At 73.0% G+C, this 56536-nt stretch carries 56 protein-coding genes, 1 other RNA gene and 1 pseudogene (2 of these 58 running past the window's edge); 46 read left to right on the top strand and 12 right to left on the bottom strand.

What is annotated here, in order from left to right:
- The 3 genes and pseudogenes from AMK31_RS03815 to rnpB form a co-directional block, all read left to right on the top strand.
- Window positions 1-698, top strand: the 3' portion of a protein-coding gene (locus AMK31_RS03815) for an AraC family transcriptional regulator (RefSeq protein WP_073938985.1). It extends 127 nt beyond the left edge of the window; the window shows 698 of its 825 coding nt (coding positions 128-825); its start codon lies off the left edge, out of view; it ends in the stop codon at window positions 696-698.
- An 85-nt stretch (window positions 699-783) separates the two neighbouring features.
- Window positions 784-1500, top strand: a pseudogene (locus AMK31_RS42375) (DMT family transporter); the annotation flags it as partial.
- 115 nt (window positions 1501-1615) lie between these two features.
- An RNA gene (gene rnpB / locus AMK31_RS03830) (RNase P RNA component class A) lies at window positions 1616-2020 on the top strand.
- Window positions 2021-2053: 33 nt separating this feature from the next.
- Here rnpB and AMK31_RS03835 read toward each other — a convergent pair.
- Window positions 2054-2371, bottom strand: coding sequence for an NUDIX domain-containing protein (locus tag AMK31_RS03835; protein ID WP_385312008.1), 318 nt, complete (start codon window positions 2369-2371; stop codon window positions 2054-2056).
- A 253-nt stretch (window positions 2372-2624) separates the two neighbouring features.
- On the opposite strand from AMK31_RS03835, the gene AMK31_RS03840 reads away from it, so the two are divergent.
- From AMK31_RS03840 to AMK31_RS41270, 8 genes are all read left to right on the top strand, one after another.
- Window positions 2625-3395 carry a YqcI/YcgG family protein gene (locus AMK31_RS03840; protein WP_073938853.1) on the top strand — a complete coding sequence of 257 codons (771 nt, stop codon included), beginning with the start codon at window positions 2625-2627 and terminating at the stop codon, window positions 3393-3395.
- 3 nt (window positions 3396-3398) lie between these two features.
- The gene (locus AMK31_RS03845; RefSeq protein ID WP_073938854.1) at window positions 3399-4241 is read left to right on the top strand and encodes an arginase family protein; all 843 of its coding nucleotides are present in this window, start codon (window positions 3399-3401) and stop codon (window positions 4239-4241) included.
- Between the two features lie 260 nt (window positions 4242-4501).
- Window positions 4502-5470, top strand: coding sequence for a cysteine synthase A (gene cysK, locus AMK31_RS03850; RefSeq protein ID WP_073938855.1), 969 nt, complete (start codon window positions 4502-4504; stop codon window positions 5468-5470).
- A 4-nt stretch (window positions 5471-5474) separates the two neighbouring features.
- The gene (metX, locus tag AMK31_RS03855) at window positions 5475-6590 is read left to right on the top strand and encodes a homoserine O-acetyltransferase MetX (protein WP_073938987.1); all 1116 of its coding nucleotides are present in this window, start codon (window positions 5475-5477) and stop codon (window positions 6588-6590) included.
- 52 nt (window positions 6591-6642) lie between these two features.
- Window positions 6643-7389 carry an SDR family oxidoreductase gene (locus AMK31_RS03860; protein WP_073938856.1) on the top strand — a complete coding sequence of 249 codons (747 nt, stop codon included), beginning with the start codon at window positions 6643-6645 and terminating at the stop codon, window positions 7387-7389.
- A gap of 18 nt (window positions 7390-7407) precedes the next feature.
- Window positions 7408-8343 carry an ATP-grasp domain-containing protein gene (locus AMK31_RS03865; RefSeq protein WP_073938857.1) on the top strand — a complete coding sequence of 312 codons (936 nt, stop codon included), beginning with the start codon at window positions 7408-7410 and terminating at the stop codon, window positions 8341-8343.
- Window positions 8340-9272 (top strand): DMT family transporter, encoded by a 933-nt coding sequence (locus AMK31_RS03870; RefSeq protein ID WP_073938858.1) that lies wholly within the window; start codon window positions 8340-8342, stop codon window positions 9270-9272. The genes AMK31_RS03865 and AMK31_RS03870 overlap by 4 nt, the downstream gene beginning before the upstream one ends.
- A 125-nt stretch (window positions 9273-9397) precedes the next feature.
- The gene (locus AMK31_RS41270; RefSeq protein WP_073938859.1) at window positions 9398-10132 is read left to right on the top strand and encodes a helix-turn-helix transcriptional regulator; all 735 of its coding nucleotides are present in this window, start codon (window positions 9398-9400) and stop codon (window positions 10130-10132) included.
- A 75-nt stretch (window positions 10133-10207) separates the two neighbouring features.
- Here the strand turns inward: AMK31_RS41270 and AMK31_RS03880 are convergent, their stop codons facing one another.
- The 4 genes from AMK31_RS03880 to AMK31_RS03895 all read right to left on the bottom strand — a co-directional run bounded on the left by AMK31_RS03880 (window position 10208) and on the right by AMK31_RS03895 (window position 15442).
- Window positions 10208-11047 carry a UbiA family prenyltransferase gene (locus AMK31_RS03880; RefSeq protein ID WP_073938860.1) on the bottom strand — a complete coding sequence of 280 codons (840 nt, stop codon included), beginning with the start codon at window positions 11045-11047 and terminating at the stop codon, window positions 10208-10210.
- A 243-nt stretch (window positions 11048-11290) separates the two neighbouring features.
- Window positions 11291-12802 (bottom strand): hypothetical protein, encoded by a 1512-nt coding sequence (locus AMK31_RS03885; protein WP_073938861.1) that lies wholly within the window; start codon window positions 12800-12802, stop codon window positions 11291-11293.
- 89 nt (window positions 12803-12891) lie between these two features.
- Window positions 12892-14481: an acyl-CoA carboxylase subunit beta gene (locus AMK31_RS03890; RefSeq protein WP_073938862.1), complete on the bottom strand. Its 1590-nt coding sequence runs from the start codon at window positions 14479-14481 to the stop codon at window positions 12892-12894.
- 169 nt (window positions 14482-14650) lie between these two features.
- Complete coding sequence (locus AMK31_RS03895; RefSeq protein WP_073938863.1) at window positions 14651-15442, bottom strand: AfsR/SARP family transcriptional regulator; 792 nt, start codon at window positions 15440-15442, stop codon at window positions 14651-14653.
- A gap of 315 nt (window positions 15443-15757) precedes the next feature.
- On the opposite strand from AMK31_RS03895, the gene AMK31_RS03900 reads away from it, so the two are divergent.
- The 4 genes from AMK31_RS03900 to AMK31_RS03915 all read left to right on the top strand — a co-directional run bounded on the left by AMK31_RS03900 (window position 15758) and on the right by AMK31_RS03915 (window position 20255).
- Window positions 15758-15979, top strand: coding sequence for a hypothetical protein (locus tag AMK31_RS03900; RefSeq protein WP_073938864.1), 222 nt, complete (start codon window positions 15758-15760; stop codon window positions 15977-15979).
- Window positions 15976-18219, top strand: a complete 2244-nt coding sequence (locus tag AMK31_RS03905) for a TOMM precursor leader peptide-binding protein (protein WP_073938865.1) — start codon at window positions 15976-15978, stop codon at window positions 18217-18219. Before AMK31_RS03900 ends, AMK31_RS03905 begins: the two co-directional genes overlap by 4 nt.
- Before the next feature lie 182 nt (window positions 18220-18401).
- The gene (locus tag AMK31_RS03910; RefSeq protein WP_241842516.1) at window positions 18402-19613 is read left to right on the top strand and encodes a sensor histidine kinase; all 1212 of its coding nucleotides are present in this window, start codon (window positions 18402-18404) and stop codon (window positions 19611-19613) included.
- A gap of 33 nt (window positions 19614-19646) precedes the next feature.
- The gene (locus AMK31_RS03915) at window positions 19647-20255 is read left to right on the top strand and encodes a response regulator transcription factor (protein ID WP_073938867.1); all 609 of its coding nucleotides are present in this window, start codon (window positions 19647-19649) and stop codon (window positions 20253-20255) included.
- A gap of 17 nt (window positions 20256-20272) precedes the next feature.
- Here the strand turns inward: AMK31_RS03915 and AMK31_RS03920 are convergent, their stop codons facing one another.
- The 4 genes from AMK31_RS03920 to AMK31_RS03935 all read right to left on the bottom strand — a co-directional run bounded on the left by AMK31_RS03920 (window position 20273) and on the right by AMK31_RS03935 (window position 24448).
- Window positions 20273-21508, bottom strand: a complete 1236-nt coding sequence (locus tag AMK31_RS03920; RefSeq protein WP_073938868.1) for an acyltransferase domain-containing protein — start codon at window positions 21506-21508, stop codon at window positions 20273-20275.
- Window positions 21509-21561: 53 nt separating this feature from the next.
- Window positions 21562-23310: a fatty acyl-AMP ligase gene (locus AMK31_RS03925; protein WP_073938869.1), complete on the bottom strand. Its 1749-nt coding sequence runs from the start codon at window positions 23308-23310 to the stop codon at window positions 21562-21564.
- 133 nt (window positions 23311-23443) lie between these two features.
- Window positions 23444-23659, bottom strand: coding sequence for an acyl-CoA carboxylase subunit epsilon (locus tag AMK31_RS03930; protein WP_073938870.1), 216 nt, complete (start codon window positions 23657-23659; stop codon window positions 23444-23446).
- 168 nt (window positions 23660-23827) lie between these two features.
- Entirely contained in the window at window positions 23828-24448 is a 621-nt protein-coding gene (locus AMK31_RS03935; protein ID WP_073938871.1) for an antibiotic biosynthesis monooxygenase, read from the bottom strand.
- A 172-nt stretch (window positions 24449-24620) separates the two neighbouring features.
- On the opposite strand from AMK31_RS03935, the gene AMK31_RS40320 reads away from it, so the two are divergent.
- From AMK31_RS40320 to AMK31_RS03975, 9 genes are all read left to right on the top strand, one after another.
- On the top strand, window positions 24621-24860 hold the full coding sequence (locus tag AMK31_RS40320; RefSeq protein ID WP_143204203.1) for a hypothetical protein: 240 nt from the start codon (window positions 24621-24623) through the stop codon (window positions 24858-24860).
- 55 nt (window positions 24861-24915) lie between these two features.
- Window positions 24916-26625, top strand: coding sequence for an acyl-CoA dehydrogenase family protein (locus AMK31_RS03940; protein ID WP_073938872.1), 1710 nt, complete (start codon window positions 24916-24918; stop codon window positions 26623-26625).
- Window positions 26626-26819: 194 nt separating this feature from the next.
- Entirely contained in the window at window positions 26820-27560 is a 741-nt protein-coding gene (locus tag AMK31_RS03945) for a 4'-phosphopantetheinyl transferase family protein (RefSeq protein WP_241842517.1), read from the top strand.
- 89 nt (window positions 27561-27649) lie between these two features.
- Complete coding sequence (locus AMK31_RS03950; protein WP_158074514.1) at window positions 27650-28450, top strand: thioesterase II family protein; 801 nt, start codon at window positions 27650-27652, stop codon at window positions 28448-28450.
- Window positions 28451-28468: 18 nt separating this feature from the next.
- The gene (locus AMK31_RS03955) at window positions 28469-29305 is read left to right on the top strand and encodes an AfsR/SARP family transcriptional regulator (protein ID WP_073938874.1); all 837 of its coding nucleotides are present in this window, start codon (window positions 28469-28471) and stop codon (window positions 29303-29305) included.
- A 36-nt stretch (window positions 29306-29341) separates the two neighbouring features.
- Window positions 29342-29602, top strand: coding sequence for an acyl carrier protein (locus AMK31_RS03960; RefSeq protein ID WP_073938875.1), 261 nt, complete (start codon window positions 29342-29344; stop codon window positions 29600-29602).
- Window positions 29599-30351 carry an SDR family NAD(P)-dependent oxidoreductase gene (locus tag AMK31_RS03965; RefSeq protein ID WP_241842518.1) on the top strand — a complete coding sequence of 251 codons (753 nt, stop codon included), beginning with the start codon at window positions 29599-29601 and terminating at the stop codon, window positions 30349-30351. The genes AMK31_RS03960 and AMK31_RS03965 overlap by 4 nt, the downstream gene beginning before the upstream one ends.
- Complete coding sequence (locus AMK31_RS03970; RefSeq protein ID WP_073938876.1) at window positions 30351-30740, top strand: SchA/CurD-like domain-containing protein; 390 nt, start codon at window positions 30351-30353, stop codon at window positions 30738-30740. Before AMK31_RS03965 ends, AMK31_RS03970 begins: the two co-directional genes overlap by 1 nt.
- On the top strand, window positions 30737-31189 hold the full coding sequence (locus tag AMK31_RS03975; RefSeq protein WP_073938877.1) for an anthrone oxygenase family protein: 453 nt from the start codon (window positions 30737-30739) through the stop codon (window positions 31187-31189). The genes AMK31_RS03970 and AMK31_RS03975 overlap by 4 nt, the downstream gene beginning before the upstream one ends.
- A 220-nt stretch (window positions 31190-31409) precedes the next feature.
- Here the strand turns inward: AMK31_RS03975 and AMK31_RS03980 are convergent, their stop codons facing one another.
- The gene (locus AMK31_RS03980) at window positions 31410-31790 is read right to left on the bottom strand and encodes a SchA/CurD-like domain-containing protein (protein ID WP_073938878.1); all 381 of its coding nucleotides are present in this window, start codon (window positions 31788-31790) and stop codon (window positions 31410-31412) included.
- 167 nt (window positions 31791-31957) lie between these two features.
- Between AMK31_RS03980 and AMK31_RS03985 the strand changes: the two genes are divergently transcribed.
- The 12 genes from AMK31_RS03985 to AMK31_RS04040 all read left to right on the top strand — a co-directional run bounded on the left by AMK31_RS03985 (window position 31958) and on the right by AMK31_RS04040 (window position 40579).
- The gene (locus tag AMK31_RS03985; protein WP_073938879.1) at window positions 31958-32293 is read left to right on the top strand and encodes a TcmI family type II polyketide cyclase; all 336 of its coding nucleotides are present in this window, start codon (window positions 31958-31960) and stop codon (window positions 32291-32293) included.
- On the top strand, window positions 32290-32727 hold the full coding sequence (locus tag AMK31_RS03990; RefSeq protein ID WP_073938880.1) for a cupin domain-containing protein: 438 nt from the start codon (window positions 32290-32292) through the stop codon (window positions 32725-32727). Before AMK31_RS03985 ends, AMK31_RS03990 begins: the two co-directional genes overlap by 4 nt.
- The gene (locus tag AMK31_RS03995) at window positions 32724-34010 is read left to right on the top strand and encodes a beta-ketoacyl-[acyl-carrier-protein] synthase family protein (protein ID WP_073938881.1); all 1287 of its coding nucleotides are present in this window, start codon (window positions 32724-32726) and stop codon (window positions 34008-34010) included. Before AMK31_RS03990 ends, AMK31_RS03995 begins: the two co-directional genes overlap by 4 nt.
- Window positions 34011-34012: 2 nt before the next feature.
- Window positions 34013-35233, top strand: coding sequence for a ketosynthase chain-length factor (locus AMK31_RS04000; RefSeq protein ID WP_073938882.1), 1221 nt, complete (start codon window positions 34013-34015; stop codon window positions 35231-35233).
- A gap of 46 nt (window positions 35234-35279) precedes the next feature.
- Window positions 35280-35744: an SRPBCC family protein gene (locus AMK31_RS04005; RefSeq protein ID WP_073938883.1), complete on the top strand. Its 465-nt coding sequence runs from the start codon at window positions 35280-35282 to the stop codon at window positions 35742-35744.
- A gap of 9 nt (window positions 35745-35753) precedes the next feature.
- Window positions 35754-36209, top strand: a complete 456-nt coding sequence (locus tag AMK31_RS04010; protein WP_073938884.1) for an anthrone oxygenase family protein — start codon at window positions 35754-35756, stop codon at window positions 36207-36209.
- 38 nt (window positions 36210-36247) lie between these two features.
- Complete coding sequence (locus AMK31_RS04015) at window positions 36248-37003, top strand: SDR family NAD(P)-dependent oxidoreductase (protein WP_073938885.1); 756 nt, start codon at window positions 36248-36250, stop codon at window positions 37001-37003.
- The gene (locus AMK31_RS04020; protein ID WP_073938886.1) at window positions 37003-37323 is read left to right on the top strand and encodes an antibiotic biosynthesis monooxygenase family protein; all 321 of its coding nucleotides are present in this window, start codon (window positions 37003-37005) and stop codon (window positions 37321-37323) included. Before AMK31_RS04015 ends, AMK31_RS04020 begins: the two co-directional genes overlap by 1 nt.
- Window positions 37313-37645, top strand: a complete 333-nt coding sequence (locus AMK31_RS04025) for an antibiotic biosynthesis monooxygenase family protein (protein WP_073938887.1) — start codon at window positions 37313-37315, stop codon at window positions 37643-37645. Before AMK31_RS04020 ends, AMK31_RS04025 begins: the two co-directional genes overlap by 11 nt.
- 63 nt (window positions 37646-37708) lie before the next feature.
- Window positions 37709-38584: an NAD(P)-dependent oxidoreductase gene (locus AMK31_RS04030; RefSeq protein WP_073938888.1), complete on the top strand. Its 876-nt coding sequence runs from the start codon at window positions 37709-37711 to the stop codon at window positions 38582-38584.
- A 1-nt stretch (window position 38585) separates the two neighbouring features.
- Window positions 38586-40280, top strand: coding sequence for an FAD-dependent oxidoreductase (locus tag AMK31_RS04035; RefSeq protein WP_073938889.1), 1695 nt, complete (start codon window positions 38586-38588; stop codon window positions 40278-40280).
- A complete protein-coding gene (locus AMK31_RS04040; RefSeq protein WP_241842519.1) occupies window positions 40277-40579 on the top strand; it encodes an antibiotic biosynthesis monooxygenase family protein in 303 nt (100 codons plus the stop codon). Before AMK31_RS04035 ends, AMK31_RS04040 begins: the two co-directional genes overlap by 4 nt.
- A gap of 283 nt (window positions 40580-40862) precedes the next feature.
- Here AMK31_RS04040 and AMK31_RS04045 read toward each other — a convergent pair whose 3' ends face one another.
- Window positions 40863-42320: an MFS transporter gene (locus AMK31_RS04045; protein WP_073938991.1), complete on the bottom strand. Its 1458-nt coding sequence runs from the start codon at window positions 42318-42320 to the stop codon at window positions 40863-40865.
- A 216-nt stretch (window positions 42321-42536) separates the two neighbouring features.
- Here AMK31_RS04045 and AMK31_RS04050 point away from each other — a divergent pair, with 216 nt between their 5' ends.
- From AMK31_RS04050 to AMK31_RS04060, 3 genes are read left to right on the top strand one after another with little or no spacing between them, the layout of a single operon-like run.
- The gene (locus AMK31_RS04050) at window positions 42537-44372 is read left to right on the top strand and encodes an asparagine synthetase B family protein (RefSeq protein ID WP_073938890.1); all 1836 of its coding nucleotides are present in this window, start codon (window positions 42537-42539) and stop codon (window positions 44370-44372) included.
- On the top strand, window positions 44369-45574 hold the full coding sequence (locus AMK31_RS04055) for a M24 family metallopeptidase (protein WP_073938891.1): 1206 nt from the start codon (window positions 44369-44371) through the stop codon (window positions 45572-45574). The genes AMK31_RS04050 and AMK31_RS04055 overlap by 4 nt, the downstream gene beginning before the upstream one ends.
- 8 nt (window positions 45575-45582) lie before the next feature.
- On the top strand, window positions 45583-47148 hold the full coding sequence (locus tag AMK31_RS04060) for a multicopper oxidase family protein (protein ID WP_073938892.1): 1566 nt from the start codon (window positions 45583-45585) through the stop codon (window positions 47146-47148).
- A gap of 73 nt (window positions 47149-47221) precedes the next feature.
- On the opposite strand, the gene AMK31_RS04065 is transcribed toward AMK31_RS04060, so the two are convergent.
- Entirely contained in the window at window positions 47222-48868 is a 1647-nt protein-coding gene (locus AMK31_RS04065; protein WP_241842520.1) for an FAD-dependent oxidoreductase, read from the bottom strand.
- A gap of 214 nt (window positions 48869-49082) precedes the next feature.
- On the opposite strand from AMK31_RS04065, the gene asnB reads away from it, so the two are divergent.
- From asnB to cydD, 7 genes are all read left to right on the top strand, one after another.
- Window positions 49083-50936: an asparagine synthase (glutamine-hydrolyzing) gene (gene asnB, locus AMK31_RS04070; protein ID WP_073938893.1), complete on the top strand. Its 1854-nt coding sequence runs from the start codon at window positions 49083-49085 to the stop codon at window positions 50934-50936.
- Window positions 50933-51838 carry a DUF6410 domain-containing protein gene (locus AMK31_RS04075; protein WP_073938894.1) on the top strand — a complete coding sequence of 302 codons (906 nt, stop codon included), beginning with the start codon at window positions 50933-50935 and terminating at the stop codon, window positions 51836-51838. Before asnB ends, AMK31_RS04075 begins: the two co-directional genes overlap by 4 nt.
- Before the next feature lie 23 nt (window positions 51839-51861).
- A complete protein-coding gene (locus AMK31_RS04080; protein ID WP_241842521.1) occupies window positions 51862-52623 on the top strand; it encodes a GNAT family N-acetyltransferase in 762 nt (253 codons plus the stop codon).
- On the top strand, window positions 52620-53588 hold the full coding sequence (gene sbnA, locus AMK31_RS04085; protein ID WP_073938895.1) for a 2,3-diaminopropionate biosynthesis protein SbnA: 969 nt from the start codon (window positions 52620-52622) through the stop codon (window positions 53586-53588). Before AMK31_RS04080 ends, sbnA begins: the two co-directional genes overlap by 4 nt.
- A gap of 192 nt (window positions 53589-53780) precedes the next feature.
- Window positions 53781-55082, top strand: a complete 1302-nt coding sequence (locus AMK31_RS04090; RefSeq protein WP_241842522.1) for a cytochrome ubiquinol oxidase subunit I — start codon at window positions 53781-53783, stop codon at window positions 55080-55082.
- Between the two features lie 35 nt (window positions 55083-55117).
- The gene (locus AMK31_RS04095) at window positions 55118-56128 is read left to right on the top strand and encodes a cytochrome d ubiquinol oxidase subunit II (RefSeq protein ID WP_158074515.1); all 1011 of its coding nucleotides are present in this window, start codon (window positions 55118-55120) and stop codon (window positions 56126-56128) included.
- Between the two features lie 31 nt (window positions 56129-56159).
- Window positions 56160-56536, top strand: the beginning of a protein-coding gene (cydD, locus tag AMK31_RS04100; RefSeq protein WP_241842523.1) for a thiol reductant ABC exporter subunit CydD. It continues 1546 nt past the right edge of the window; only the first 377 of its 1923 coding nucleotides appear in the window; the start codon lies at window positions 56160-56162; the stop codon falls past the right edge of the window.

A 56536-nucleotide genomic window follows, 5' to 3' on the forward strand; every position in this document is an offset into this window, starting at 1 on the left:
TGACCGTCGGCGGGCTGGAGTTCATCGACTACCGGGGCGGACGCGTCCACTCCGGGCCCGGCTCGATCGTCATCCTCGAGCCGGGGGAGATGCACACCGGCGGCCCCGCGACGCCGGACGGCGGCTACTCCTACCGCGCGCTCTACGCCGCCCCCGGCCTGCTCGCAGACGGCACCGTCGGCACGGGTGTGCGGCACTTCCGGGAGGCCGTCCTCGACGACCCCGAGCTGGCCGCCGCCCTGCTGCGCACGCACACCGAGCTGAGCGCCTGCCCCGATCCGCTGGAGGCCGAGTCACGGCTGCCGTGGCTGCTCACGGCGCTCGCCCGCCGGCACTCCACGGCCCGCGCCGCGAGCGACATCGTGCCCGGCGCCGACGGCATCGCGCACACCGTGCGCGACCGCCTCGCCGACGAGCTGACCGACCCGCCGTCCCTCGCCGCCCTCGCCACCGACCTGGGCCTCTCCCGGTACCAGCTGCTGCGCGCCTTCCGCACGGAGATGGGGGTGCCGCCGTACGCCTGGCTCGCCCAGTACCGGGTGCACCGGGCGCGCGGCCTGCTGGAGTGCGGGCTGCGGCCGGCGGAGGTGGCCGCGCTGGTCGGGTTCGCGGACCAGGCGCATCTGACGCGCTGGTTCCGGCGGGTGCTGGGGGTGACCCCGGCGGCGTACCGCAACAGCGTTCAAGACCGGGGATGAGGGTGCCCCCGAGACTGTCTCCATGACTGCACGCGGCTGGGCCCTGTTCTCCCTGATGGGAGTCGTCTGGGGCGTCCCCTATCTGATGATCAAGGTGGCGGTGGACGAGCTGTCCCCGTCCGTCGTGGTGTTCGCGCGGTGCGCGCTCGGCGCCGCCCTCCTGCTGCCCTTCGCCCTGCGCCAGGGCGGGCTCGCCCGTACCGTGCGGGCGCACTGGAAGCCCATGCTGGCCTTCGCGGTCATCGAGATCGTCGGCCCCTGGTGGACCCTCACCGACGCCGAACGCCACCTGTCCAGCTCGACCGCCGGACTGCTCATCGCGGGCGTGCCCATCGTCGCCCTCCTCCTGGCCCGCTTCTTCGGCGCCGAGGAACGCGTGGGCGCCCGCCGCATCACGGGTCTCGCCCTCGGCCTCGCGGGCGTCACGGTCCTCACCCTGCCGCACCTCACCGGCGGCGACGCCCGCTCCCTGGCCGAGGTGCTGGTCACGGTCGTCGGCTACGCCGCCGCCCCGCTGATAGCCGCCCGGCACCTCAAGGACGTCCCGACCCTCCAGCTCATCACCCCCTGCCTCACGCTGGCCGCCGTCGTCTACGCCCCCGCCGCCTTCCTGACCCGGCCCGCCGCCATGCCCTCGGGCGAGGTCCTGGCCGCCCTCGCCGGCCTCGGCGTCGTCTGCACCGCGATCGCGTTCGTGGCCTTCCTGGAGCTGATCAAGGAGATCGGACCGACCCGGGCCGGTGTCATCACCTACGTCAACCCGGCGGTCGCCGTCGCCGCGGGCGCCCTCTTCCTGGACGAGAAGCTGACCCTCGGCATCGGCGTCGCGTTCGCCCTGATCCTGGCGGGCTCGGTGCTGGCCACGGCCGCGGCACCGAAGGGCGGCTTCCGCCGGGTAGCATGGTCGGCACGGCAGACGAGCCGGGCGGGCGGCCGCGTGGAGTCCCCCTAGGGGGCTTCCCGAGGAACGTCCGGGCTCCACAGGGCAGGGTGGTGGCTAACGGCCACCCGGGGTGACCCGCGGGACAGTGCCACAGAAAGCAGACCGCCGGGGATCTTCGTCCTCGGTAAGGGTGAAACGGTGGTGTAAGAGACCACCAGTGCCCAGGGTGACCTGGGCAGCTAGGTAAACCCCACCCGGAGCAAGGTCAAAAGGAGCGCCGTCAAAAGCGCTCTGCGCGGACGTTCGAGGGCTGCCCGCCCGAGTCCGCGGGTAGACCGCACGAGGCCGGCGGCAACGCCGGCCCTAGATGGATGGCCGTCGCCCCGGGCTCCGCGAGGAACCCGGGGAACAGAACCCGGCGTACAGCCCGACTCGTCTGCCGCTCAGGGCTTTTGGCCAGCGAAAACGCAGGTCAGGCGCCCTCTCTCGCGTGTTGGCGAGCCTCGCTGCCCCTGGTCCACACTGGTCGACCCGTGTCCAGCGCCTTCAGGGCGTGCTCGAGCCGGTCGGCCTGCTCCTCGTCCAGGGTGCCGCCGTCGAAGATGAACGCGAGCTGATCATCCCAGGGACCGTGCGGGGCCACCCAGTCCACCACCAGCAGCCCGCGCAGCGTGAGGCGTATGCCGAGTTCCTCCATCAGCTCACGGCGTGCCGTGTCCTCCGGCGGCTCGTTGGCCTCCGCCATCCCGCCGGGCAGGTCCCAGACCGGTTTGTAGGTGGGGTTCACCAGGAGCTCGGTGTCGGCGGGATCGGTTGCACGTGATCACCGGGCATCCTCCCGGGCTGCCGCAAAGGAAAAGGGAAAGCACCTACAACTTTAGTTGTAGAAGCCGTACTTCGTTGCTCAACCCTTCGTTTCAAATCGTTGTGACGCTCCGTTTTCGGGGGCACGATGGTCATCGCCACGGCCCTGAACCGCAGAAACGGATGGCTAGGTGCACACGTCGCAACGAAACACAGAGATTGTTTCCCAGGAACAGGTGATGGAAGGGGGTGAGGGCTGGCAGCGCATCGCGTTCGAGGAGATCGCGGAGCGTCTTGCCGACCCGGAATTCCCCTGTGTCTTCTCGCGGAACGCCTTCCGCAAGCGGCTCTTGAGATTCGTCTTCGTGGCGGACGGCGGGAGCGAGGGCATCCGGGTGCTGGCGGCGGCCCTCACGGAGTACGTCGAGCAGGCAAGGGCCTGGGACGGTCGGCTGGACACCGCGTATCCGCTGGTCGCGGTGTTCTCGCCGGATGCCGTCAGCGCCGACTCGGTCGCCGGGCACCATGCCTTCGGCTGGCACGTCCTGCAGGAACTGCACCGCGTCGACCCCGCCCCCTGGCCGGCCGAGGTCGCGTCGAGCCCCGACTCCGCGACCTGGTCCATGTGCTTCGCCGGAATGCCGCTGTTCTGCAATATGAGCAACCCCGCCCACAAGATCCGGCGCAGCAGGAATCTGGGCAGCCATTTCGCGCTCGTCATCAATCCGCGGGAAAGATTCGATGTTTTCGCCGGGGACACTCCGAGCGGCCGGAGAGTGCGCTCGAACATCCGGAACCGAATACACCGCTACGACGGAATACCGCACTCCCCGCAATTGGGCTCCTACGGCGTCGGCGACCTCGAATGGCTGCAGTACGGCCTGACCGAGGAGAACGCCGAGCGGACGGACAGCTGTCCCTTCGAGCCCCGTGACGTCTTCACCCCCCGCACCTCCTCCGAAGACGTCCAAGAGACCCAAGAGACCCAAGAGACGCAAAGGACCCGCTGACCCATGATCGAACTCATCGTCTCCCAAGGCCGGGTGGCCGACCGGGCGCCCCGCATGATCGAGGGCGCGGCCCGTCTCGCGCGGGCCCTGGAGCGGCGTCACGGACTCACCGGCCGCTGGATCGGCGAGCCCGCACCGGCTGTCGACGACGACTGGAGCCTGAGCCTGCCGCGGGCCGCGGAGCAGCTCGGCGCGCTGGGCCAGGCCGTCGGCGAGAGCATCCGGGGCGGCCACCGGACGGTCATGATCTCCAACACCTGCCCGGCGAGCATCGGCACGCTGCCGGTGGTGGCCCGGGAGATCCCGGACGCCGTGGTGCTCTACATCGACGGGCACGGCGACTTCAACACCCCGGACACGACCGGCACCGGCTACCTGGGCGGCATGGTCCTCGCCGCCGCGTGCGGCCTGTGGGACAGCGGGCACGGCGCCGGACTGCCTGCCTCGCAGGCGGTCCTGGTGGGCGCGCGGGACATCGACGAGGCCGAGGCCGCGCTGATCGCGCGGGCCGGGGTGCGGGTGATCCCGCCGAAGGAGACCACGGCCGAGAACATCCTGGACGCCATCGGCGACCGGCCCGTGTGGGTGCACATCGACTGGGACGTCCTGGAGCCCGGCCATGTGCCGGCCGACTACACCGTCCCGGACGGACTGCTCCCGGAACAGATCCGCACCGTCTTCGAAACGATCCCGGCGGACCGGCTGCGCGGGGTCGAACTGGCCGAGTTCAACGCCTCGACGGACGAGGCGGAGAACGAGCGGGCGGTCGACGTGATCCTCGACATGATCGCCCCCGTCTTCGAGCCCGCGCCCGTCTTCGAGCCCGCGTCCACCCTCGCCGGCTGACGCCTCGCCGTACGCGTCCCGCGTCCGCCCTCGTCGGCTGACCCCTCGCCGTACGCGTCCCGCGTCCGCCCTCGTCGGCTGACGCCTCGCCGTACGCGTCCCGCGTCCGCCCTCGCTGGCTGACGCCTCGCCGTACGCGTCCCGCGTCCGCCCTCGTCGGCTGACCCCTCGCCGTACGCGCCCCGCGCCCGCCCTCGCCGGCCGACCCTCCCCGTACGCGCCCCGCGCCCGCCCCGCTCCACTCCCCAAGGAGATTCCCCATGCCCCTGTACGACAGCATCCTCGACACCGTCGGACGCACGCCCATCGTCAGGCTGAACCGTCTGGCACCCGCCCACACCTCGGTCTACGTCAAGGTGGAGGCGTTCAATCCGGGCGGCTCGGTGAAGGACCGGCTCGCGCTCTCCGTGGTCCTCGACGCCGAGGCGAAGGGCCTGCTCAAGCCCGGGGACACGATCGTCGAGTGCACCTCGGGCAACGTCGGCATCGCGCTGGCGATGGTGGCCGCGGCGCGTGGCTACCACTTCGTCGCGGTCATGGGCGACACCTACTCGCAGGAGCGGCGCAAGCTGATCCGGGCCTACGGCGGCAAGGTGATCCTCTTCCCCGGCGAGCTGGGCAGCAGCGGCGGCAACGCGATCGCCGACGAACTCGCCGAGCGGCACGGCTGGTTCCGGGCCCACCAGTTCGACAACCCGGCCAACCCCGCCTACCACCGGGAGACCACGGCCTCGGAGATCCTCGCCGACTTCGCGGGCAAGCGGCTGGACTACTTCGTCACCGGGTTCGGCACCAGCGGCACCCTCACCGGGGTGGGCCAGATGCTGAAGACCGCCCGCCCGGGGGTGCGTGTGGTCGCCACCGAGCCGGAGAACGCCGCGATCCTCGGCAAGAAGGAGTGGAACGTCCACCGGATCCAGGGCTGGTCCCCGAACTTCGTGCCCAGCGTCCTCGACGACAGCGTCATCGACGAACTGGTCACCGTCGACGAGGTGGTGGGCCGCGACACCGCGCGCCGGCTCGCCGCGGAGGAGGGCATCTTCGCCGGCATCTCGGCGGGCGCCACCCTGGCCACCGCGCTGCGCGTCGCGGAGACCGCCCCGGAGGGCTCGGTACTGCTCGCGATGCTGCCGGACACCGGGGAACGGTATCTGTCCACGTTCCTCATGGAAGGGGTGAACGAGGGCTCGGACGACGAGTGGCTCGCGTCGCTGGGCACCGGGAGCTGACGTGATGAGGGAATTCGTCCCCCCGGCCGCCCGGTTCGCGGACCTTCCCGCCGAGTTCACCCTGCGGCGCGGCGGGACGCTGAGCGGCGCGCGCGTGGCGTACGAGGCCGTCGGACGGCTCACCCCGGAACGCGACAACGCGGTCCTGGTCCTCACCGGCCTGTCTCCCGACAGCCATGTCGCCTCCCATCCCGAGGACCCGAGCCCCGGCTGGTGGGAGGCCATGGTGGGGCCGGGCAAGCCGGTCGACACCGACCGCTGGTTCGTGATCTGCGTGAACGCGCTGGGCAGTTGCAAGGGTTCGACCGGGCCCGCCTCGACCGATCCCGGTACGGGGCGGCCGTACGGCCCGGACTTCCCGGAACTGTCCATGGAGGACGTCGCCGACGCGGCTGCCCACACCGTACGCGCCCTGGGCGTCGAGCGGCTGGCGTGTGTCGTCGGCACCTCCATGGGCGGGATGAGCGCGCTGTCGCTGCTCGCCCGCCACCCCGGGCTGGCCCGCGCCCACCTGAACATCTGCGGGGCGGCGAACTCGCTGCCGTTCGCGACGGCGATCCGCTCGCTGCAGCGCGAGGCGATCCGCTTCGACCCGCAGTGGAACGAGGGCCGGTACGACAGCGCGACCTATCCGCACCGCGGCATGCTCACGGCCCGCAAGCTGGGCATGACGACCTACCGTTCGGCCCGGGAGTGGGACAGCCGCTTCGGCCGCAGCCGCATCGCCGCCGATCGCCGTACGGACGACGACCCGTTCGGGCCGGAGTTCGAGGTCGAGGCGTATCTCGACTGCCACGCCCGCAAGTTCGCCCGCCGGTTCGACCCCAACAGCTATCTCTTCCTCAGCCGCGCCATGGACCGGTTCGACCTCGGCGAGTCCTGCGCCACCACGACCGCGCGGGCGCTCGCCCGGATACGGCTGGAGAAGGCGCTGGTGATCGGGGTCGAGACCGACATCCTGTTCCCCCTGCGGCAGCAGCGGGAGATCGCCGACGGGCTCGCCGCCGGCGGCACGGACACCGCGTTCCTGGCCCTGGAGTCGGAGGAGGGCCACGACGCCTTCCTCGTCGACATCGACCGCTTCGGCACCCCCGTCGCCAAGTTCCTCACCACGCTCTAGCCCTACCGCTACGAAGACCTACGAAGACCTAGAAGACCTACGGAGACCTGCCATGTCCGACCAGACGTCCAGGCTGGCCCTCGTCACCGGTGCCAACCGCGGCATCGGATACGAGACGGCACGCCAGCTCGCCGCCGAGGGCGTGCGGGTGCTGCTCGCCGGACGGGACCGGGAAGCCGTCGCCGCGGCCGCCGGGGAACTGCGCGGCGCCGGCCTCGCGGTGGAGCCGCTCGTGCTCGACGTGACCGACACCGACAGCATCCGGGAGGCCGCCGCCGAGGTGGAGCGGACGTACGGCCGCCTGGACATCCTCGTCAACAACGCCGCCATCCGGGTCGAGGAGTACGGCAGGAAGCCGTCGCAGCAGCCCCTGGCCCAGTGGCGCGAGACCTTCGACACCAACCTGTTCGGCGTCGTCGAGGTGACCAGCGCCTTCCTGCCGCTGCTGCTGCGCTCCCCGGCCGGGCGCGTCGTCAACCTGTCCAGCCTGCTCGGCTCGATCGGCACCCACGGCGACCCGGACTCCTACGCCTACAGCGACATGTTCAAGTCCCTCCCCGCCTACAGCGCCTCGAAGAGCGCGGTCAACTCCTGGACCGTCCACCTCGCCTACGAGCTGCGCGACACCCCGGTCAAGGTGAACGCCGTCCACCCCGGCTACACCAGGACCGGCATGAACGACGGCGAGGGCGAGCTGGAGATACCCGACGGCGCGCGGACCGGCGTGGCGATGGCGCTGCTCGACGACGACGGACCGACCGGCACCTACACCCACCGCGGCGAAACCGTCCCCTGGTAATTCACTGGAGAACTCTCAATGGGCAATTACGTGGCCCTGGCCACCGATATGACCAGCCTTCCGATCGACTACGACATGCCGCTGCTGCTGGAGGCGTGCCAGGCCAGAGGCCTGCGGGCCGAGATATGCAGCTGGGAGGACCCGGAGATCGACTGGGGCGGCTTCGACGCCGTGCTGCTGCGCTCCCCGTGGAGCTATGTCGAGCAGCTGCCGCGCTTCCTGAGCTGGTGCGAGCGCGTCACCGCCGTGACGCACCTGCTCAACCCGCTGCCGGTGGTGCGCTGGAACCTGGACAAGAGCTACCTCGGCGATCTGGACGCCGCCGGGGTGCCGGTCGTGCCGAGCAGCTTCGTGGCCCCCGAGGCGGATCCGGCCGACGCACTGCGCGCCTTCCTCGCACGGCATCCCGAGGCGGGGGAGTACGTGGTGAAGCCGGCCGTCGGCGCCTACTCGCGGGACGTGCAGCGGTACTCCCGAGGCCAGGAGGCCGACGCCACCCGGCACATCGCCAAACTGCTCCAGCAGGGGTGCGACGCGCTGATCCAGCCCTATCTGGACGCCATCGACCGCGACGGCGAGACGGACCTCGTCTACTTCGACGGCGTCTACAGCCACGCCATCCGCAAGCGGGCGCTGCTCCTGCCGGACGGCACCGTCGACGCCCCCACCCAGGACGCCCGCACCGCGCGGGACGCCACCGAGGACGAGCGGGCCGTCGCCGCGGCCGCGCTGGCGGCGGTGGTGGACCGCCTGGAGCTGGACAGGCCGCTGCTGTACGGCCGCGTCGACCTCATCCGGGACGGCGACGGCAGGCCCGTGCTCCTCGAACTGGAGGTGTGCGAACCGTCGTTGAGCATGCCTTTCGCGAAGGGTTCCGCGGCGCGGTTCGCCGAGGCCATCGCCGTACGACTGGAAGACCTTGCCGAGACCGACCGAGACCGGAGTGACCGATGACCACCACGACCGCCAAGGCGAGCGCCCCCGCCCCCGCCGCCCAGCTCCCCGCCGGGCCCGCCCCCTCGGTGGTGCCGCGCGGCACCCTGTACGCGGCGCTCGGGGTGGTGAGCTTCTCCTTCAGCTTCCCCGGCACGGTGTGGGCCCTCGACGGGTTCGGGCCGTGGAGCGCCATCGGGGTGCGCGGGGTGCTCGCCGCCGTCATCGCGCTCATCGCCCTCCTGGTCACCCGGGCGCCGCTGCCGGCCCGGGCCGACTGGCCCGCGCTCGCCGTCGTCGCGGGCGGCTGCGCGATCGGGTTCCCGCTGCTCACCACGCTCGCCCTGCAGACCTCCTCCACGGCGAACTCGGCGATCGTCATCGGGGCGCTGCCGATGGCCACGGCCGCGTTCTCCGCGGTCCTCACCCGGCGCCGGCCCTCGAAGGTGTTCTGGGCCGCGGCCCTGACCGGCGGGGCCACCGTGATCACCTTCACGCTCACGCAGAACCACGGCACACCGACCGTCGCCGACCTCTATCTCTTCGGCGCGCTCGTGGTCTGTGCGGCCGGATACGCCTTCGGCGGACGGCTGTCCGCGCACATGCCGGGCTGGCGGGTCATCGCCTGGGGCGTGGTGCTCGCCGCGCCGGTCAACCTGGCCGTGTCCCTGTGGGCGCTGCCGCACGAGCCGGTGCACCTCACCGGCAAGGCGCTGGTCGGCATGGCGTACATCGCCGCCGTCTCGCAGTTCGGCGGGTTCGTCGTCTGGTACAAGGGCATGGGCCTCATCGGCGTCGCCCGGGCCAGCCAGCTCCAGCTGGCGCAGCCGCTGCTGACGCTCGTGTGGGCGGTGCTGCTGCTCGGTGAGGAGATCGGCGCGGCCGTTCCGCTGACCGCGGTCATCGTGCTCACCTGCATCGTCGTCACCCAACGGGCCAGGGCGTCCTGAGCGCGGGTCCGCCTCCCGGCCGGGGGGCGGACCGCTGTCTTCTCGCCCCTCGAACGGCCTGTTCTCTCCGCTGCGAGCGGGTGCTACTTTTCTCCGCGATCATGACCCGGGGGAAGGACGCATCGTTGAGCCGTCAGGCAGCCGCAGAGCAACTACGAACCGCCACAGCCGAGATCGTCGAGGCGTACCACGCGGCGCTGACGCGGCTGGGCAGCCCGCTCGCGACGCGTGAGGACGCCTGGCAGCAGTGCCGCTACCAGGCCCGGAACATCGTGGCCGAGTGCGCGCAGTCGCTGGAGACCGGCCGGCCGGTGGAGGTCACGGGGGTCGGGGAGTACTCCCGGCTCCTCGGGGCGCACCGCGTCACCCAGCAGATCCCGGTCTCCGAGTCGGTGCGGGCGGCGGAGGTGCTCTGGGAGGCCATGCAGGACGCGGTCACCCGGGCCGCGGCCCTGGCGCCCGGGGAACGGCACGCGGTGCAGCAGGAGATCAGCACCGCCTTCCGTACGGCCACCGGGATGCGTCTCTACCAGGGGATCCGCGGATACGAGGAGGCCGCACGGCCGGCGGGCCCGGCCGGCCGGCCGGAGAGCGCGGACCGACCGGAGCGCCCGGAGCGTGGATCCGGGGAGGCGCCCGCGCCCGCGGCGGACGCGGAGTCGCAGGCGCTGGAGCTGCTCACGCTGCGGGAGCGGGAGATCCTGGAAGCGGTGCGGGAGGGGCTGACCAACCGGCAGATCAGCCGGCGCTTCGAGATCACCGAGGCGACCGTCAAACGGCATCTGCACAACGCGTACCGCAAGCTGGGCATCAACTCGCGGGTGCAGGCCCTCAACAAGACGTTCCCGGGACAGAGCTGACCGCGCCGCTCGGTGCGGCGCGGTCGGGGTGATCACAGATGGTGCGGGTGTCGCGCGGCCGGGGCCGGCGGGTGGTCAGACGAGGGCCGGTGCCAGGCCCAGGCCGAGCATCGCGCTCAGGTTCGCGACGTACTGGGTGACCATGAAGGCCCGGTAGGCGCCGCGCCGCCGCAGCCGGTCGGCGTGCGCGTGGCGGGCGGCCCGCATCACCCGGACGACCACCCACGCCGCCCCGAGCGCCACCGGCACCGCGACCACCAGGGCGGCCGGCGCCCACAGCAGGGCCAGCATCGGTGCGGCCGTGCCGACCGCGAGCGCACCGGCGACCGCCAGGGCCCGGGCGGCCCCCGGACCGTGCACGACCGCGACGGTGCGCCGGCCGCCGGCCGCGTCCCCGCTGACGTCGCCCAGGTCCTTGACCACGGCGCCCACCAGGGCCATCCAGGCCGACATCACCCCGGCGACCAGCACGCCCGTGGCGGTCCAGCCGCTCCCGGACGCCGAGACACCCGCCCCGTACGCGGTCGCGCCCAGCCCGAACACCACCACCGCACAGCGCCCGCTGGAGCACTTCGCCTTCACCGGGTCGGCCGAGTACGCCCAGCCCAGCACCAGGAAGGCCGCCGTCCACGCCACGGTGCCCGGCCCCGTGAGTCCGGCCAGCAACAGGGCGGCGCAGGCCAGCAGGACGGTGGCGTTGGCGGCGGTGCGCTCGGGGAGGTCGCCCCGGGCGATCGGCCGCTGTGAGCCGTTGGCCCGGTCCTCGTGGACGTCGGCGACGCCGTTGAGGAGATACGCGCAGGCCACCGCGCACCACAGGGAGACCATGCCGAGGGCGGGCCGCACCAGGGAGTGCGGCAGTTGCGCCGCCGACACCACACCCACCACGAACCGCAGGAGGAAGGCCACCTGCACGACCGGTCGTGCCTCCCGCCAACAGAGGCGAACCGTTTCCGCCAGGGACTGCCACGTGGCGTGCCAGCGGAGATCCAGGACTTGAGCCGGCCTGGTGGCGATCGCTTGCCCACTGAGATTGATCACGGGCGCAACCCTAGGAATCGGCTCACAGCCCCCGCCATACAACCATCGGCGTACACGGGGTGTACCACCGTGCCCCCAACCGCCGCTGTTCTCAGGGGGTTTGCGCACGTCCGGCGGTCACCGGCACGTGTCCCCGCCCCCCTCCGCGGGCACCAGCCACGCCTTGCCCGCGGGCAGTTTCACCGGCTCGTCGGTGGTCTGGTCCCACAGGACGGCCGTGCCGCCCGCGACGTTGATGAGCAGGTAGGGGCGGTCCGGGTCCAGGGCGGGGCCCTCACCGGCCACGCCGCGCAGGGCGGTCGTGGTGCGCACGCACGTCCAGGACGGTTCGACGCCGAAGTACGGGGGCGGTGTCCCGCCGCGCTCGGCGGCGGCCTTGGTGCGTTCCGCCGCCCTGCCCGCCGAGTCCAGCGCGTAGCCGCCGGTGACGGCCAGGATGGCGAGGAAGACGGCCATGTGCAGGACGACGTTGGTGCGTTCGCCGGGTGCCGCGTAGAAGTGGTGGCGGTGCCGGGCCACGCCCCACCAGGCGGGCACCAGCAGCACGTAGGCCAGGATCGACAGCAGCTTCAGCGCGGCGAGGAACTGCCAGATGGGCGGGACGTCGAGATCGCTCGTGCTCAGGTCCAGCTCGTCGGCGTACAGGGCGTGGAGCACGGAGCCCGCGGCCACGAAGCTCGACACCACCACGGTGACCACGAGCGGGACGGCCCACGCCACCCACTCGCCCCACGTCCACTGCCGCACCAGCAGCCACAGTCCGGTGACGACGCCCGAGACCAGGGCCAGGTAGAAGACGTCCGACGGCCGCCAGCCCTCACCGCCGACGAGGCCCAGGGCGCCCGCCGTGAAGAAGCCGGACGCGACCAGGACCAGGACGGCGCCCATCATCCGGCCGTCGGGGAACAGCCGCCAGCCGGCCCGTGCGGTCCCCGCGACGCCGACGGCCGTCAGCAGCGCCCAGAACCACCAGCTCGCCGGGATGGCGTGGGAGGCACAGACCAGGGCCAGGGCCGGTACCAAGGCCCACGCGACCGCGTGGACGGTCCGGCGTTCGCCCTCCTCCTCCGGCCACCGCCGCACCGGGTCCTTCCACATGCCGTCCAGCGGCCGCACGGCCACCGCGGAGGGGTCGTCCCCCTGGTGCCCGGCGCGGGCCAGGCGCAGCGCCTGGCCCGCGGGGCCGGTGACCATGCCGCCGGCGTCGTAGGAGCCACGCGTCAGGGCCCAGCCGGCGAAGTGCCTGCGCCAGGAGGAGCGCAGGGCGAGCCGTCTGCGCCGCGCGTCGATGACCCGCCACGCCGAGCGCGTCTCCCGGTCGCGGTGCAGGTGCTCGGCGCGCAGCACGTACGCCTCCAGCCGCGCGGCGCGGGCCATCTTGCGGACCCGTTCGGCGGCGCCCCGGTCGCATCCCCTCGCGATGCCGAAGAGACGTACCTCGATCTGATAGACGCGCGAGCCGGGGTCGGGTTCGACGGCGTTTCCTAGGGGGCCCTGCCCGGCCGGGTGGTGGGAACGAACCGGCCAGTCGTGCCGGGCGAACCGGTCCTCGGCCTCCTGCCAGTCGTCCTCCCCGCCCCTGACCTCGACGAAGACGCGCACCCGCTGGTCGTAGCGTCCCTGCACCATCGTTCCCCCCTCCTGCCACCACCTCCGGCGGGTGGCAGGGTAAGGGGCACACGAGTGTCATGGTCAACTTCCGGACAGGGCACCGCCCGTCACATCGGCGGGTTGCCGTGCTTGCGCTCCGGCAGCGGGACGTGCTTCGCGCGCAGCATCGCGAGGGAGCGGATCAGCACCGCGCGGGTCTCGCCGGGGTCGATGACGTCGTCGACCAGGCCGCGCTCGGCCGCGTAGTACGGGTGCATCAGCTCCGCCTTGTACTCCTTGATGAGCCGCGCGCGGGTGGTCTCCGGGTCGTCGGAGGCGGCGATCTCCCGGCGGAACACCACGTTCGCCGCGCCCTCCGCGCCCATCACGGCGATCTCGTTCGTCGGCCAGGCGAAGGAGAGGTCGGCGCCGATCGAGCGGGAGTCCATGACGATGTAGGCGCCGCCGTACGCCTTGCGCACGACCAGCGAGATCCGGGGCACGGTCGCGTTGCAGTAGGCGTACAGCAGCTTGGCGCCGTGGCGGATGATGCCGCCGTGCTCCTGGTCCACACCGGGCAGGAAGCCGGGCACGTCGACCAGGGTGACGAGGGGGATGTTGAAGGCGTCGCAGGTCTGCACGAAGCGGGCGGCCTTCTCGGAGCCGTGGATGTCGAGGACGCCGGCGAGCGCCGCGGGCTGGTTCGCGATCACGCCCACGACCTGGCCGTCCAGCCGGGCCAGCGCGCACACCACGTTGCGCGCCCAGGCCTCGTGGACCTCGAAGTACTCGCCGTCGTCGACGATCTCCTCGATCACCGTGCGCATGTCGTAGGCCTGCTGCGGGTCCGCCGGCACCAGGGTGGTCAGCGCGTCGGTGCGGCGGTCGGCGGGGTCGTCGGAGCGTACGGCGGGCGGCAGTTCGCGGTTGTTCTGCGGGAGCAGCGACAGCAGGTGACGGACGTCGGCCAGGCATTCGGCCTCGTCGTCGTAGGCGAAGCCGGACACGCCCGACAGTCCGGCGTGCACGTCGGCGCCGCCGAGGCCGTCGTGGGTGATCTTCTCGCCGGTCACCGCCTGGACGACGTCCGGGCCGGTGATGAACATCTGGGCGGTGCCGCGCACCATGAACACGAAGTCGGTGAGGGCGGGGGAGTAGGCGGCGCCGCCCGCGCACGGGCCGAGGATGACGCTGATCTGCGGGATCACCCCGGAGGAGCGGGTGTTGCGGCGGAAGATGCCGCCGTAGCCGGCGAGTGCCGTGACGCCTTCCTGGATGCGGGCGCCGGCGCCGTCGCTCAGTCCGACGATGGGCGCGCCGGCCGCCTCCGCCAGATCCATCACCTTGTGGATCTTCTGGGCGTGGGCCTCGCCGAGGGCGCCGCCGAAGACCCGGAAGTCGTGGGCGTAGGCGAAGACCGTACGGCCGTGGACCAGGCCCCAGCCGATCACCACTCCGTCGCCGTGCGGCTTGCGGTCCTCCAGGCCGAAGCCGGTGGCGCGGTGCCGGCGCAGCGGCTCGATCTCGGTGAACGTGCCCTCGTCGAAGAGGAGCCGGAGGCGCTCGGGGGCGGTCAGCTTGCCCTTGGCGTGCTGGCGCCGCGTGGCGTCCGGGTCGGGGCCGCGGCTCAGCTCCTCCTTCAGCCGTGTCAACTCGTCGGTGGAGCGGCGTAGATCAGGCGCGGGGGCGATGGCGAGCAGTTCGTCGAAGGTCGTCATTGCGGCACCGTAGGAGTCCGCTCTCGAACCCTTCGGTACGTCTCCTCGAACACGGCTCGACTCCCGCCTGATCGGGGACGGCCCGGCTCGGGCCGCGTACCGGCCGTGCGGGGGTGGTGCGGTGGGGGGTGCGGGGGTTGCGGGGGTGTGGCCGGGCGGGAGGGCCGGTTCAGTCCGCCGTGGCCGGGTACAGCGCGCGGTCCGGGTCGCCGGAGAGCACCGCCTGGTGCAGTTCCTGGAGGGTGGCGGACGGCTCCAGGCCCAGCTCGCGGACCAGGGAGCCGCGCAGGCGCTGGTACGCCTCCAGGGCGCGCCAGCTGCCGCCGCTGCGGTGCAGGGCCCGCATCAGCTGGGCGCAGAAGCCCTCGTGGAGCGGGTGGCGGGCGGCCAGCACCCGCAGCTCCGGCACCACTTCGGCGTGCCGGCCGAGCCGCAGGTCCGCCTCGATGCGCCGCTCCAGAGCGGTGGTGCGCTCCTCGTTCAGCCGCAGCACCTCCAGTTCCAGCACCGAGCCGGCCGGTACGTCGACCAGGGCCGGGCCCTGCCAGAGGGCGAGCGCGCGGCGCAGCAGGTCGGAGGCCATGCGGTAGTCGCCGAGCTCGAAGGCGGTGCCGCCGTTCACGGCGAGCCGCTCGAACTCGTGGGCGTCCACGCGGCCCGGCTGCACCTGGAGCAGGTAGCCGCCGAACCGGGTGACCAGGACGTCCTTCGCGTGCCGCGGGTCACCGTCCAGCGCGGCGGTGATCCTGCGGCGGAGCTGCAGGACGTACGTCTGCAGTGTGGTGGAGGCGCTGCGGGGGATGCTCTCGCCCCAGATCTCCTCCATCAGTGTGGGTACCGACACCACTCGGTCGGCGTGCAGGGCGAGCAGCGCCAGCAACTGGCGGGGCTTGGCAGCACTCGGTACCACTGAGACGCCGCGCTCCTGCGCGGCGAGCGACCCCAGGACCTGGATCTCCATCGGTGTCCTCTCCCCGTTGGGTCACGGCCGCCGGCGTCCCCATGGCGGCCTTGCGGACTCAGGTTCCCGAGGTTCCCATCGCGGGCGGTTCGCGGCCCAGTGAGCGAAGCACGACCGTAATCATGAAAATGTCATGGGTCGCCAGTGAGTGTCGCACTGACGGACGCCGGAGTTCCGGACGCAGACTTCCGACCCAGACGCCGACGCGATCCGGTCGGCAGGTTCCTTTCCCCGCGGCTCTCGCGGGGCTGTACCTCAGCGTACGTTCGGCAGCATTTCACTCGTGATCGGCTTGTTCATCTCTTGGGGGTAGGTATGAACGTCACCGAAGAAGACCTTCGCTTCGCGGAACTCGCGGCGCGGACCGGGCTGGAGACCCGGACGGGCGGGCGGCTGGACGCTGACCTCGACGCGCTGCTCGCGCAGTTCGAGCCGGCCGGCGGGGAGTCCGTCAGGGTGGAGAGCCTGACCGCCGCCGATGTGACGGAGGCCGGCTGGTGCATCTTCGCCGGCGACCTCACCCAGGCGGGTGCGTGACCGGAAGACACGTTCCGGCCGACGGCCCGTTCGTGGCGCTCAAGCGCCATGTGCGGGCCGTGTCGGTCCCGGGGGAGGCCGTGTTCATGTGGTCCGACAAGGACCTGACAGCCGTGCGGGGAGCGGGCGCCGAGGCCCTGGTGTCGCTGCTCGACGGCAGCCGTACCCTGTCCGAGCTGCTCCGGGACGCCGCCGCGGCGATGCCCGCCGCCGAGGCGGGCCTGGTGGTGCGCCGCCTGGCCCAGGCCAACCTGGTGGGTTACCGCCATGGCGTCCCGGGTGCGAAGGGCGAGAGCGAGCCGGCCGAGGCGTACTGGGACCGGGCCGGTCTGGACGGATCCGTCGCCGAGGGCACGGTGCGCGGTACGCCGGTGGCGCTGATCGGTGTCGGAGACGTGGACGGCGAGGCGGCCCGGGCCGCCTGCCGCGCCTCCGGGATCACCGCGGTCGCGGCGGACGCCGACGCGCCCTTCGCCCTCGTGCTGTGCGACGACTACCTGTCGCCCGAACTGGCCGTCGTCGCGGCCCGGTTGCGGGCCGCGGGCCGGCCGTGGCTGCTGGCCAGGCCGTTCGCGGCCGAACCGTGGACCGGGCCGGTCTTCGAGCCGGGCTCGGACGCCGCATGCTGGTCCTGCCTGGCGCACCGGCTGCGGGAGCACCGCCGCGGCGAACTGTCGTTGCGGCAGGCCGCCGTCCTCGGCGGGCCCGCGCCCGCCCCGGCGCCCTCGCTGGCCGCGGTCCGGGCCATGGGCGTGCACAGCGCCGTGCTGGAGACGGCCAAGTGGCTGGCCGGGCTGCGGTGTCCGGAGCAGCGCGCGGTCTGCGTGCTGGACAGTCTCACCCTGCACACCACGCACCACCCGGTGCGACGGCGGCCGCAGTGCCCGTCGTGCGGGGACCCCTCGCTGGTCGCCGAGCGGACCCGGCGGCCGGTGGTGCCGGTCTCCCGGCGCAAGGCCGGCGGTTCCGGCAGCAACGACCGGGCGCTGTCCGCCGCGCAGCTGCTGGACCGCTACGGCCACCTCGTCGGACCGGTCACCGGCATCGTGCCGGACGTACGCCCCATGGCGGGGCTGCCCGAGGGCCTGCACGCCTACGACTCCGGGCACAATCTCGCGCTGAGCGGGCATTCGGCGGCCGGGGTGCAGAAGGTGCTGCGGGCGCGCAGCTCGGGCAAGGGCGCGACGGCGACCGAGGCGCGGGCCAGTGCCCTGGGCGAGGCGGTGGAACGTTACTGCGCCGCGCGTCAGGGTGACGAGCTGACGATCACCGACTCGCTGAGCGGCCTCGGTGAGGCGGCCGTCCACCCGAACACCTATCAGCTGTACCACGAGCGGCAGTACGCCGAGCGCGGCCGCTGGAACGCCTCCCACACCGCGTTCCACCAGGTGAGCGCGCCCTTCGACGCCGAAGCGGCCACCGAGTGGACGCCGGTGTGGTCCCTCACCGGCCACACCCACCGGCTGCTGCCCACCTCCACGCTGTACTTCCACTCGGCGCCGGGCGGCGCCGCGGACGGGCTGTGGGCCGACTCCAACGGCAACGCGGCCGGCAGCAGCCTGGAGGACGCCGTCGTGCAGGGCTTCCTCGAACTCGTCGAGCGGGACGCGGTGGCCCTGTGGTGGTACAACCGGCTCCGGCGGCCGGGCATCGACCTCGACGCCTTCGACGAGCCCTGGCTCGCCGGCCTGCGGGACGCCCTCGCCCGGGCTGGCCGCCGGGTCTGGGCGCTCGACCTCACCTCGGACCTCGGCATCCCCGTCGTCGTGGCGGCCTCGCGCGGCGCGGACGGCGGCGCCGGACAGACCGTGTACGGCTTCGGGGCGCACCTCGATCCGCGGCTGGCGCTGCGCCGGGCGCTGACCGAGATGGTGCAGATGCTGCCCGCCGTGGCCGCGGGGTCCACGCCGTGCGCCCAGGACCTGCCGTATCTGCTGCCCGACCCCGGGCAGACGGAGCGCACGCCCGGCTCGTGGCGGCGGCCCCGCCGCCACGACGACCTGCTCGCCGACATCGAGGACATCCGTGCTCTGGTGACGGCGCACGGCATGGAGCTCCTGGTGCTGGACCAGACCCGCCCGGACGTGGGGATCCCGGCGGTGAAGGTGCTGGTGCCCGGCCTGCGCCCGTTCTACGCCCGATTCGCGCCGGGGCGGCTGTACGAGGTGCCGGTGAGCATGGGGCTTCTCGACCGTCCCACCTGCTACGACGCGCTCAACCCCCTGCCGTTGATGTTGTAGACCCCGTGAAGGTGCTGTACAGGTCCCGAACCCGGCATGTGTCGGCTTATAGTTCGGTCACGCAAACTCCCCAATTCCACGCGAGGAGTCGACACATGGCGGGCCGTTTCCGGATATCGGACAACGACCTCCTTCGCGGCAACGGCTTAGCGGAGGGTATGCGTCCGGACGCCGGGAGGGGCGTGCCCCAAAGGGACCTGCTGGCACCCCGCCTCGCACACGGTGTCAGCGCGGCGGTCTTCTCCGGCTACGGCCTCGTCACCCTGTTCAACGTGCACGAGGTCGTGACCGGGACCTTCGGCCTGGTCGTCTGCTGGGCCGCGGTGATCCTGCTGTACGTCATCCAGCTGCTGCTCACCTCGCGCGGGGCGCGCAGATGGTCCACGCGCCGCAAGGCGCTCACGCTCGCCGCGCAGACGTCCCTCATCTTCGGACCCATGGTGTGGCTGGGGGTGATCTGGGGAAGCATGGCGGGACCGCTCGCCGGATCGATTCTCCTGCTCTTCCCCGGCCGCATCGCATGGCTCTGCTACAGCGCCATGCCGCTGGTGATCCTCGGCTGGTCGCTCGCCGAGGGGCTGTCCGCCCGGGACACCGGCTACTACACCATCTCCACCGCCCTGACCGGACTCGTCATCTACGGCCTGACCCGGCTCACCGAGCTCGTCCGCGAAGTCCACGAGACCCGCGCCGAGATGGCCAGGATGGCCGTCACCCAGGAACGTCTGCGGTTCGCCCGCGACCTGCACGACCTGCTCGGCTACAGCCTCTCCGCGATCACACTCAAGAGCGAGCTGATCCACCGCCTGGTCCCGGTCAACCCCGAGCGGGCCCGCGACGAGGTCGCCTCCGTGCTCGGGGTCGCCCGCCAGGCGCTCGCCGACGTACGGCTGGTGGCCAGCGGGTACCGGGACATGTCGCTGGAGGCGGAGGCCGAGTCGGTGGCCGAGGTGATGGCGGCGGCCGACGTCGACGTCCGCCTGGACATCCGGTGCGGCAGACTCCACCCGCTCGTGGACACCGTGCTCGCGACCGCGCTGCGCGAGGGCGTCACGAACATCCTCCGGCACAGCAAGGTGCAGTCCTGCACCATCGAGGTGCGGACGACGGGGGAGACGGTGCGGCTGGACCTCGTCAACGACGGTGTCACGACGGGGAACCGGGCCGCCTCGCCGGACCGGGGCAGCGGGCTCGGCAACCTGCACAGCCGGCTCGCCGCGATCGGCGGCGAGCTGACCGCGGGCGTCGTCCCGGGCGACCGGTTCCGGCTGACGGCGGTGGCCCCGGCCACCCCGCCCAAGAAAGACGCCGCGGAGCTCGTGCCGCCGCGGGGGCAACCGGTTGCCGAGTCGGCGGCGACCTGGACCGGGCAGGCGGACAGACGCGCCGTCTGAGCGGCCACGTACACAACGGGGGAATGAATGCTCTTGGTGAAGATCCTGCTTGCCGAGGACGTGCACATGGTCCGGGGCGCGCTGGTCGCCCTGCTGGAGCTGGAACCGGATCTGCAGGTCGTCGCCTCGGTGGACCGCGGCGACCTGATCGTGCCGTCGGCACTTCAGACCCGCCCCGACGTCGCCGTCATCGACATCGACCTGCCCGGCACCGACGGCCTCACCGCCGCCACCGAACTCCACGACCGGGTGCCCGGCTGCCGCACCCTCATCCTCACCAGCCTCGGCCGGCCCGGGACCCTGCGCCGGGCGATGGCCGCGCGGGTCTCCGGCTTCCTGCTCAAGGACTCGCCCCCGTCCCGGCTGGCCCAGGCGGTGCGGTCGGTCGCCGTCGGCCAGCGGGTCATCGACCCCGAACTCGCGCTCAGCGCCTGGGAGGCGCCGGACAACCCGCTCTCCCCGCGGGAGACCCAGGTGCTGCGGCTGGCGGCGCGCGGCGCCGACGCGGCGGAGATCGCGGACCATCTCTTCCTCACCCAGGGCACGGTGCGGAACTACCTCACGGCCATCGTGGACAAGCTGAACGCCCGCAACCGGATCGACGCGATCCGGATCGCGGAGGAAGCCGGCTGGATCCCGTAGGCGTCCCTCCGCGAGCGTCAGATCTCCGCCAGCGGACCAGCGTTCAGCTTCGACAGGACGCCCGCCAGGTCCACCGCGTTGGTCTCCGGACTGCGGCACACGGCCAGGCACACCGGGCCGCGGGCGCCGGACATCCGCCGCAGGAAGGGCGTGAGCACCGCCTTCGGGCCGATCTCCACGACATGGCTGGGCGCCTGCTGGGCCAGCATCTGGCGGGCGGCGTCGGCGAACCGCACCGGCGCGGTGATCTGCGCGGTCCAGTAGTCGCCGGCCAGCGGTTCGGCGTACCGCCGCCCGTACACCGTGGAGTAGTACGGCAGCTGGGGCGCCCCGCCCGTCAGATGGCGGGCCGCGGCCTCGAAGCGGGGCGTCACCGGTTCCATCAGGGGCGAGTGGAAGGCGTGCGTCACCTGCAGGTAGGTGCTGGCGATCCCCACCGCCGCCAGCCGCTCCCGCACCCGCTCCAGGCCGTCGACCGCGCCGGACAGCACGGTGGCGCGGGCCGCGTTGAACGCGCCGATGGACACCTCCGGCTCCGCCGCCGCCGCGTCCGCCGCTTCGAACGGGCTGGCGCAGGTCGCCATCATCCCGCCGCCGGACGGCAGGTACTGCATGTAGGAGCCGCGGTAGCACACCAGCCGGGCGGCGTCCTCCAGGGACAGCGCCCCGGCGACCACCGCCGCCGTGACCTCGCCGGTGCCGTGCCCCAGCACGGCCACCGGGCGCACCCCCTCCTCCTCCAGCAGCGTCATCGCCAGGGCGTACCCCACGGCGAACAGCGCCGGCTGGGTCAGCGCCGTCTGGTGCACTCGGGGATCGCCGTCGAGGATCAGCTCGCGGACCGACCGGCCGAGGCAGGGGCCGATCGCCTCGTCGGCCTCGGCGAGATGCCGCCGGTACCCGGACAGGGCCTCGTGCAGGCCCGCGGTCATCCGGGGATGCTGACAGCCCTGCCCGGTGAACACGAAGACCGCCCGCACCCGGTCGGGGTGCCGCCCCATGCCGTGCCGCATCGCCAGATAGCGGGCGAGGTCGCGGACGGTCGGATGGGCCCAGATGTCCGCCGGGTCGAGCAGCGGACCGAACTCCGTCTCGATGTCCCCGAACAGGCCGAGCAGGGCGACCGAGTCGAGCCCCCACTCGGACAGCTCCTCGTCCTGGTGGACCTCTCGTCGTGCGTACTCGCCGATCCGCTCGGCGAGCCAGGCGGCGAAGACCCCCTCGTCGGGGTCGCCCGGTGCCGCTGCGCTCACGTCCTGCCTCCTTCCTTCCGTTCCCCGTCGCTGTCCGGCTGTCCGTCTGTGCGTCAGCTCCGCGTCCGGCGGTGCGGGCCCGCCGGTGCCACGAGGTCGTCGTCGAGGTACTGGTACACGGGCCGCAGCCCGCCGTTCAGGAACAGCCGGCGCATTGCGGCGCGCTCCACCTTCCCGCTGGTGGTGCGCCGCACGGTGCCGGGCCGTACCAGCAGTACCCCGGCCACGGCCACCTCGAACTCCTCGGTGAGGCACCGCCGTACGTTCTTGGCCAGCTCCTCCAGATCGAGGGTGTAGCGCTGGTGGGTGCGCAACTCCTGGACCACGACCACGCGTTCGCGCTCGCCGGGCACCGAGAAGGCGCTGCCCGTGCCGAACAGGGTGCTGACGCGCTGCACCGTGCGCTCCAGGTCCTGCGGGTACAGGTTGCGCCCCGCGATCACGATCACGTCCTTCAGCCGGCCGGTGACATACAGCCGCCCGTCGTCCAGGACGCCCAGGTCGCCGGTGCGCAGCAGGCCCGTCGCGCCGTCGGCCGTGACGGCGCCGAAACGTTCCGTCGTCGCCGACCGGTCCCGCCAGTAGCCGTCCGCGACGCCCGGACCGCTCACCCAGATCTCGCCGACCTCCCCGTCCGGCAGCACCTGTCGGGACTCCGGGTCGACGACCAGCACCCGGCCGGCCGCGCCCGCCGCCGTGCCGCAGGACACCAGGGTGTGCGTGGGCCGGCCCGGCTGCGGCTCGCTCAGCCGGCCCTTCTCCAGGGCATCCGCGTCGACCGTGCGCTCACCGGCCCCGGCGGGACCGCCCGAGACCAGCAGCGTCGCCTCGGCCAGGCCGTACGCCGCGTGCATCGCCTCCGGGCGCAGACCGGCGCCCGCGAACCGCTCGACGAAGGCCCGCCGGGTCTCGGCGCGCACCGGCTCCCCGCCGGACACCGCCACCCGCCAGCCCGACAGGTCCAGCCCCGCCAGCTGCTCGTCGGTGACCCGCCGCACGCACAGGTCGTACGCGAAGTCGGGGGCGCCGCTCACCTCGATGCCGTACCGCCCGATCGCCTCCAGCCAGCGCGCCGGGCGGCGGACGAACGCCTCCGGCGACAGCACCGCGGCGGTCGCGCCGAGCCACAGCGGATGCAGCAGCTGCCCGACCAGTCCCATGTCGTGGTGGAAGGGCAGCCAGCCGCCGATCCGGGACCCGGGGCCCGCCCCGAGCAGCCCGGCCAGCGCCTCCTGGTTGGCGAGCAGATTGCCGTGGGTGACCACCACGCCGTGCGGGCAGCCGGTGGAGCCCGAGGTGAACTGCAGATACGCCGGCGTGTCCCGGTCCAGCGGGGGCAGCCGCCACTCGGTGGACGCGTGCGCCGCGTCGGCGGCGAGGCACGGTATGGAGCCGTGGCCGTGCCGGGCCAGCAGCCGGGAGATGTCCGGGGCCAGCGCGGCGTCGGTGAGGGCGGCGCGGGGGGACGCCTGCCGGACGATCCCCGCCACCCGCTCCTCGTGGTGGCTGCGACCGCCGTACGGGGGGACCGGGACGGCGACCGCGCCCGCGTACAGACACGCCAGGAACGACACGGCGAACTGGCGCCGGGAGGCGTGCAGCAGCAGCACCGGCTCCCCGGCGACACCGTCGGCCTGGAGCCGGCCGGCCAGGCGGCGGGCCGAGGCGTCGAGCGTGCGGTAGGAGACCGTCGCGGGGCGGCCGCGGTCGTCGCTGTCCGGCAGCAGAAGCAGAGCGGCGCGCTCCGGCGCCTCCTCCGCTCTCGCGAGCATCAGTTCTGTGAACGTCCGGTAGTCGCTCATGTGGGACCCCCTGCGTGTCGTACGGGCGCGGGCGCCTCCCCGTCGTCGGCGCCTGTTTCCACCCGGTGCCAGACGGTATGTGTGCCTTCTCGAAGGGCACTCGACCGCTGCTGGGACGCCCGGCGCCGGTACGTCAGCGGGGCGCCGCCCAGCCGACCCGCGGCCGGGACCGCCGCGGCCGGCCCCAGGGGGCCCGGGGCGCCGTGTCATCCGCCCCGTCCGTCTCCTCCGCGTCCGCCAGTGCCCTCAGCCTGGCCAGGAGCACGGCCGTCACAGCGGCCAGTTCGACATGGTCCGGCCGCCCGCGCACGACGACGAAGGCGGGCTGTGCTTCGGTGGGCTCGTCCATGGGGGGATGGTGCTCGCCGGCGCTCGAGAAGTACTCGGGTCGGGGGTGGGCCGGGGCGCTCGGGATGCTCGGGGGGCTGTGAGGCGCGGGGCGTCGAGGGCGCGGCGCAGGGCGTGCCAGGGCCGGTGAGGGTCGCGTGAGGTGAGGTGAGGTGGCGGACGCGGGGCGTCAGAGGGCCGCGAGGGGGCGGGCCGGTTCCTCGGTGCAGCGGGCGGTCGCCGCCAGCTTGGACAGTCTGTCCTGGTAGGCGGCGCTCGCGCGGGCCCGCTCGCAGGCCGCGGCGTCCCGCCACCACAACAGCCCGGTGTAGACGTACGGGTCGGCCACCGAGCGCAGCAGATCGCTGCCGCCGAAGCCCTCGTCGGCCACGCACTGCCCGACCAGGGAGCCGAAGTCCAGCTCGAACCGCTCGGGTTCGCCCGTCACCACGGCCCGCACCAGGACCAGCCGCGCGGCGTCCTCCGGAGCGCAGTCCAGAGTGATGCGCCCGACACTGACCAGGAGTTCCGCCTCCGCGCGCAGCGTGGCCGCGAGCCCTCGCGGGCCGGCCGGCGCCGCCGGGTCCTGGTGCACCACCCGTAACAGGCGGTCCAGGCCGGTCCACCGGTCGAGATGCACGTAGCCGCCGGGACGTTCGGTGAGAGCGGCGGTCACCCGGCTGACGAACCCCTTCCGGGACTCCCGGTACACGGCGTATTCGAGGAGTTCGCGCTCGAACATGGTGGGGGCCGACGTGGTCGTGAAGCGCTCGACCACGGTCAGCTCTGTGTTGCCATCGCGCTGGGACACCGACCGGCCCCCTCCTCGTCCCGGCATGCATGCCTGACGTTCATCCGACCACACACCGCTCGAGTCCCACTCGAATACGGTCCCGGGCCCGCCCGCGCGAGAGTTCCTCGAGGAACCACCGAGCAGCCGCGGCGATCGTGGCCTTTCCCGATATCAGAAGGGACGGCACGACATGCCCGCAACCGCACACAGCGGCGGCAGCGTCGCCCGAGTCGCACTCGAGCGCCTGCTGCGGCCGATATGGAACTCACTGGTGGCCTACGGGTCCCTCTGGCTGCCCGGCGACCAGACCCCGTTCTGGCAGCAGTACCGCTACGACAGCCCGCTGGACCCCATGCTGTTGAACCCGGCGTTCACACCCGGCCCAAGCGACATGACGGAGTCTGGCCGGACGACCTTGAGCGCGTCTTGAGCCGTGCCGGTCGAGCAGTGGCCCGTGAGGTTCCGGACGAGGACGGAGGGATGCCATGACAACGGCGGTGAACACGGTGGACTCCTCGGAAGCCGCCGTACAGGAACGCATCGCCCGGCTCGAGCACGACTTCGGAGATCTCGACGACCCGGGCAACCCGCTCGGCGCCCAGCAGTTCCTCGCCGCTGACGAACACCGGCGGCTGCTGCCGGCCGCCGAGCGGCTGCTCGACGCCTTCGGGCTGAACGCCGAGTTCGTGCCCAGGGAACTGGGCGGCCGGCTCGACCGGCTGGACGCGCTGGCCCGGGTGCTGCGCGCGGTCTTCCGACGCGACGCGGCACTCGGCCTGGGCTACGGCCTGACCTCGTACCTGGCCGCGGTCGTCGTCTGGGCGGGCGGCACCGCGCGCCAGCGCCGGGACACCGCCGAACTGCTCCTCGACGACGGCCGGATGGCGTGCGCCTATCCCGAGCCGCCGCAGGGCAACGACTTCCTGCGCAACCGGCTCACCGCGGAGCCGGACGGCGCCGGCGGCTACCGCGTCAGCGGACGGAAGGAGGCCCTCAACAACACCGCCCACGCGCGGGCCCTGGTGATGTTCGCGCACACCCCGGACGGCCTGAGCGCCTTCCTGTCACCGGGCCCCGCGCACCCCGCGGGCCGGGACCTGGAGCTGCTGCCCCGCCGCCCCACCGTCGGGGTGCGCGGGTGCGCCATCCAGGGACTCGCCCTCGACGGACACCGGCTGGACGCCGGGGCGCTGATCGGAGCGCCGGGCGGCGGGGCGCGGCTGGCCGAACTGGTCTTCCCGCTCACCCGCAGCGCGGGGCTGTCGATGGCGCTGGGCTGCGCCGACACCGCCCTGCGCACCACGACCGCGTTCGCCCGCTCGCACCGTTCCCGCAGCCGGGCCTCGCTGCACTCCGCGCGCACCCGCACCGCGCTGGTCGACGCGTTCGCCGACCTGCTGGTGTGCGACTGCCTGTCGCTCGTCGCGACCCGGGCGCCGCATCTGCTGCCCCGGGAGAGCCGCACCCTGGGCGCCGTGGCGAAGTACCTGCTGCCGACGATCCTCAACGAGGCCATGGACGACCTGTCGATCGTGCTCGGCGCGGAGGCCTACGCGGCGAGCGGCAGTTACGGGATCTTCCAGAAGACCGCCCGCGACCTGCCGATGATCGGCCTGGGCAGCGCGGGCGCCTCGGCCAGCCGGGCCGTGATCATCGCACAGCTGCTGCGGCTGCCGACGCTCGCCCCGCCGGGCGGGACCGAGGAGTTCGCCGGACTGTTCCGGCCGTTCGACGCGGCGCTGCCGCCGTGCCGGCCGGAGGAGAACGCGCTCGCTCCCGAACGGGACTCGCTGCTCGGGTCGCTGGAGGAGTCGGCGCGGCATGCCGCCGGGCCGCTCGAGGAGGCGGCAGCGGTCCTCGTGAGGCATGCGCGGGCGCTGTCCGACGCCTGCGAGGAACTCGCCGCGCGACCTGCCGGGCGTCCGGTCAGCCCGCGTGCCTACGCGCTGGCGGACCGGTACGCCCTGCTCGCCGCGGGGGCCGCGTGTCTCGGGGTGTGGCGGCACCGGCCGGCGCGCGGGTTCCTCGCCGATCCGGTGTGGGCGGCGATGGCGCTGACGCGGATCGCCTGCCGGCTGGACAAGTCGGTGGGGCGGGTGCCCGCGGCGGGGCTCGACCGGATGCTGGCCGAGTTGCTGCACCGGTTCGACGACGCGCGCAGTTATGACCTGTATGCGACGGCGATCGGGCGGTAGTGCGCCCCACTGGGGTGCCGGGCTGTGTTGGTGGGCGGCGCGGCCGTGTTCGTGGCTTGTCGCGCCCGCGCGGCGGAGCCGCACATAGATACAGTCCCGCGCCCCTGTGGGGCGCGCTGTAGAGGAGGTTGGAAATGATGCGGCCGTTGCGGCACCTCGGACCCTCGCATTCGTGGCAAGCCGTTCGCCGGGCCATGGCGGACGAAGGGACCTGTGTCGTGTACGCCGCCGTCGACGACTGGCTGCCCCCCGACCTGGACTCACCGGGGCTCGTCGACGACCTCGGGCCGGATCATCTGAGGCTGGTGCGGATGCCCGCCTCGCGGAACCGGGACCGGTTCGTCGCCTCCCGGCTGCTGCTGAAGTCCGCGGCGAGTGCCGTGCTCGGGGCGCTGCCGCGGGAGCTGGAGCTGGCGTACAAGCCGGGCGGGCGGCCGTATCTGCGGGGGATCGACCAGCTGGACGTCGGGCTGAGCCACACGGAGGGGCTGCTGGTGGTGGGGCTGACCCGGTTCGGGCGGATCGGTGTGGACACCGAGCCGGCGGACCGCCGGATGCTGGAGCTGGGTACCGAGCTCAAGGCGTGCACCCCGTACGAGCTGGAGGAGTTGCAGCGGGTGCCCGAGGAGCGGCGCAACCGTGAGCTGGTGCGGCTGTGGACGCTGAAGGAGGCCTACAGCAAGGCGATCGGCCAGGGGCTGCGGTTCCGCTTCACCGAGTTCGGCTTCGGCACGCGGGACGCGGGGGTGCGCATGCTGCGGCCCGACGGCACACCGGGCACCGGCGAGGAGTGGTCGTTCCACAGTTGGCTGGTGGACGACGCCTACACGGTCAGTGCCGCCGTCTACGACCCCGGGTTCGGCGACCGGCAGGAGACCGGCGCTGTGCTGCCGCTGCTGCCGGTGCTCTCCGATCCGCGCTCCAGCGCAAGTTGAGCGGTGACCGAGCCCCTGCGGTGACGCTCGGATCGCGCATCTGACCGAAAAGGTGCGGCGAAACGATGCGGCGACGAAGGGGGGCCCGGGTGCATCGCTATCTGGCGGTCCGGCCGAAGCCCGGCGGGGACGGGATCCGGCTGTTCTGCTTCCACCACGCCGGCGGGGGCGCCCTGACCTTCGCCGGGTGGCAGCGGCGCGTCGGCCCGGGAGTGTCCGTCCTGCCGGTGCGGCTGCCCGGCCGGGAGACCCGGCGCGGGGAGGAACGGCTCACGGACGGCGCCCGGCTGGTCGAGGAACTCCAGCGCGATCTCGGAACCCTGCTGGACGAGCCGCACGCGTTCTACGGGCACAGCCTCGGGGCGCTGGTCGCCTACCGGCTCGCCCAGCACCGGGCGCGCGCCGGACAGCGGCCGCCGGAGCTGCTGACGGTCGCCGCGTGCGCGGCACCGCAGCTCCCGGCGCCGCTGGTGAAGAACCTGCTCCGCCCCGAACTCCCCGACGAGGAGCTGATCCTGGCGCTGGGCGGCCAGGACAGCATTCCCGCCCCGCTGCGCAGCCGGGCCGGCTGGCTCGGAGCCACCCTCGCCACCCTGCGGGCCGACCTGCGTCTCGCGCAGAGCCTGCGCTCCGTGCCCGTGACCCCACTGCCGTGCCCCCTCGACGCCTTCGCGGGCGACGACGACCCGCTGGTCTCCGCGACCGAGGTGCACGCCTGGAAGCACTGCACCGCCACCCGTTTCCGGTTCCGGACCGTCCAGGGCGCGCACTTCTTCGTACGGGGCCGGGACGTGCCCCGCGCGGTGGGGGAGGCCCTGCGGTCCGAGGCGACAGGACCCGAGGCGGCGCGACCCGGCGCGGCGCCCCACCAGGCCGGCCGACCCACGTAAACCGAAGGAGATCCACGCATGGAAATCAGCGTGCTCGGCCCGTTCCGGGCCACCCTGACCGGGGTGCCCGTGCGTCTCACCGCCGTCAAGCCGCGCAAGGTGTTCGCACTGCTCGCCCTCCAGGCGGGCGAGGTCGTGTCGGTGGCCTCGCTGGTGGAGGAGGTGTGGGGGGAGAGCCCCCCACGCAGCGTCCAGACCACCCTGCAGACGTACATACTCCAGATCCGCAACGCCATCGCCGCCGCGCTCGGCCAGGAAGGCGCCGGCGACGGCCTCCCGCACGGGGCCAAGAGCGTCCTGGTCACCGAGCCCGGCGGCTACCGCCTCGACATCCACGGGGGGCTGCTCGACGCCCACGAGTTCGACGCGCTGTCGTCGGCCGGGCACCGGGCCCTGGACCGGGGCGACTGGACGGACGCCTCCTCGTTCTTCGGCCGGGCGCTGTCGCTGTGGCACGGCCGGGCGCTCGCCGACGTCCAGTGCGGACCGCTGCTGGAGGTGGAGGCCACCCGGCTCGACGAGTCGCGGATGAGCGTCCTTCAGCGCCGGATCGAGGCAGACCTGAGGCTGGGCCGCCACCATGAACTCATCGGCGAGCTCTCCGGGCTCGCCGCCCGCCATCCGCTGCACGAGGCGGTGCACGAGCAGCTGATGCTCGCGCTGTACCGGGTGGGGCGCCGCAGCGACGCCCTGGCCGTCTACCGGCAGCTGCGCCGCTGCCTGAACCAGAGCCTCGGGCTCGATCCCTCACCCAGCGTTGAGCATCTGCACCGGGCGGTGCTCGACTCCTCGCCGCAGCTCGACCTGGACACCGCGGCAACCGTCGCGGGCCCGCAACTGGCGAGGGCCAACTGACCCGTCAAGGAAGCGAGAGGAAGCATCGTGAGCGACATGACCCTGTCCGAACTCGGAGAGCTGCTGCTCGAGTGCGTCGGTGCCCCGGAGGAGGGCATGGCACTGGAGGGAGAGGAGGCCCTCGACACCCCGTTCCTGGAGTTCGGCTACGACTCCCTCGCCCTGCTCCAGGTCACCAGCGTGATCAACCGCAAGTACGGCATCGTGCTGGACGACGACGCCGTCGGTGACGCCGAGACCCCGCGGATGCTGCTGCAGATGATCAGCGTCGCGCCGCGCGCCGGGGCGGTCCGGTGACCTCTTCCGCCGCTTCCGCCGTGGCACGGCGGGTGGTCGTCACCGGCGGGACCAAGGGCATCGGCCGGGCGACGGCACTCGCCTTCGCCCGGGCCGGTGCCCGGCTCGTCGTCTCCTACGGCCATGACGACGCGGCGGCGAAGTCCCTGGCCGCCGAACTGGACGAGCTGGGCGCCGACCACGAGACCGTGCGGGCCGACCTGACCACCCGGGAGGGCGCCGAGACGCTCGCCCGGGCCGTCGTCGGCCGGTTCGGCGCGGGCGGCCTCGACGTCCTGGTCAACAACCTCGGCGTCGACGGGCACAAGCCCTTCGCGGAGCTGACCGACGCCGAGTGGCACCGGGTCACGGACCACAACACCACGTCCGTCTACTTGGTCACGCACGCGCTGCTGGGCGCGCTGGCCGAGGGGGCCTCGGTGATCAGCATCGGCGCCTCCGTGGCGCTGCGGGGCCGCCCGTTCGGCGTCCACTACAGCGCCTCCAAGGCCGCATTGATCGGGTTCACCCGGGCGCTCGCCAAGGAACTCGGGCCGCGCGGCATCCGGGTCAACCTGGTCGCCCCGGGCGTGACGCAGACCGAGCCGGACGGCGGACCGCCGCCGCCCGTGGCCCAGAAGCTGGCCGCGCTCACCGCACTGGGACGGCTCGGCCGGCCCGAGGACGTGACGGGCGCGGTGCTGTTCCTCGCCGGGGAGTCCGCCGCGTACGTCACCGGCACCACCATCGAAGTCGACGGAGGAATCTGATGCCCTACGCAGCCATCACCTACCGGGTCAAGCCCGGCCACGAGGACGAGGTCGCGAAGATCTTCGAGGAGTTCCAGCGGGTCGACACCCCCGACTTCGCGGGGGAAGGCGGGACACCGGCCGGCCGGCTGCTCGGCACCGCGGTGTTCGTCAAGGACGACGTCGTGGTCCGGGTCATCCACTACGAGGGCGACTTCGCGGCCGTCGGCCGGCACATGGCCGCGCAGCAGGGTGTGCACACCGCGGAGGCCCGGCTGCAGCCGTTCCTCGCGGAGCCGCGCGACACCAGCTCGCCGGAGGCGTTCGCCGCGTACTTCCGCAACGCCACCATGCGGCGGGTCGCGCAGCTGACCGTGGACACCCACCCCGCGGGGGCCGCGGCGTCATGACCGAGGTGCTGGGCGTCGCTGCCCTGGTGGGCAGCGGCGTCACCGCCGGAGTGCTGTTCGCCGTCGCGCTGAGCGTGCTGCCCGCGCTGTTCGCGATGGAGACCGGCACCTACGTGTACGCGCACAAGCTGCTCGGCCGGAACTGGGACCCCACCATGCCGGTCATCGTGCTGAGCAGCACGCTGGCCGACGCGGTGCTCGCGGTGGTGGCCGACGGCGCCGCCCGGCCGCTGTTCGCGGCTGGCGCGGTGCTGCTGCTCGGGGTGTCCGGGGTGTCGCACCTGTGCAACGTGCCGATCAACCGCCGCGTCAAGGCCATCGCCGACCCGGCGGTCATCCCGGCGGACTGGGAGGATCCCCGCCCGCTGTGGCGCCGTTACCACTATCTGCGCACGGTGCTGGCCGTCGTCGCCCTGGCGGTGAACGCCGCGGCGCTGACGGCGATCTGACCGCCACGGCAGCACACGGAGGCCGCACTTCCCTTCCGGGGGGTGCGGCCTCGGCGTGCGTTCTGCGGAGGTTCGTTGCCGGGTGCGGGTGGTTTGTGGCTGGTCGCGCCCACGCGGCGGAGCCGCACATAGATACAGCCCCGCGCCCCTGGGGTGGGCACAGTCGCCCGGCACCGGTTGCGAGCCCACCCCCCTGCCGACACCGACGCCGGCGCGCTCCTTACGCCGGCGACGGGACGTCCCTCGCCGAAATCTGTGCCACCGTCGTCAGCAGGCTGCGCTTGAACGTCGCCACGAAGCCCTCCACCGTGTCGGTGTTCCGCGGCTTGGTCAGATAGGGCTTGAGCTTGCGCTCGACCTCCTGCACGCCCGGCTGGGACGCCATGTGGCGGGCGACGGCCTCCAGGTCGCCGGTGTACTCGATGACCCGGACCAGGGTGTCGTCGCGCAGGAAGACCGCGGTGGCCAGGATCGTGCCGGCCTGCTCGCCCGAGGCGTCGTCGACCCGGCTGCTGCGCACCCGCCTGAAGTTGCCGAAGATCTCGGTGAGTTCCTTCTCGTAGCCCGGCTTGATGTCGTACGTGATGGCTGCGAACGGCATGCCTGTGCCCTCTCTCCTCTTGCCTGACGGGGGACGATCCCCGCCCACCACAGCCCGCCCGGCTAGGGCCCCGCTCGAGGTCCCCTCACTGGAGGGGAGTTCGAGCCACCCTCCAGACCGCGGTGCGACCTTCCCTTCCGAACACCGACCCGAATGGGAGGGACGACGTGCACCGCACCCTGATCGTCGCCAAGCTGCGGCCGGACAAGACGGACGACATCGCGAAGATCTTCGAGGACTCCGACTCCACCGATCTGCCGCACATGATCGGCGTCAGCCGCCGCACGCTCTTCAAGTTCCACGGCCTCTACTTCCACCTGGTCGAGGCCGACGAGGACATCAACGCCAACCTCTACCGGGCCCGCAGCCACCCGCTCTACGACGACATCAACACCCGGCTCGCCCAGTGCGTGGAGCCCTACGACCCGAACTGGAAAGAGCCCAAGGACGCGATGGCCGAGCCCTTCTACATCTGGACCAAGGACGGAGGGCGGATCCAGTGACCACCGCCATCACCCGCACCGTGAAGGTGGCCGCCGACGAGGTCGAGGCCAACACCAAGCGCGGCGGCGACATCCGCGTCACCCTCAGCCCCAAGACGGTCGGCTGCGGCTCCGGCTTCGGCGGCGTCATGACCCTGGAGCCCGGCGACTGGGTGACCGAGCACTACCACCCGTACTCCGAGGAGTTCATCCACGTCATCGACGGCACGCTGGAGATGACGCTGGACGGCCGTGACGTCCTCGCCCTCGGCGCCGGCGACTCGCTGCTCGTGCCGATCGGCGTCCGCCACCGCCTCGTCAACACCGGCGAGACCACCGCCCGCTGCGCCTTCCACCTGTCGCCGCTCGCGCCGCGCCCCGAGCTGGGCCACGTCGACACCGAGCCGGCCCAGCGCCCCGAGCAGTCCAACCCCGATGTCGGCGGTGCCCGGTGACCCGACGTGCCGTCATCACCGGCATCGGCGCGGTCGTGCCGGGCGGGGTGGGCCGGGAGGCCTTCTGGCGGACGCTGTCCGAGGGCCGTACGGCCACCCGGCGCATCTCCCTGTTCGATCCGGCGGCGTTCCGCTCGCAGGTCGCCGCCGAGGTGGACTTCGACCCGGCCGCCGCCGGACTGACCCCGCGTCAGATCCGGCGGATGGACCGCGCCGCGCAGTTCGCCGTGGTCTCCGCCCGGGAGGCGGTCGCGGACAGCGGTCTCGAGCTGTCCGCCGTCGCCCCCGAGCGGGTCGGCGTCTCCCTGGGCAGCGCGGTCGGCTGCACCACCGGCCTGGAGGAGGAGTACGTCACCCTCTCCGACAGCGGCCGCAAGTGGCTCGTCGACCACGAGTACGGCGTACCGCACCTGTACGGCTACATGGTGCCGTCCACCCTGGCGGTCGAGGTCGCCTGGGAGACCGGCGCCGAGGGGCCGGTCGCGCTGGTCTCCACCGGCTGCACCTCGGGCCTGGACTCCGTCGGGCACGCGGTGCAGCTCATCGAGGAGGGCTCCGCCGACGTCGTGATCGCCGGTGCCACCGACGCGCCCATCTCGCCCATCACGTCCGCCTGCTTCGACGCGATCAAGGCGACCACCCCGAACAACTCCGACCCGGAGCACGCATCACGCCCCTTCGACGGCAACCGGGACGGCTTCGTGCTCGGCGAGGGCGCCGCCGTCATGGTCGTCGAGGAACGCGAGGCCGCCCTCGCCCGCGGGGCCCGCATCTACGCGGAGATCGCCGGGTTCGCCGGCCGCAGCAACGCGTACCACATGACCGGCCTGAAGCCGGACGGCCGGGAGATGGCGGAGGCCATCACCGTCGCCCTGGACCAGGCGCGGCTGGACCCGACCGCGATTGACTACATCAACGCGCACGGCTCCGGCACCAAGCAGAACGACCGCCACGAGACCGCCGCCTTCAAGCGCAGTCTCGGACAGCACGCCTACGACATCCCGGTCAGCTCCATCAAGTCGATGGTCGGGCACTCGCTCGGCGCGATCGGGTCCATCGAGGTGGCCGCCTGCGCCCTGGCGCTGGACCGCCAGGTGGTGCCGCCCACGGCCAACCTGACCACCAAGGACCCGCTCTGCGACCTGGACTACGTGCCGGTCACCGCGCGGGAGCACGCCATGGACGCGGTGCTCTCCGTCGGCAGCGGCTTCGGCGGCTTCCAGAGCGCGATGGTGCTGGCCCGGCCCGGGACCGCGGCCGCCGCCGCGGGGAGGGGGGAGTGAGAATGAGCGCATCGAGCGCTCCCGTCATCACGGGACTGGGGATCTGCGCGCCCACCGGTATCGGCGTCGAGGCCCACTGGTCCTCGGTGCTGGCCGGGAAGTCGGCCATCGGACGGATCGAGCGCTTCGACCCGACGCCCTACCCGGTGCGTTACGCCGGGCAGGTGCCGGGCTTCGACGCCACCGAGAACGTGCCGGGCCGGCTGATCGTGCAGACCGACCACTGGACGCATCTCGCGCTGGCCGCCGGGGAGGCCGCGCTGGCCGACTCCGGCGCCGACGTCACGGCCATCCCCGAGTACGAGATGGCCGTCGTGACCTCCTCGTCCTCCGGTGGCACGGAGTTCGGGCAGAAGGAGATGACGGCGCTCTACCAGAACGACCCCAGCTGGGTCGGCGCCTACCAGTCCATCGCCTGGTTCTACGCGGCCACCACCGGCCAGCTGTCCATCCGGCACAAGATGCGCGGCCCGTGCGGGGTGCTCGCCTGCGAGCAGGCCGGCGGACTCGACGCCATCGGCCAGGCCCGGCGGCTGGTCCGCCGCGGCTCCCGGCTGGTCGTCACCGGCGGCACCGACGCCTCGCTGTGCCCCTACGGCCTGACCGCGCAGCTCACCACCGGCCGGCTGTCCACCGTCCAGGACCCGGAGCGCGCCTACCTGCCCTTCGACGCCGAGGCCTCCGGGCACCTGCCCGGCGAGGGCGGCGCCATCCTCGTCGTGGAGAGCGCCGAGCAGGCCGCCGAGCGCGGCGCGGGCACCGGCTACGGCCGGGTGCTCGGCTACGCCGCCGGATTCGACCCGGCCCCCGGCTCGGGCCGGCCGCGCGCCCTGCGCCGCACCGCCGAACAGGCCATCGCCGACGCCGGACTCACCCCGTCCGACATCGACGTCGTCTTCGCCGACGCCTCCGGCGTCCCGGAGGACGACCGGGACGAGGCGGAGGCCATCGCCGCCGTCTTCGGCCCGAACGGCGTCCCGGTCACCGCGCCGAAGACCCTCACCGGCCGGATGTACGGCGGTGGCGCCCCGCTCGACGTGGCGACCGCGCTGCTCGCGCTGCGCGAGGGCGTGATCCCGCACACCGCCCACATCCGCGAGGTCGCCCCCGGCCTGGACGTCGACCTGGTCACCGGCGCCCCGCGCGAGCTGCCGCTGCGGCACGCGCTGGTGCTGGCCCGCGGCCACGGCGGTTTCGCCTCGGCCCTGGTGCTGGGCCGCTGAACCGACCGACACCGCTTTTCGAAAGCCTCCGTACCGAGGAGTTGTCATGGCTGGACACACCGACAACCACATCGTCATCGACGCGCCCATGGACGTCGTCTGGGACCTGACGAACGACGTCCCCAACTGGCCCAACCTGTTCAGCGAGTACGCCTCCGCCGAGGTGCTGGAGCGGGACGGCGACACCGTCGTCTTCCGGCTCACCATGCACCCGGACGAGGACGGCAACGTCTGGAGCTGGGTCTCCAGGCGGACCGGTGACCCGGCCACCCGCACGGTGCGCGCCGAGCGCGTCGAGACCGGCCCCTTCGAGTTCATGAACATCTACTGGGAGTACACCGAGGAGCCCGGCGGCGGGGTGCGCATGCGCTGGGTCCAGGACTTCCACATGAAGCCCGAGGCGCCCGCCACCGACGACGCGATGACCGAGCACCTCAACATCAACACCAAGGTGCAGATGGCGCTCATCAAGGAGCGGGTCGAGGCCGCGGCACGCGTGCTCACCCGCTGAGGAGCACCGGTGCTGAACCTACTCGCCCCCCTGCTCCTGCTCTGCAACGGCCTGGCCGCCGGGGTCCTCTTCGGCACCCAGCTCGGCGGCTTCCCCTATCTCGCGTCGCTGCCCACCGACCGCTATGTGCACGCCCACGCGTTCTTCGGGCAGCGCTACGACCCGGCGATGCCGATCTGCCTGCTCGCCACCGTCGTCCTCGACGTGGTGCTGGCGGCCGGCGCGGCCGGCACCGCGGCGCGCACCCTGTTCGCGGTCGCCGGGGTGCTCGCCCTGGCCACCGCCCTGATCTCGGTGACCAAGAACGCGCCGGTCAACCGGTGGATGCGGACCATCGACCCGGAGAACCTGCCGAAGGACTTCCGGGACCCGCGCCGCGAGTGGGGCGCGTGGAACCAGCGCCGCAGCGTGCTCACCATCACGGCGCTCGTCGCCAACTGCGCCGCGCTCGGCTTCCTGCTCTGACCTGCTCCGACCCTGTGAACGTGCTACGGAGGTATCCCATGGATCTCGGCCTCAAGGGCAAGAAAGCCCTGGTCACGGGCGGCACCCGAGGTGTCGGCCGCGGCGTCGTGCTGGCGCTCGCCCGCGCCGGCGTCGACGTCGTCACCTGCTACCAGCGCGACAGCGAGTACGTCGCCTCCCTGGAGCGGGAACTGAAGGAGACCGGCGGCGACCACCACGTGGTGCGCGCCGACCTGTCCCAGCCGGAGGAGATCGCCGCGCTGCTGACCAAGGTCCGCGAGCTGCACGGCGACCGCCTCGACCTGCTCGTCAACAACGCGGGCGCGATCAGCCACATCCCGTACGCCGAGCTGCCGCTCGAGGAGTGGCAGCGCATCCTCGCCACCAACGTCACCGGCGCCCACCTCGTCATCCAGCACGCGCTGCCGCTGCTCGGCGAGGGCTCCTCGGTGGTGTCGATCGGCTCCCGCGCCGTCGAGGCCGGCATACCGCTGCGCGCCCACTACACCACCACCAAGGCCGCCCTGGTCGGCCTGAACCGCTCCCTGGCCAAGGAGTTCGGCCCCAAGGGCATCCGCTTCAACGTGGTCGCGCTCGGCGTCATCGAGACCGAGAACTTCCACGCCATGCCCGAGGAGCAGCAGCGCCTGATGGCCGAGCGGTACGGCGCCAAGACCGCCCTGGGCCGCCTCGGCACCCCCGACGAGGTCGCCGGCGCGATCCTGTGGCTGGCCAGCGACCTGTCCCGGTACGTCACCGGCAACACCATCGGCGTCGACGGGGGGATCTCCTGATGGCCTTCCGGGTGATGCTGCGCATGGAGATCGAGCCGGGCAGGGAGGCCGACTTCGAGAAGGCCTGGCTGGAGGGCACCGAGGCGGTCACCGGCCACCCCGCCAACCTGGGGCAGTCGCTGTCCCGCGAGGACGGCCCCGGCAGCACCTACGTCATCGTCAGCGACTGGGTGGACGAGCCCCGCTTCCGCGAGTTCGAGGACAGCCCGGCCCACCTGGAGCACCGGGCGACCCTCCACCCGTTCCGCAAGGGCGGCACCTTCCACGTCATGGAGGTGCTGCACGGCATCGAGGGCAGGGCGGCCGCCGATGCCCGGTGAGGGCGGCGCGGGCGGCGGCGAGGTCCGGGTCGTGGTGTACCAGGCCGCGTACGACGAGGAACAGCTCGCCGCGGTCCGGGCCGCGTACCACGAGGTGAGCGAACGGCTCGCGGGGGCGCCCGGCATGCTCGGCAACGAGCTGCTGCGCAGCCCCCACGACCCCACCGCGCTCGCCGTGCTGAGCCGCTGGGAGTCGCTGGCGGCGTTCCGGGCCTGGGAGGCCGGCCCGGACCACCGCCAGGACACCGCGCCGCTGCGGCCGTTCCGCGACGACCGCGGCGGCGCCCCCTTCGCCGTCTACGAGGTCGACGCGGCGTACTGAGACAAGCGCGCCCGGCGCGAGACGAGTTCCTGAGGCTTAGCGACGTACGAGGAGTAAACCACCATGACAGACCGCCAGTTGGCGTTCATCGGCCTCGGCAACATGGGCGGCGGCATGGCCCGGCGGCTGCTGGACACCGGGCACACCCTGACCGTCTTCAACCGGACCGCGGCCAAGGCCGCCCCGCTCGTCGAGGCCGGCGCACGGCTCGCCGACGCCCCGGAGCGGGCGGCGGCCGGGCACCAGCTCGTCATGCTCAGCCTGAGCGACGAAGCGGCCGTCGAGGAGATCCTGTTCGGCCGGGTCGTCCCGGTCCTGGCCCCCGGCACGGTCATCGTGGACACCTCCACGGTGTCCCCCGGCTACGCCCGCGAGGCCGCCGCCCGGCTGGCCGCCAAGGGCCTGCGCCGGGTCGAGGCCTGTGTCGTCGGCAACCCGCTCCAGGCCCGCAAGGGCGAGCTGCGGGTGTTCGTCTCCGGGACCACCGAGGACCTCTACGAGGCGCGGCCCGTCCTGGAGGCCATCGGCAGCGAGGTCGTCCACCTGGGCGCCCCCGGCACCGCCGCCAGCATGAAGCTGATCCTCAACCTGCTGCTCGGCGCGCAGGTCGCCGCCCTCGCCGAGGCCGTCGACTACGGCACCGCGGCCGGCCTGGACCGCGACCAGCTGATCGGCGTCGTCTCGGGCAGCGGCTTCAGCTCCCTGGTGATGCGGTTCCGCGCCGAACTGATGCTCAAGCGCACCTACGAGCCGGCCTTCTTCCGCTCCGAGCTGATGGAGAAGGACATCCGGATCGCGATGGAGGCGGCCGCCGAGCTCGGCACCGTCATGCCCGTCCTGGGCGCGGTGCGGGAGCGGTTCGCCCAGGTACTGGCCGCCGGTGACGGGGACAAGGACGCCTCCGTCCTGGTCGAACACCGGCCCGAGCAAGGAGGGTGACATGCTCAGTACCACCCGGAGCACGCTCCGGAACACCGACGTCCTGGTGGTCGGCGGGGGGCTCGCAGGACTCTCGGCCGCCGTGTTCCTCGCCCAGCAGGGCGTGGACTGCCTGCTGATCGAGCGGCAGCCCGAGCTCTCCGGCCACCCCCGCGCCCGCGGCGTCCATCCGCGGGCCATGGAGCTGATGCGGGCCGCCGGCGTCGAGGACGAGATCCGGGCCATGCCCTCGGCCCGGACCCTCGCCCGCAACTCCGGCGTCATCGCGGCCCGTTCGCTGGCCGGACCCGAACTCGGCGCCCTCGACGAGAAGTACGTCATGGACGTCGGCGCCGACGTCGGCACGCTGTCCCCGACCGGCTGGTGTCTGTGCCACCAGGGCGAACTGGAGGACGTGCTGCGGGGCCGGGCCGAACGGCTCGGCGTCGCCCTGCGCTTCCACAGCGAGCTGCTCTCCTTCACCCAGGACGGCCCCGCCGACGAGGAGATCACCGCCCGAGTCAGGGACCGCGTCACCGGCGCCGAGCGGACCGTCAAGGCCCGCTACCTCGTCGCCGCGGACGGCGCGCACAGCGGGATCCGGGACTCGCTCGGCATCCCCTTCGAGGGAGAGGCACTCGGCCACTACGTCAACGTGCACTTCCGGGCCGACCTCACCGAGCAGCTCGCCGGCCGCCGGTTCCTGATGTGCTACACGTTCAACGAGCAGGTGCGCGGCGCCCTGATGCCGCTGGACAACGCCACCGACTGGCTGCTGCACATCGCCTGCGACCCCGCCGTGACCGACCTGGAGTCGTACACCGAGGAGCGGTGCGCCGAACTCGTCCGGGCCGCCGCCGGCGTACCGGACCTCAGCCCCCGGATCCTGTCCGTCTCCCCCTGGGAGGGCGCCGCCCGCACCGCGGAGCGCTTCCGCGACGGACGGGTCTTCCTGGTCGGGGACGCCGCGCACGTCATGCCGCCCAGCGGCGGCTTCGGCTCCAGCACCGGCATCCAGGACGCGCACAACCTGGCCTGGAAGCTCGCCGCCGTCCTCGACGGCTGGGCCGGTCCTGAACTGCTCGACAGCTACGACGAGGAACGCCGGCCGATCAGCGTGGCCACCGTCGAGCAGGCCGTCCTGCGCTCCCAGGACCGGCCGCGGCTCGCCGACGAGCCCGGGGAGCGGCAGCCGGCGCATCCGGGCATCGTCGAGGACCCCCTCGTCTGGCTGTCCTGGCGGTACCGCTCCTCGGCCGTGACCGCCTGGGACGAGGGCGTCCTGCCCGGCTACGGCGTCTGGTCCGCGGAGAACGACGGACGGCCCGGCAGCCGGGCCCCGCACCTGCGGCTGCGCCGGGGCGGCGCCGAACTGTCCGTGCTGGACCTGTTCGGCTCCCGCCCGGTGCTGCTCACCGGGCCCGACAACCGGGCCTGGCGGGAGGCGGCCCCGGCGGTCTCCCACGAACTGGGGGTGCCGCTGGAGGTGTACGGCATCGGCGCGGAGCTGACCGATGTCGAGGACCGCTGGCCGGAGCGGTACGGCGTGACGGCGCAGGGCGCGGTGCTGGTACGGCCCGACGGGGTCGTCGCCTGGCGCTGCGCGGACGCGCCGGTCTTCGCCCGCAACACGCTGCGCGCGGTCGTGACGCGGCTGCTCGGGCGGGACGGCACGAACGCGGCGACGACCGACGAGGGAAGGGACGGACGACGGTGACGCACAGGGTGATCCTCCGCATGGAGGTCTTCCCGGAGATGGCCATGGACTTCGAACGGACGTGGCGGGAGGTGGGGGAGTCGATCTCCCGGGAGCCGGACAACCTCGGTCAGACGCTGGTGCGGGACACCGAGGAGGAGGGCGTGTACTGGGTGCTCAGCGACTGGACGTCCGAGGACCGCTTCCGCGCCTTCGAGGTGAGCGAGCGGCACCTGGCGCACCGGCTGAAGCTGAAACCGTACCGCAGGGGCGGGGCGATGCACGTCACCGAGGTGATCCGCGAGATCGCCCCGGCCTGACGCCGGGCCCCGAAGGGCGCCGCCGCGAGGGACATCCTTCGCGGTGGCGCCCTTCGCCGTGCGGGGAGCGCCGTAGGGGGTGTGCGTGTGATGCGGCTGCGGGCCGGTGGGGGGCGTTCGCGCAGTTCCCCGCGCCCCTTGAGGTGGGCCCACTGGCCCGGCCTGAAAGGGGCGCGGGGAACTGCGCGACCAGCCACACACGACCCGCACCCCGCAGCCGGTCCGAACCCAGCGCTTCGCCCCCGGCCGAAGACGACGACCGGGGGCGGCGGGAGCCGCGGGCTCAGTGCGGCTGATGCTCGCGTACCGGCGTCCGGGGGACGGGGGTCTCGGCGGGCCGGGCCGGCCGGGGCAGGCCGAAGCGCAGGAGGCCCAGCGCCAGGACGTACATCACGAGCTGGCAGCCGAGGGCCCAGCCCACCGCCCGGACGGAGTCCGTCGCGCCGGCCGCCAGGCCGTAGAACACCGAGCCCACCAGGGCGACTCCGAACGCGTTGCCGATCTGGCCGAACGTGGAGAACACCCCGCTCGCCGAACCGATGCCGCCGTGGGGCATCGCGGAGAGCGTGATGTTGTACAGCGGGGGGCTCAGCAGGCCCATCCCCGCCCCGCACAGCACCAGGCCGGGCAGGATGTGCAGCGGGCGCAGGTCCAGGCCGCGGTCCACGCTCTGCCAGAGCAGGACGGTGGTGCCCACGGCCATCAGCAGCGCGCCGCACTCCAGCATGGGGCGCCCCAGACGTCCGGTCAGCGGCACCGACGCGCCCGAGGCGACCGCCGCCGACAGGGCGAAGGGCAGCAGGGTGAACCCCGCCTCCTTCGCGCTGTAGCCGAGGCCGTCCTGCAGATGGACGACGTAGACCAGGAAGAACGAGGCCACCGCGCCCAGCACCAGGAAGTTCACCGCGGCGCCGGCCGGGAAGGCCCGCCCGCGGAAGAGGCCCGGCGCGAGCAGCGGGGTGCGTCCGGCGCGTTCGGCCCGGCGCTGCAACGGCGCCAGCAGCGCGAGCACCCCCACGCCGACCAGGGCCACCGGCATCAGCAGCAGCGGGTGACCGGTCTCGCGGCCCTGCACGAGCGGGACCAGCAGCAGCAACAGGCCGGCGGTGGCCACGGCCACACCGACCAGGTCCAGGCGGGGTGCCCGCTGCGCCCGCTCGGCGGGCAGCCAGCGCGCGGCGAGCACCAGGGCGACCGCGCCCACGGGCAGGTTGACGAGGAACACGGCACGCCAGCCGAGGCCGAACAGGTCGGCGTGGGCGAGCAGCCCGCCGAGCACGGGCCCGCCGCAGGTGGCGGCGGCGATCACGGCGGCCTGCACCCCGAACGCCGGGCCGCGCCGCTCCTTGGGGAACAACAGGATGATCACCGGGGCGATCTGCGGGGCCAGCAGGGCCGCCGACAGCCCCTGGAGCACACGCGCGGCGACGAGCACCCCGGCGTTCGGCGCGGCCGCGCACAGCGCCGACGCCAGGGTGAACGCGACGATGCCCCACAGCACCAGGGGGCGGCGCCCGTACGCGTCGCCCAGCCGGCCGGCGGTCACCAGCAGCAGCGCGAAGGCGAGGCTGTAGCCGGCCAGCAGCCACTGCACGGCCGCGTCGGACGCGCCGAGTCCGTCCTGGATCGACGGTGCCGCGATGCTCACCACGGTCACGTCGAAGGTGTGCAGGAATCCTGCGAGCAGGACCGCACCGAGCGCGAGCCAGGAGCTCCGCGGCACGGTCGGGTGGGTGGTCACGTACGCCTCCTGGAAGTCCGACTTGAGGTCGCGGCCACTGTCCGCAGGAACCACGGAGGACGGCTCGAGGATCGTTCGACGGCCCGGCCGCGCGGCCTGCGCTGTCCACCGCCGCTCTAGCGGGGTGCGTCCGGGGCGCGACCGTGCGCCCGGATGCTGCCGGTGACCTTCAGACGCAGTCAGAACGCAACTTCACGTGGGAACAGAGGTGACGCCGTGTCCGGGCTCGTTGGCTGGATCGACTTCGAAAGGGACCTGCGCAGGCATCGGCCGGTCGTCACGGCGATGGCGTCCACGCTGGCGCAGCGCGGGCCGGACGGGGAGGCGGTGTGGACCGGCGAGCACGCCGCGCTCGGCGCCCGGCTGCTGCACCTCGACGGACTGACGGACGAGCAGCCGTTCGTGCTGCCCGCCGGCGAGCACGACATCGTGGCCTGTGTCACCGGCTGGCCGACCGGCACCGAGGCGGTGCGCGCCGACCTGGCCGCCGCCGGGGTGCGGGTGCCGGCGTCGGCCGGGCCGACGGCCCTGGTCGCGCACGCCTACCGCGAGTGGGGCGACGGCTTCCTGCCCCGGCTCACCGGCGCCTGGGCGGTGGCGATCTGGGACGGCCGCACCGAGGAGATGGTTCTCGCCCGTGACCACCTCGGCGGCCAGCCCCTGTACTGGACCCGCACCTCCACCGGCATGGTGTTCGGCTCCGAGCGCAAGGTGCTGCTCGCCCACCCCGAGGTGGACCCGGTCGTCGACGCGGCCGGACTGCGCGAGGCGGTGTCCCAGGCGCTGCCGCACGGCGGCATCTTCTCCGGTTTCGACCGGGTCGGCGCCGCCGAGATCGCCCGCTGGGGCCGCGACGGTCTCAAGCGCCGCAAGTACTGGGGCATCAGCACCCAGCCGCACACCGACGACTACGACACGACCGTCGCCCGGGTGCGCGAGATCCTGGCGCGCAGCGTCGAGGACAACCTGACCGAGGACCCGTCCCAGATGCTGGTGATGCTCTCGGGCGGCGCCGACTCCTCCGCCGTGGCGGGCCTGGCCGCGGACTCGCTGGCCCGTTCGCAGAGCGGCAGCCTGCGCGCGTTCACCATCGAGTTCCGCAGCAGCGAGTTCCGCGCGGACGTCATGCGCAGCACCCACGACACGCCGTTCGCCACCGAGGTCGCCACGCACATCGGCGCCGACCACACCCTGGTGGAGCTGGAGACCGGTGACATCCTCGACCCGATCGTGCGGGTCGGGATGCTGAAGTCGAAGGACTTCCCCACCCGCCAGTACGACATGGACACCGCCCAGTACCTGACGGTGCAGCGCGCCGCGCAGGAGGGCTGCAAGGTGGTCTTCGCCGGGTACGGCGGCGACAAGTACTTCCAGGGCGCCACCTGGTTCACGCACAAGGACCTGGTGCTGTCCGGGACCTTCCCCTGGGTGGCGCTCGCCCAGAAGTTCGGCGCCGCCAACGGCTTCGGCACCGGCCTGTTCAACGCCGACGCGCTCGCCGCGCTCGACTTCCCGACGTACTACCGCGACGTGTACTCCACCGCGGTCGCCGAGGTCGAGTACCTGCCCGAGGAGGACGAGTGGCAGCGCCACATGCGGCGCGTCGCCTACCTGATGAACACCCGCTTCGGCATCGACGCGGGCTCCTACTCGGCGGCCGGCCTCCAGCTGCGTACGCCGATCAACCACCCGGAGCTCGTCCAGTACGCGTACAACATCCCCAACGAGATGCACAACCGGCGCGGCATCGAGAAGGGCATCCTGCGCGCGGCCGTCGCCGACCTGCTGCCGGAGTCGGTGCTCAACCGGCACCGCAGCGCCTCCCCGGTGTCGAACCACCCCGACTACCCGGCCGGTCTGCAGCGGGCCATGAAGGCGGTGCTCGCCGACCCGGACGCGCCGGTGCGGCAGATCATGGACGTGGAGGCGGCCGGTGCGGTCGCGGCGAGCCTGGAGCGGCTGACCAAGGACCGGATGGCCCGGGCCGACGTGGAGCTGATGCTCCAGCTGAACCTGTGGCTGGACCACTACCGGGTGAGGCTCGCGCTGTGACCGCCGACGGTTCGCGCGCCCGGCGCCTCGCCCGGCACCTGGACGAGGCGGGCCTGGACGTCCTGGTCGCCACGTCGGCGGAGAACGTGCTGTACCTGACGGGGATCTCCAGCGTCGGCGGCCAGAACCACCCGTACAGCAGCCGCGCGCTGGCCGTGGTGACCCGGGACCGCCCGGACGCCCCGTACTTCGCCAGCTCGCGCGGCGACGTCGACCAGTTCCTGGACGCCACGACCGCGCTGAGCGGCGTCGTCGCCTACGGGACGTTCCACCGCGAGCTTCCGGAGGGGCTGGAACTCACCCCGCGCGAGGAGCGGTTCAAGGAGATCGGGGTGGACGCCCCGCCCGCGCCGGACGCCCTGGGCGCCCTGGTGCGGATCCTCACCGAGGCCGGGCTGGCGAACGCGCGGGTCGGCGTGGACGAGAACGCCGCCCCGCTCGGCTTCCTCGACCGGCTCGCCGAGGCCCTGCCGGGCGCCGCGGTGCGCCCCGCCGCGGCCGTGCTCCAGCAGGTCCGCAAGGTCAAGACGGAGGCGGAGACCCACCGGATCGCCGAGGCCGCGGCCATCGCGGAGTCCGGGATCCGGGCCGCCCTGGGCATCGCCGCCGAGGGCGTCACCGAGCGGGACATGGTGCGGGAGTTCGAGACGGCCGTCGCGCGGGCGGGCGGCCGCCCGCGGTTCACCCTGATCAAGTTCGGCCGGGACGGGGTGCTGGGACAGACCCGGCCGTCGGACACCCGGCTGCGGCGCGGCGACTCGATCTGGTTCGACGTGGGCTGCACCTGGCGCGGCTACTGGTCCGACATCGCCCGGACCGCCTGCCTGGGCGAGCCCGCGCCCCGGCTGGCCGCGGTGTACGCGGCGATGCTGGCGGGCGAGCAGGCCGCGCTGGACGGCGCCAAGGCCGGCATGACGGGCGGCGAGCTGTTCGACCGCACCGTGGAGGCGGTACGGGCGGCCGGTGTGCCGCACTACCGCAGGCACCACGTCGGTCACGGCATCGGCGCGGAGATCTACGAGCCGGTCCTCCTCACGCCCGGCAACGGGGACGTGATCGAGGAGGGAACCGTCGTCAATTCCGAGACGCCGTACTACGAGTTCGGCCTCGGCGGCGTCCACGTAGAGGACCCCTTTGTCGTCGAGTCCGACGGCAACCGGCTCCTGACCACGCTGGACCGCTCGCTCATCGTCATCGACTAGGAAGGCACATGTCTCTTTCACGACGCCGATTCCTGGGCGCCTTGGGCGTCACCTCCACCGGGCTGATCCTCCCGTTCGCGGCCGGCTGCAACAGCGGCGGCGACGGCGAGGGCGTCATACAGTCCGGGGACGTGCCGCTGCCGGAGCGCTTCACCCTCGCCTTCAAACGGCCGCCGGTCATCAAGCCGACCTCGTCCGAGGGCACCACCGACTACTTCGACGTACGGGCCCACACCGCCAAGGTGGAGATCCTGCCCGGCGTGCAGACCGAGATCTTCGGCTACAACGGCACGTTCCCCGGCCCCACCTTCGAGGTCCGCAAGGGCCGTACGGCGGTCGTGCGGACCCGCAACGACCTGCCCGTGCCGATCGTCACCCACCTGCACGGCGGCAAGACGCCGGCGGAGAGCGACGGCTACCCGACCGACCTGCTGCTGCCCACCTCCGGCTGGACCGCGTCGGCCCACCAGCACCACTCGGGTGTGGCGATGGAGGGCACGACCGCCGAGGGCACCAGGAACTACACGTACCCGAACGCCCAGCGGGCGGCCACGCTCTGGTACCACGACCACCGGATGGACTTCACCGGGCCGCAGGTCTGGCGCGGGCTGGCCGGCCTGTACATCGTCCGCGACGCGGAGGAGGACGCGCTGCCGCTGCCCAAGGGCGACCGCGACATCCCCGTGATGATCATGGACCGGGCCTTCGACTCCAACGGCGCGCTGTCCTACCCGTCCATCGACCCGACCCTGAAGACCACCCCCGGCGTCACCGGCGACGCGCACAACGGCATGACCGGGGACGTCATCCTGGTCAACGGCGTGCCCTGGCCGCGGCTCCAGGTGCCGGGCGCCCGCCACCGGCTGCGGCTGGTCAACGCCTCCAACTCCCGCCGCTACCGGATCAAGCTGGACCCGGAGCCCCCGTCCGGCGAGCCCTTCACCCTGGTCGCGAGCGACGGCGGACTCCTCGCCAAGCCGCAGGAGATGGACTCCGTCTACATGGTGCCGGGCGAGCGCTTCGACGTGATCGTGAACTTCGGCCTGTACGCCCCTGGCACCAAGGTCACCATGGAGAACAGCCTCGGCGACGGCTCCACCGCCGAGGTCATGCAGTTCGTGGTCGGCGACAGGATCACGGACAACACCTCCGTGCCGGCGACGCTGTCGACTCTCGAGCGGCTCGACCCCGCGAAGGCCGTCCGCACCCGGTCCTTCACCCTCGCCCGCAACCAGGAGAACGGGCACTACGTCTACAAGATCAACGGCTATCCGTTCAGCACCGACCGCAGCTGGGCCGACGTCAAGCGCGGCGAGATCGAGATCTGGGAGTTCAGCTCCACCACCCACCACCCGATCCACCTGCATCTGTCGCCCTTCCAGGTGTACAAGCGCGGCGGCTCCACCTCGGTCAACCCCGAGGACGTCGGCTGGAAGGACACGGCGCGCATGATGCCCAACGAGAAGCTCAGCCTGCTGGTCCGCTTCGACGACCACACCGGCAAGTTCGTCTTCCACTGCCACAACCTCGAGCACGAGGACATGGCGATGATGGCCAACTTCCGCGTGTCGTAGCACGGTTCATCCGTTGCCTCCCCGCAACGCCAAGGGGCCGCCGTCCTCCCGGACGGCGGCCCCTTCCGCGTGCTCAGTCCGCGTCCCGCACCAGCGTGCGCCGCAGGGCCGCCTCCAGGACGGCGGCACCGTCCGCCACGGCACCGGCCGAACGCCAGGCCACGAAGCCGTCGGGACGCACCAGCACGGCACCGTCGGCGCTCACCCCGTAGCGCCGGTGCCAGCCCTCCTCCGACCCGTCCCGCAGCTCCGCGCCGAACGCGACCGTGCGCAGCCGCGCCCCGACCCGGCGCGCGGCGTCCTCACCGGCCCGCCGCCACGGCGAGCCGTCGGCGCCGCACACCAGCACCAGCGACGAGCCGTACAGGTCCAGCAGCGAGCCGGGCCGGTCCACCTCCCCGTCGCGCCGCAGCACCGGCACATGCGGGGCACGCGTGCCGGGCTCCCCGGACAGCTCCGCCGGCTCCCGGAACCGGGCCAGGCTCACACCCGGCTCGGCGACGGCCGGATAGGCGTGCCCGAGCATCACGGCCAGCACGTCCACGGTGGCCCGGCGCTGCTCCTCACCGGCCCGCCCCGACCGCACCAGCAGCCGCAGCTGCGCCTGCTCGATGGTCGCCTCCGCGACCGGCCTGCGCTCCGCGTCGTACGTGTCGAGCAGCCCCTCACCCGCCTCGCCGCGCAGCACCGCGGCGAGCTTCCAGGCCAGGTTGTGCGCGTCGTGCACACCGGTGTTGGCGCCGTAGCCGCCGATCGGCGGGATCACGTGCGCGGAGTCCCCGACCAGGAACACCGAGCCGTCCCGGAACCGCTCCGCGGACAGCGCGGCCAGCTCCCACGGCAGCACACCGATGATCTCCACCGGCGCGTCCGGCACGCCGATCGCCGAACGGACCAGCCGCACACTGCGCTCGGTGCCGAAGTCCTCCGGTGTCTCGCCCTGCTCGGGGCGGTACTGGAGGATCAGCGTGCCGCGCCCCAGCGTGTCGTCGTGGCCCAGCACCGCGCCGCTCATGTCGGCGTTCTCGATCTGGCAGATGGAGAACCGGCGCCCGGCCAGCGGCCCGCTCAGGTCCGCGCGGAACAGGATGCTCACCTGGTGCTGGAGGGTGCCCCGGCCGACCCGGCGGATGCCCAGCGTCTCCCGCACCGGGCTGCGCCCGCCGTCCGCGGCGACCAGCCAGCGGGCCCGCACCCGGCGCTCCTCGCCGGTGTCGCGGTCCTTCACCGTGGCGACGACCGGGCCGTCCGGGCCCTCCGGCCGCTCGAACGAGGTCAGTTCGGTGCCGTAGCGCAGCACCGCCCCCGCCCGGTCGGCGGCCTCGCGGACGATCGGCTCCATGACGTCCTGGCCCAGCGAGATCTGCCGGGACGGCGTCACGGCGCTCAGATCGCCCGGCTCGGGCAGCATGGCCGCCTTCAGCTCCCGGCCCGCCAGCGACTCCACGGTCGCCTGCCGGCGGTGCTCCGCGTAGCCGGCGGCGGCCCGCAGCACCGGCTCCTCCACCCCGACGGAGCGGAAGAGCTCCAGCGTCCGCGGGTACCACCCCCACGCCCGGGGGTGGACGGAGGTCGACGCGTGCCGCTCCACCAGCGCGCACCGCACCCCGTGGTGCCGCAGGAACAGCGCACAGCTCAGTCCGGTGATGCCGCCGCCCACGATCAGAACGTCCGTCGACTCCTCGGACCGCTCCACAAGTTCCTCGGGCTCCTTGCCCACAGCCACACTCCCTTCCGGTACGAACGGCCGGACCCGGATCGACCGGATCCCGTCCGCGGAGCATCGTCCGCACGGCTGCTGGAGAGGCCGTCCAGTCAAACTTGAGGTACCGCGGCCAGCCTGTGGCTCCCGTAGAGCTCCGAACAGGCTGGCCGCCGCGCGCTGATCGGACGCCCAGCCTGTTCGGAGCTCCCACCGAGAGGAGCCCCACGCCGTGTCCGGAATCGCAGGATGGATCGACCCCGAACGGGATCTGCGGCGCGAACGGCCCGCGCTGCTCGCCATGACCGCCTCCCTCGCCCAGCGCGGCCCCGACGGGGAGAAGCTGTGGACCGCCGAGCACGCCGCCGTCGGCGCCCGCTGGTCCGACGCGGACGGCACCGGCGCCCCGCGCCAGCCGTGGGTGCTGGAGGAGGGCGGGCGCACCGTGCTCGCCGCCGCCGTCACCGGCACCCTGTACGACGCCGAGGGCCTGCGCGCCGACCTCGGGGTGACCGGCCGCCCCGTCACCCAGGCCGAACTCGTCGGCCGCGCCTGGCTGCGCTGGGGCGAGCGGTTCGCCGAACACCTCGACGGGGCCTTCGCCGCCGCCGTCTGGTCCGAGCGCGACCAGGAACTGGTGCTGGCCCGCGACCGGCTCGGCAACCAGCCGCTCTACTACTACCCGCTCGCCTCCGGCGTGCTGTTCGGCTCCGAGCGCAAGGCGATCCTCGCCCACCCCGCCGTCGAACCGGTCATCGACGCCGACGGCCTGCGCGAGCTGTTCTCCTACGCCGGCACCTCCGGACACGGCATCCTCAAGGGCTTCGCCCAGGTGCCGCCCGGCCATGTGCTGCGCTTCACCCGCGCCGGCCGCACCAGCCACCGGTACTGGCAGCTGACCGCCCAGGAGCACACCGACGACCAGGCGGAGACCATCGCCCGGATCCGAGAGCTGCTCGGCGCCTCCGTCCGCCGCAGCCTGGGCACCGGGGCCGTCCCCGGCATCCTGCTGTCCGGCGGCATCGACTCCAGCGCCGTCACCGCCCTCGCCCACCAGGCGCTCGCCGAGCGCGGCGGCGGCACCGTGCGCACCTTCACGGTCTCCTTCGGCTCCGCCGAGGAGTTCAAGCAGGACGAGATCTGGGGCAGCCCCGACGCGCCGTTCGTACAGTCCGTCGTCCGGCACCTGGGCACCGAGCACACCGACCTCGTCCTCGACACCGCCGACATCATCGACCCGGCGGTGCGCGCGGCCGTGCTGCGCGCCAAGGACGTGCCCAGCCCGCTCGGCAACATGAACACCTCCCTGCACCTGCTGTGCCGGGCGGTGCGCGAACATGTCGGCTCGGTGCTGCTCGGCGAGATCGCGGACGCCGTGTTCGGCGGCTTCGCCTGGGTCCACAACAAGGAACTCGTCGAGGCCCCCACCCTGCCCTGGGTGGCCATGGCCCGCTTCGGCGGCGGCAAGCACGGCCTCGGCGGCGACCTGCTCGCCCCCGACCTGCTCGGCAAGCTCGACCTCAACGGCTACTGCGCCGACGCGTACGCGACCAGCATGGCCGAGGTGCCGCGCCTGGACGGCGAGAGCGGCCAGACCCTGCGCATGCGGGAGATCACCTACTTCCACCTCACCCGCTGGCTGGAGACCCTGCTCAGCCACGACGAGTCCCTCGGCTCGGCGGCCGGTCTCGGCACCCGCATGCCGTTCTGCGACTGGCGCCTGGTCAACTACGCCTACAACGTGCCGTGGTCGCTGAAGAGCTTCGACGGCCGCGAGAAGTCCCTGCTGCGCGCCGCCGTCGCCGACCTGCTCCCCGACGACGTCGTCAACCGCGCCAAGAGCCCCTACCCCGTCACCCAGGACCCGGCCTACGGCCACGCCCTGTGCGACGGCATGGCGGCCCTGCTCGCCGACCCCTCCGCACCGGCCGCGCCGCTCGCCGACACCGCCGGGGTGCGGGCCCTCATCGACGACCCGTCCGTCCTGGACAGCGGCATGCGCGCCTGGGTCGCCCGGGCCAACGTCGAGATGCTGCTCGGCCTGAACGACTGGCTGCGCCGCTACGGCGTGCGGGTGGAGCTGTGAGCGCGGCGGGCACCACCGGCCGCGGCCGGGCCCTCGTCCTCGGACGGGACGCCGGGCCGGTCGGCCGGGCCGTACGCGTCGCGGCGGGCGCCGCCGCCCTCACCCACATCCTCACCACCAAGGCCCCCGAGCACGGCGGCGGCGAACTCCTCGCGGCCGCCGGTACGGCCCTCGGCCTGGCCGCCGCCTACACCGGGCTCCTCGTCCTGCTCGGGCCGCTGCTGGCACGCGGCGCCCGCAACGGGCTGTCGGGCTGGCCGGGCGGCGCCCTGCTCCTGCTGCCGATGCTGCTCTACCCGATCGGCGTCCTGCCCGACGGCCCCGCGCTGGGCGTCGCCCTGTACGTCGAGTTCTCGGTGCTGGTCGCCGGGCTCGCCGGGTACGGCGGCATCGAACTGGCCGCCCTGCCGGTGCTGCTGCTGGGCCGGCGGCCCGTCCTGTACGGCCCGTTCAACGCCGTCGACCTCGCCGAGCGGGGCATGCGGGGACGGTGGCACGGCACCCCCGAACGGTTCGCCGGCGCGCTCGCCGCCGCCGGTCTCGCCTGGTTCTGGGTGGTGCCGCCGCTGGCCGCCGTGCGCGGCTCCTTCGGCGACGCCTTCGACGCGCTCGGCGTCCTCGACCCGGCGGCCGCCGGCGCCGTGCTCGTCGCCGGCGTCCTGCTCGCCGTACCGGCGCCCGGACCGGCCCGGCTGCGCCGGCTGCGCGCCGCGGCGTTCGGGCTGCTCGGGCTCGGAGGGACGGTCGGAGCCCTGCCCGACGTGCTGTGGCCGCTGATCATCCTGACCGGCCTGGTGACCGGCGTCGTACGGCTGACGTCCGGCCGCCGGCGGGAGATCCGCGTGCCCGCGCCCGGGATCACCGCCCGTCCGCACGTCAAGACGTCTTCCACCACCCGTTGAGACCGCCTGCGGAGCATTCCCCCATGGCAGAGAACATCGCTGAAAGCACCCGGACCATGCCGGGCGCACCGCGCGACGGATCGGCGTCCGCCCCCGGCGGCCACCGCGCCGCACTCGCGGTCTGGGCGCCCCAGTTCCGGCTCCGGCTCACCACCCCGCGGCTGGAGCTGCGCGTCCCCGACGAGAGCGATCTGCGCTCGCTCGCCGAACTCGTCGCCGACCAGGGCATCCACGCCCCCGACGCATCACCCTTCCAGGGCGGCTGGAGCAACGCGCTGCCGCAGGTCGTGGCGGGCCGAGTCCTGCAGTACCTGTGGAAGGGACTCGCGCTGAGCCGCCCCGACTACTGGAACCTCGGCCTCGCCGTGTTCCTGGACGGCCGCCCGGTCGGCGTCCAGGGCCTCCAAGCCCGCAACTTCCCCCGCCTGCGGGAAGCGGCGAGCGAGAGCTGGCTGGCCCGCGGTCACCAGGGCCGCGGCCTCGGCACCGAGATGCGGGCCGCGGCACTCCACCTCGCCTTCGCGGGGCTGGGTGCCCGGCACGCCACCTCCGCCGTGTACGAGGACAACTCCGCCGCCCTCGGCGTCAACAAGAAGCTCGGCTACCAGCCGGACGGCATCGAGGTGCAGGACCGGCGGGGCGAACCGGTGGTGCTCACCCGCTGGCGCATGACCCGCGCCCAGTGGGAGCTGAGCCCCGCCGCCGAGGTGACCACCGAGATCCACGGACTCGACGGGTGCCGCGCGCTGTTCGGCGCCCCCACCGCCCACCAGGAGACGGCGTGATCCACGACTCCATCACCGACTGCGTCGGCGGCACCCCGCTCGTCCGGCTGAGCCGGCTCTTCCCCCAGGACGGCGTCGAGGTCCTCGCCAAGCTCGAGATGCTCAACCCGGGCGGCAGCGTCAAGGACCGCTCCGCGCGCTACATCGTGGAGCGCGGCATCAGCGACGGCATGATCCGCCCCGGCACCCACATCGTCGAGAGCACCTCCGGGAACTTCGGCGTGGCGCTCGCCATGGTCGCCGTCCGCTACGGGCTGCGGTTCACCGCCGTCGTCGACCCCAACGCCTCCCGCACCAACCTGCGCATCCTCCGCCAGTACGGCGCCGAGATCGAGATGGTCCGCGAGGTCGACTCCGCGGGCGGCTATCTGCACACCCGGCTCGCCCGGGTGCAGGACCTGCTGACCGAGGACCCGGACGCCGTCTGGATCAACCAGTACGCCAACCACCTCAACTGGGAGACCCACGCGGTCACCACCGCCCGCGAGGTCATCGACGACTGCCCGGAACCCGTCGACGTCCTGGTGGCCGCCGTCAGCACCACCGGCACCCTGCACGGACTCGCCCGCGGCCTGCGCCGCGTGTGGCCCCGGATGCGGGTGGTGGCGGTGGACGCCGTCGGCTCGGTCATCTTCGGCACACCACCGGGGCCGCGGATGCTGCCCGGTGTCGGATCCAGCCGGGTGCCGGAACTGCTCACGCCCGCCGAGATCGACCGGGTGGTGCACATCGACGACGCCGCCGCCATCCGCGGCTGCCACCGGCTGCTGCGCCAGGAGGCCATCTTCGCCGGAGGCTCCTCCGGCTCGGTGGTGGCCGCCGTCGAGGAACTGCTGCCCGACCTTCCGCGCCCCAGCCGCGTCCTGACCCTGCTGGCCGACCGGGGGGAGCGCTACCTCGACCTCGTGTACACCGACGAGCTGGCGATCGAGCACGACGAACTCGCCTACTCCAGCCATTCCTGACCGGCCGTCCGGCACCGGCCGCGGCCGTCCCGGCGTCAGGGACGGCCGCGGCCCCCGGCTCAAGCACCGCTCGAGCGCCCCTCCAGCCGGCTCGGCTGAAGTGGGGAGGCCGTCCATCCACCCGCTGAACGACGCAAAGCCACCACCGACACACGGCTGCTCAGCCGACCGAGGGGAACCATCGTGGACGACGTGCTCGTACTCGCACGGCTCCAGTTCGCCATCACCGCCATCGCCCACTTCCTGTTCGTCGCGCTGACGCTCGGGCTGGTCACCTACCTGGTGGTGATGCAGACGCGCTGGGCGGTCACCGGCAAGGAAGCCCACCGCCGGCAGACCCGCTTCTGGGGCCAGCTCTACGTCATCAACTACGCCCTGGGCATCGGCACCGGCATCGTGATGGAGTTCCAGTTCGGGCTCACCTGGAGCGGACTGACCCACTTCGTCGGCAACGTCTTCGGCGCCCCGCTGGCCATCGAGACCCTCGTCGCGTTCTTCGCCGAGTCCACCCTGCTCGGCCTGTGGATCTTCGGCTGGAACCGGATGGGCCGGGTCACGCACACCGTGATGCTGTGGCTGGTGGCGCTCACCGCGTACTCCTCGGTCTTCTTCGTCCTCACCGCCAACGGCTTCCTCAACCACCCGGTGGGCTACGAGATGAAGGACGGGGAGGCCCGCCTCACCGACTTCACGGCCCTGCTCACCAACTCCAACGCACTGTCCGCGGCGTTCCACATCCTCGCCGCCGCCGCGGTCACCGGATCGTTCTTCATCATCGCCGTCAGCGCCTGGCACCTGCGCAAGCGCACCGGCCACGACGAGTTCTTCTGGTCCTCGATGAAGCTGGCGCTGCCGCTCACCCCGGTGTTCATCCTGGTGACCGCCTCGCTGGGCGGCCTGCAGATCGGGCACTCCGTGAAGCAGACGCCGACCAAGTACGGCGAACGGTCCGAACGGGCCAAGGACATGGTCGAGACCTTCACGCAGAAGTTCGGGCCCGACAACTACTTCCCGCCCGGGTTCAGCCAGACCGCAGAATTCGTGATGATCATCCCGGCGCTGTTCATGATGCTGATCGCGGTCATCGGCGTGCTGTTCATGATCAAGCGGAACCTGATCCGCCGCAAGGTGCTGCTGTGGCTGCTCACCGCCGCCCTCGTCCTGCCGTACGTCTCGAACATCTCCGGCTGGATCTTCCGCGAGGTGGGACGCCAGCCCTGGGCCGTCTACGGCCTGCTGAAGACCGAGGACGCGGTCACCCCGGGACTCGGCTACGGCACCGTCCTCACCTCGCTGCTCGTCTTCGGCACCCTCGTCGTCGTCCTCCTCGTCGTGGACTGGGCGCTGCTGCTGCGGTTCGCGCGGCGCGGACCCGACGGCTCGCACCTCGGCCGTACCCCCGGTGAGACCTCCGCCGAGGCCCCCGACCTGCCGGACCTCCCGCGGCAGGCCTCCGCCCGGTCCTCCGCCTCGTCCTCCGCCCCGACCTTCTGACAGCCCGACGGCGCCGAACGCACTGGGAGTTCATCGTGTGGCACAACATCTGGTACGCGCTGCTGGGGCTCTTCCTCGCGGGCTACCTCGCCCTGGACGGCATCACCCTCGGCACCGGCATCATCGGCCGGTGGCTGGCCCGTGACGACGCCGAACGGCACACCGTCGCCGCCGCCACCGGGCCGTTCTTCCTCGGCAACGAGGTCTGGCTGGTCGCCGCGGCCGGCATCACCCTCGGCGGCTTCCCCGGCCTGGAGTCGAGCGTCATCAGCGGGATGTACCCGGTGATCGTGTTCGCCGTCGCCGCCCTGCTGGTGCGCGAGGCCGCCACCCAGTTCCGCCGCCGGGTCTCCGGCGAGCGCGCGCACCGCCGCTGGGACGCCCTGGTCCGGATCGCCTGCCTGGTCCTCGCGCTGATGTGGGGCACCCTCGGCGGCGCGCTGCTCGGCGCGGTACCGGTCGAGGACGGCCACCTCTCCGTCGACGCGGGGGTGCTGCTGCGCCCGGTGACCGTGCTGTCCGCGCTGACCGCCGTCGCCGTCTTCGCCGTGCACGCCGCGGTGTTCCTCGCGGTCCGCACCGAGGGGCCCGTCTCCGGGCGGGCCGCGGACCTCGCCCGCCGGCTGGCGCCCGGGGCGGCCGCCCTCGCCGCCCTCACGGCGGTCACCGCCGTCGCCGACGGCACCGCACGCGACGGACTGCTCAACCCGCTGCCCGCCGTGCTGCTGTTCCTGGCCGCCGTCGCCGCCCTGCTGCTGGCCCCCCGGCTGACGTCGTCCGCCGGCTGGAAGGCCCCCGTCGTCAGCGCCTTCGCCGCCCTGGCCCCGGTACTGCTGCTCGGTGCCGCCCACTTCCCCGAGGTGGTCGTCAGCCGCCACGGCACCGGCGAGCACGTCTCGGTCTCCGACGCCGCGGCCGACCCCTCCACGCTCAGCGTCGTCGGCCCCGTCGTGCTGCTGGTCCTGCCCGTGCTGCTCGCCTTCCAGGCCATGCAGTGGTGGGCCCACCGCGCCAAGGCGGACGAGCGTTCCCCGGCGTACTTCTGACGGGGCGCCGCCCCTTGAGCGAGCCGAACCGGTGACGAACGGGGGAGACGTGGTGACCGGGTTCCAGGACGACAGGCCGCGCCGGCGCCGGGACGCCGGGGACGAGTCCGGTGACCGGGCGGTGCCCGGCACGGGGCCGTCCCGGCGGACCGTGCCGGGCGGCTCCGGCGCCGGCGAGGCGCCCGGCACGGGGCGGCGGAGCGCGGTGGCCGAGTCCGGTGACCGGGCGGTGCGGCGGCCGGACTCGGGCGGTGACCGGGCGGTACGGGCGCGGCTGCTCGGGCTGACCCCCCGCGTCCGGGGAGCGGGCGCGCTCGTCGCGGCCGGGGTGCTGCTCGGCGCGGCGGGCACCGTCGGACAGGCGCTGGCGCTGGCCCGGCTGCTCGGCGACACCTTCACCGGGCGCGG

Source organism: Streptomyces sp. TSRI0107 (genome assembly GCF_001905845.1).
Lineage (GTDB): Bacteria > Actinomycetota > Actinomycetes > Streptomycetales > Streptomycetaceae > Streptomyces.

Excerpts from the sequence above, each read along its gene's own strand:
- AMK31_RS03840 (WP_073938853.1), top strand. The coding sequence starts at position 2,625 with ATGGAAGGGGGTGAGGGCTGGCAGCGCATCGCGTTCGAGGAGATCGCG.
- AMK31_RS03845 (WP_073938854.1), top strand. The coding sequence starts at position 3,399 with ATGATCGAACTCATCGTCTCCCAAGGCCGGGTGGCCGACCGGGCGCCC.
- cysK (WP_073938855.1), top strand. The coding sequence starts at position 4,502 with ATGCCCCTGTACGACAGCATCCTCGACACCGTCGGACGCACGCCCATC.
- metX (WP_073938987.1), top strand. The coding sequence starts at position 5,475 with ATGAGGGAATTCGTCCCCCCGGCCGCCCGGTTCGCGGACCTTCCCGCC.
- AMK31_RS03860 (WP_073938856.1), top strand. The coding sequence starts at position 6,643 with ATGTCCGACCAGACGTCCAGGCTGGCCCTCGTCACCGGTGCCAACCGC.
- AMK31_RS03865 (WP_073938857.1), top strand. The coding sequence starts at position 7,408 with ATGGGCAATTACGTGGCCCTGGCCACCGATATGACCAGCCTTCCGATC.
- AMK31_RS03870 (WP_073938858.1), top strand. The coding sequence starts at position 8,340 with ATGACCACCACGACCGCCAAGGCGAGCGCCCCCGCCCCCGCCGCCCAG.
- AMK31_RS03885 (WP_073938861.1), bottom strand. The coding sequence starts at position 12,802 with ATGGTGCAGGGACGCTACGACCAGCGGGTGCGCGTCTTCGTCGAGGTC.
- AMK31_RS03890 (WP_073938862.1), bottom strand. The coding sequence starts at position 14,481 with ATGACGACCTTCGACGAACTGCTCGCCATCGCCCCCGCGCCTGATCTA.
- AMK31_RS03895 (WP_073938863.1), bottom strand. The coding sequence starts at position 15,442 with ATGGAGATCCAGGTCCTGGGGTCGCTCGCCGCGCAGGAGCGCGGCGTC.
- AMK31_RS03900 (WP_073938864.1), top strand. The coding sequence starts at position 15,758 with ATGAACGTCACCGAAGAAGACCTTCGCTTCGCGGAACTCGCGGCGCGG.
- AMK31_RS03925 (WP_073938869.1), bottom strand. The coding sequence starts at position 23,310 with ATGAGCGACTACCGGACGTTCACAGAACTGATGCTCGCGAGAGCGGAG.
- AMK31_RS03930 (WP_073938870.1), bottom strand. The coding sequence starts at position 23,659 with ATGGACGAGCCCACCGAAGCACAGCCCGCCTTCGTCGTCGTGCGCGGG.
- AMK31_RS40320 (WP_143204203.1), top strand. The coding sequence starts at position 24,621 with ATGCCCGCAACCGCACACAGCGGCGGCAGCGTCGCCCGAGTCGCACTC.
- AMK31_RS03940 (WP_073938872.1), top strand. The coding sequence starts at position 24,916 with ATGACAACGGCGGTGAACACGGTGGACTCCTCGGAAGCCGCCGTACAG.
- AMK31_RS03945 (WP_241842517.1), top strand. The coding sequence starts at position 26,820 with ATGGCGGACGAAGGGACCTGTGTCGTGTACGCCGCCGTCGACGACTGG.
- AMK31_RS03955 (WP_073938874.1), top strand. The coding sequence starts at position 28,469 with ATGGAAATCAGCGTGCTCGGCCCGTTCCGGGCCACCCTGACCGGGGTG.
- AMK31_RS03960 (WP_073938875.1), top strand. The coding sequence starts at position 29,342 with ATGACCCTGTCCGAACTCGGAGAGCTGCTGCTCGAGTGCGTCGGTGCC.
- AMK31_RS03970 (WP_073938876.1), top strand. The coding sequence starts at position 30,351 with ATGCCCTACGCAGCCATCACCTACCGGGTCAAGCCCGGCCACGAGGAC.
- AMK31_RS03975 (WP_073938877.1), top strand. The coding sequence starts at position 30,737 with ATGACCGAGGTGCTGGGCGTCGCTGCCCTGGTGGGCAGCGGCGTCACC.
- AMK31_RS03980 (WP_073938878.1), bottom strand. The coding sequence starts at position 31,790 with ATGCCGTTCGCAGCCATCACGTACGACATCAAGCCGGGCTACGAGAAG.
- AMK31_RS04000 (WP_073938882.1), top strand. The coding sequence starts at position 34,013 with ATGAGCGCATCGAGCGCTCCCGTCATCACGGGACTGGGGATCTGCGCG.
- AMK31_RS04005 (WP_073938883.1), top strand. The coding sequence starts at position 35,280 with ATGGCTGGACACACCGACAACCACATCGTCATCGACGCGCCCATGGAC.
- AMK31_RS04015 (WP_073938885.1), top strand. The coding sequence starts at position 36,248 with ATGGATCTCGGCCTCAAGGGCAAGAAAGCCCTGGTCACGGGCGGCACC.
- AMK31_RS04020 (WP_073938886.1), top strand. The coding sequence starts at position 37,003 with ATGGCCTTCCGGGTGATGCTGCGCATGGAGATCGAGCCGGGCAGGGAG.
- AMK31_RS04025 (WP_073938887.1), top strand. The coding sequence starts at position 37,313 with ATGCCCGGTGAGGGCGGCGCGGGCGGCGGCGAGGTCCGGGTCGTGGTG.
- AMK31_RS04030 (WP_073938888.1), top strand. The coding sequence starts at position 37,709 with ATGACAGACCGCCAGTTGGCGTTCATCGGCCTCGGCAACATGGGCGGC.
- AMK31_RS04035 (WP_073938889.1), top strand. The coding sequence starts at position 38,586 with ATGCTCAGTACCACCCGGAGCACGCTCCGGAACACCGACGTCCTGGTG.
- AMK31_RS04060 (WP_073938892.1), top strand. The coding sequence starts at position 45,583 with ATGTCTCTTTCACGACGCCGATTCCTGGGCGCCTTGGGCGTCACCTCC.
- AMK31_RS04080 (WP_241842521.1), top strand. The coding sequence starts at position 51,862 with ATGGCAGAGAACATCGCTGAAAGCACCCGGACCATGCCGGGCGCACCG.